This is a genomic window from Arthrobacter sp. 05T45, from assembly GCF_056395875.1.
In genome coordinates this window covers 1-55103 of record NZ_JBFTKI010000029.1, presented here as the reverse complement: position 1 = coordinate 55103, position 55103 = coordinate 1, and the positions used below count along the sequence as shown (strand labels likewise).

The following is a 55103-nucleotide window of genomic DNA, read 5'->3' as shown; positions in this document are numbered from 1 at the left end:
CCCACCCCGAGCGTGGTCAGGACCAGTCCGAACCAGTCCAGGCGCCGCGTGCTGTCGCCGCGGACTGGGGGGACCAGGCGCAGCGCGGCCAGGAAGGCCGCCAGGCCCAGGGGGAGGTTGACCAGGAAGATCCAGTGCCAGGAGAGGTAGGTCGTCAGCGCTCCGCCCACCAGCGGGGCGAGGACCGGGGCCAGCAGCCCGGGCCACACGAGGAAGGCCGTAGCCCGCAGCAGGTCCTTCTTCGGGGTGCCGCGGAGCACCACCAGCGTGCCCACCGGGACCATCATGGCGCCGCCGGCACCCTGCAGGACACGGCTCAGCGTCAGCATGGTCAGGTCCTGGCTGAGCGCGCAGAGCAATGACGCGGCCGTGAAGATAGCGATGGCAAGACAGAACACCCGGCGGGCACCGAGCCGCTCCGCGAGCCAGCCGCTGAGCGGGATGCCCATCGCCACCGTCATCAGGTAGGCGGTCATGGTGATGTTCACGTCGGCGGCCGGCACCGCGAAATCGGCGGCGATACTGGGTATGGCGGTGGTCAGGACGGTCCCGTCGAGGAATTCCATGAGGAACGTCGCGGCCACCAGCAGGGCCAGCCGCGGGCTCCAGCTGCCCCCGGCAGGGTCCGCGCCGCGTGGGGAGGCGTTCATGCGCGTGTCTCCACGGTCCGGTTCACCCAGAGCGCCGGCTCATCCATTGCGCTGATTCACCCATTGCACCGGTTCACCCATGTCGCAGGGGTGGTTCCGATTCCAGCACAGCCATGGCGGCGTTGTGTCCGCCGATCGCACTGACGGCGCCGCCGCGGCGGGCACCGGAGCCGCAGAGCAGGATCTGCGGATCATCCGTCGCCACGCCCCAGCGGCGCGCCGGTGTGTCCAGCGGTTCGCCGTCCTCCACGAACGGCCAGTCGAGGCCGCCGTGGAAGATATTGCCGCGGGGCATCCCGACGGCGCGTTCAATGTCCAGGGTGGTCTTGGTTTCGATGCAGGGCCGCCCGTCCGGACCGGTCAGGAGCAGATCCTCGACGGGCTCGGCCAGGACGGAGTTCAGGGAGGCCAGGACGGCTGCCTGCAGTTCGGCGCGGCGGTCCTCATTGTTCTCCGCCGTGACCAGCCGGTCCGGGACGTGCAGGCCAAAGACGGTCAGCGTCTGGGCGCCGGCGGCCTGCAGTTCCGGGGACAGGATGCTGGGGTCGGTCAGCGAGTGGCAGTAGATTTCGCACGGCAGCGGCGAGGGCACGGATCCGGCCGCGGCGGTGCTGTAGGCGGCGTCGAGCTGGGACCAGGTCTCGTTGATGTGGAACGTTCCGCCGAACGCGGCCTCGGGGCTGACGGATCCGTCCAGCAGCTCCGGGAGGCGTTTGAGCAGGAGGTTGACCTTGACCTGCGCACCCTCGCGCTGATGGTTCGGATTGGGGCCGGCGGCGGCGCCGGCTGACAGGTCGGCGGCAGGCCGGCCGCGCAGCCGGTCGAGGACCACCGGCGCCACATTGGACAACACCCACCGGGCGGAAGCCGAATGGTCCCGCCCGCCGTGGCGGTAGTCCACGGCGCCGCCGGGCCGGACGGCGGTCACGTCCGCGGAGGTCAGGATGGTCGCGCCGGCGTCGCGTGCGGCCCGCTCCAGCTCGCCGGAGACCGCGCCCATGCCGCCGACCGGCACGTCCCAGTCCCCCGTCCCGCCGCCGATCAGGTGGTAGAGGAAGCAGATGTTTTGCTGCAGGTCCTCATCGTCAGCCCGGGCGAAGGTACCGATCAGCGCATCCGTCAGGACCACCCCGCGGACCAGGTCGCTGCCCAGCTCCCGGCGGATCGCCTGCCCGATGGGATGTTCGATCATGGCCTCCCACGCCGCGTCGGCCCCGGCCCGGGCGGCGAGGGCCCGCGCCTCGGACCGCGCCAGCAGCGGCGCGGTCATGGTGGGCCAGAGAGCCTCCGTGAGCTGCCGGCACGCGGCGTAGAACGCGGTGAAGGCGCCGAACTCGCCGTCGGGAGCGCCGACGGCGGCGAAAGACGCGGCCGTGGCGGACTGGTCCCCGTTGTCCACCAGCAGGGCCCGGCTGCCGTCCGCGGGGTCCGGGGTGTAGGAGGAATAGCGCCGTCGCGCCAGCGTGATGCGCAGGCCGAGGTCGTCGATGATCTGCCGGGGCAGGAGGCTGACGAGGTACGAATAGCGCGAGAGGCGGGCGTCGACGCCGTCGAACGCGTGCGCGGATACTGCTGCGCCGCCGGCGTGTTCCAGCTTTTCCAGGACCAGGACGTCCCGCCCGGCCTTGGCCAGGTACGCGGCCGCGGCCAGTCCGTTGTGGCCGCCGCCGACGATGATGGCGTCAAATTCCGTGTTGCTCGACATGGGCCTATCCTGCCATCCGGATCCGCCGGCGGGCGTGAGGCGTCCGGCCACCGGACGGGCCGGGCCGGGGGGACGTGACTGCTGGGGGCAGACCAGCGCGAATGAACGACGTCGATCCGCCCTGATCTGCCCGGGAACGCAAAAGGCCCCGGTCCGAGGACCGGGGCCAAACGCGGAGACGGGGGGATTTGAACCCCCGGTGGAGTTGTGCCCCACACTTCATTAGCAGTGAAGCCCATTCGGCCGCTCTGGCACGTCTCCAATTGCTAATAACTAGCCAACCAAGGATACGCAGAAGGTGCCACGCAGTGCAAAACGGCCGCTCCAGAGCAACGCGGGGTCAGATCCGGCCCATGCGGGGCCCCCGGATGGGCGCTAAGTGACCCCGCGTTGCTTGGGTGTGGGCCTTACGCCTCGGTGCCGGCGAGGGCCCGCCACAGGAAATGCTGGCTGCGGCTTTGCAGGGCCGCCGCCTGCCGGTTGTCCGAAGCCCCCGCGTGGCCGCCCTCGAGCGCCTCGTGGAACCAGACATTCGGGATGCCCATGGCCTGCATGCGGGCCGCCATCTTCCGGGCCTGGACCGGCCCCACCCGGTCATCCGAAGTCGCCGTCCAAATAAACGTCTCCGGGTAGTCCACGCCGTCCTTGAGCAGGTGGTACGGCGAAAACGTCTTCAGGAACTCCCACTGCTCGGGCACGTCGGGGTCGCCGTATTCGCCGATCCAGGAATAGCCCGCGGACAGTTTGGTGTACCGGCGCATGTCCAGGAGCGGGACCCCGCAGGACACGGCGCCAAAAAGCTCAGGGTACTGGGTGAGCATGTTGCCCACCAGCAGCCCGCCGTTGGAGCCGCCCACGCAGCCGAGCCGCTGACGGGACGTGACGCCGCGGGAGATCAGGTCCTTCGCGACGGCGGCGAAGTCCTCGTACGCCCGGTGGCGGTTGCCCTGGAGCGCGGCGCGGTGCCAGTCCGGCCCGTACTCGCCGCCGCCGCGGATGTTCGCCACCACGTAGACGCCGCCGCGGCGGTGCGTGCCCTCGCCCTCTACGCCGCTGGACTCCGCGGTCCGCCGCTCCAGCCACGCCCGGCCGATCGCGCCGCTGTACGCCGGCGTCCGCGAAATCTCGAAGCCGCCATAGCCGGAAAGCTGGGTCGGGTTCTGGCCGTCCAGCACCAGGTCCTTGGCGGCCACCTGGAAGTACGGAACCTTCGTGCCGTCGCTGGAGGCCGCGAAGTGCTGCTGGACCTCGTAGCCCGCCTCGTCGAAGAATGACGGGGAGGTCCGGATCACCTCGTGCGTGCTGGTCACCGATCCGCCGTCGCGGGCTAGTGTCCCGCGGGTCAGGGTGGTCGGCGTCGTGAAGCCGGTGGCCACCAGCCAGAAGTCGTTCCCTGCGCCCGGCGCCTCGCCTTCGGCGACCGAGGCGGCGCCGCCGGTACCGTCGTCGTCCGAGCCTTCGGCGTCGTCCTCGTCGTCCACCGCGAAGGCATTGACGTCGTGCAGGGGCGGGCAGGCGTCCAGCACGGTGGCGGCCCAGGCGGCGTCCGTACCGGGGCGCCGCGGATCCAGGACGTGGATCTCCGAGGACACGTCCCGGAGCAGGTTCAGCAGCAGGAAGTCCCGCGTCCAGCTCCAGGACTGCAGGGAGGTGTGCGGATCGGGGGTGAAGAGCACGGCGAGGTCCCGGGAGCCGGCGAGGAAGTCCTCGAAGCCGGCCGCGAGCAGGGAGCCCGCCGGGTGGGTGGTGCCGTTGACGGTCCAGTCACGCTGCGGGCGGAACAGCAGCCATTCACGGTGCGAGCTCAGGTTCACGTCCGCCGGCACGTCGATCTGCACCCATGCACCATCGCGCAGCACCGAGGTGTTCTTCTCGAAAAAGCTGATCCAGTCGACGGCAAACGTGCGTTCGAAGCCCGGCGTGGAGTCGTGGGCCACGATCGCCATCATGTGGTCCTCGGGAATGTCGAACAGCTGCTCGGCCTGGGCCAGGGACTCGCCGCGGCGCAGCTTCACCCCGGTGCGGGCATAGGACGAGGTGGTCCGCGGCAGATCGTGGGCGGTGGTGGCGACCAGTAGGGTGTCCCCGTCCAGCCAGGAGGCGTTGCCCTTGCCGGTCGGGAGGTCGAAGCCGCCGTCGGCCGGGTCCACGAAGCCGCGGGCCTCGACGTCGAACTCCCGGTGGCGGTTGGCGTCCCCGCCGTCGGGGGAGAACGCCAGCAGGGCCCGCCGGTGGGGTTCACCCGGGGCCGGGCGGAGGAAGTTGGCGCCGTGGAAGACCCAGTCCTGGCCCTCGGCGGCGGCGAGGGCGTCGACATCCAGCAGGACATCCCACTCGGGGGTCCCGGCCCGGTAGCTGTCCCAGCTGGTGCGCCGCCACAGGCCCCGGGGGTTGTCCCGGTCCTTCCAGAAGTTGTAGTACCACTCGCCGTGCTTGCCCACCATGGGGATCCGGTCGGTGGAGTCGAGGACCTCCAGGATCCGGCCTTCCAGATCGGCGTAGTCGGCGTCCTCGAGGAGCTCCTCGGTGCGGGCGTTCTGTTCACGGACCCACGCCAGCTGCTCCTGGCCGTAGATGTCCTCCAGCCAGATGTTCTCGTCGACGGGTTCGGGGGAAGTCCCTCCAGCCGGGAGGGCACCGGTGGCCTCGCCGGACGCGGACGGGTGGTCAGCTTCTGTGGTGGTCATTTTCCCATCCAAGAACATCGGTGCGGCAGTGGCAAGTCACACCGAGGTCAAGCCGGCGGCCGGTTGCCGATACGCTGGATGCCGTGGGCATATCTCGAAGCATCCGGACGGCAGTGATAGGCGCCGGTCCCAGGGGCACGAGCGTGCTGGAACGGCTCCTCGCCAACTGGGCCTCCGCCGGCTCCGCGGACACCCTGCACATCGACGTGGTGGACCCTTACCCGGCGGGCCCGGGGCACGTCTGGCAGCCCGGACAGTCGCGGCTGTACCTGATGAACACGCAGTCCTTCTATCCCACCGTGGTCCCCGAAGACCCGGAACTCGTGCCGCCCCTGGCCGGGCGCACATTCGACCAGTGGCGCGAACTCCAGCAGGCCCACCCGCACCCTTCGCTCACTGACGACGAACGTGCCGAGCTCTCACGGCTCGGCGAGGCGGACTTCCCCAGCCGGGCCCTTTACGGCCGCTACCTGCGGTCCACCCTCGAGGAACTGCTCACCGTGCTGCCGACCGGCGTCAGCGTGGACTTCCACGCGGCGAGGGCGACGTCCGTCCGCCACGCCGCGGAGGCCGCCGCGGCGCCGGGCCCGGACCTGGCCGCCTCCGGGCCGGCCGGCGCGGAGGACGCTGCGGTGCGGTTCGACGTCGTGCTCGACGACGGCACCATAATTACCGTCGACTCCGTGGTGCTGGCCGTGGGCCACCTCGACGCGCGGTTAAACCCTGAACAGCGGGAGCTGCTTTCCGCGGCGGAGGAACTCGGTCTCCTGTACGTGCCGCCGGCGGCGCCCGCCGACGTCGACTGGTCCCGGGTGCCGGGAGGCAAACCTGTCCTGGTGCGCGGCATGGGCTTGAACTTCTTTGACGTGATGGGACAGCTGACGGAAGGGCGCGGCGGCCGGTTCGTTGCCGGAGAGGGCAACGCTGAACTGACGTATCTGCCGTCCGGCCGCGAACCGCTCATCATCGCCGCCTCACGCCGCGGCACCCCCTACCGGGCGAAGGCGACACTCACCGGCTACTACCCCGGAACGGTCCGGCTGCGCTACTGCACTGAGGGCGCGATCGCGAAGTTCGCCGACTCCGGAATCCGGCCCTCCTTCGACTACGACCTCTGGCCGCTCCTGCACCGGGACGCGGTCTGGGCCTACTACTCCACGCTCGCGCGCTCGCAGCCCGATGCCATCCTGACCGGCCCGGCCGAGTTCCTGCGCGCCCTGGACGAGTCTTTGCGGCCGCACGCTCACTCGACCGTCAAATGGGAGCGCACGGCGGAATCGGTGATTGCCGTCCATGTCCGGGCATCCCACCGCCTGGACCTGCTCGGCCTCGCGGCGCCCCTGGCCGGGCGCTCGTTTGACTCCAGAGCCGAACTGGACGCCGCCGTCGTCGACTACCTGCTCGACGACGCCCGGCGCTCGGCCCTTGGTGAGGACGATCCGGTGAAGATGGCGATCGGCGCGCTGCACCACGGCCGGGCCGTGCTCAAGACCGCTGTGGCCGATAGCGGCATCACGGACGAATCCTGGGTCGCGGGCCTCCGGGGCTGGTTCGAATCATTCGTGGAAGGCCTGGCGAGCGGTCCGCCGGCGCTGCGCTCCGCGCAGCTCGCGGCACTGGCCCGGGCGGGAATCGTGCGCTTCGTGGGCCCTGACCCCAAGTTCGGCGTGGACCGGCGGGCCCGGATGTTCACCGCGGCGTCACCATGGGTGGGCGGCGGAATGGATGAAAGCGCCGACGGCGGGGCGGAAGGTGCCGCGATGGAGCCTGCCGGCATCGGTGGTGCTGCCGCGGGCGGTGCTGGGGTCCGCGGTTTTGTGGGCAGTGCCGGCGTGATCGGTGTTGGATCAGGGACGGCGCACGCGGGTGCGGTAAGGGACCGGACGGAGAACGCTGTGTCCGGATTTGGGGCGGCCGCCGCGTCCGGTTCCGGGGCGGGTGCCGTGTCCGCGGCGGCGATGATCGAGGCGCTGGCCCCGGCCAACCGGGTGGCCGTCAACTCTTCGCCCTTGTTGGAGCAGTTGCTCGCCGAGGGGCTGGTGCGGCCGCGCCTCATGATGAGCGTGGAGGGGACCCCGGTGCAGACTTCCGGGCTGGACGTCGTCCCGCATCCGTACCGGCCGTTGGGTGCCAACGGGTCCGTGACGCCGGGGCTTTACGTGCTCGGGCTTCAGCTCTCCGCCACGCAATGGGGCACGGCCATCGCCGCCGAGGCCCGGCCGAAGTCGGGCCCGGTCTACCGCAGCGGCCAGCGCACCCTGCGCGACGCCGACGAGATCGCCCGCGACATCCTGGCCCCCTAGCCCCTAGCCCCTAGCCCGTAGCCCGTAGCCCGTAGCCCGTAGCCCGTAGCCCGTAGCCCGCCCGCCGCTCCGGAACCGCTCAAGAGTGGACATGTCCTCCGGCGCGCCTGCCTCCAAGAATGGACAAGCCCTCCCCTGGGGCCGGGCAGTGGACAGTTGGTGCTTATGTCCAGTGTTGCGGGCCAGGGGAGGGCATGTGCCGTGGTGGGGGACCAGGAAGTCCGGGCTAAGGTATCAGCCCTTGAGGCACTTCCGGTAGGCGGCCATGGCTGTCCCGTAGTTCACCTGGCCCACGAGATCCCCGGGCCTGGTCGGCTTGACCGGCGGCGTGCACTTCGGCGGGACGGGGACGCTGGCCGCGACCTTCACCGCCGTTTTCACCACAGTGCCGGATTCGACGGCGGTAAGCACCAGGGTGCCCGTGCCGGCGGCGGCGCCAGCGGGAACCAACACGCTCACGTTGGCAGCGCCGGCGGTCACCGGTACCGTACCCAGGGCCGTCACGGTGCCCGCGGCGTCCGTGAACTCGGCGCGCAGCGAGGCATTCACCGGGCTGCCCAGCGAGGTGAGGTCCAGCTTCGAAACCGCCAGTGTGATGGATTCGCCGCCCTTGACCTCGGCCGCCGTCGTGTTCACGACAGCCACGGAGCGGCGGGCGAAGTCCGGCGAGACCGGGTTGTGGGCCTGCAGGTACTTGATCCAGGCGTCGCGGTCCACGAGCCCGGAGTCCTTGGTGCCCGCGCCTTCCTTGAAGATGCGGAAGTTGTCGCCGCCCGTGGCCAGGAAATTGAACGTCCCGATCCGGTAGGACTTCGCCGGGTCGAGAAGTGCACCGTTGACCCGGATCGAGGTGATCCGGTCACCGGCGGCGCGGGCGGCGTCGTAGGTGTAGTTCACGTTCTTGGACAGGCCCAGCTGCTGGTACGCACGGCTGGGAACCGTGCCGTCCGGGTTGGTCTGCCACTGCTGCTCCAGCAGGGTCTTGAACTGCGCACCGGTCAGGGACGTGGTCCACAGATTGTTCACGAACGGCAGCACCGCGTTGGCCTCGGCGTACGTGATCGTGCCGTCGGGCGCGTAGTACAGCTCGTTGCGCAGGCCGCCCGGGTTGACGACGCCGATTTCGGCGGCGCCGAGGTCCGGCGCCTTCAGCGCATCCACCAGGGAGTCCGCCACCAGGTTGCCGAGCGTGGACTCGCTGCTCCGGTCATCGCGCACAGCCGGGGAACCGGCGAACGCCGTCGTGATATCCGCAGTGACCTTGCCGACAGGCTGGTTGCCGACCACCGCGGCGTCGGCCAGGGCCTTGTCCACGATTGCCTTGACGGCCGCGACGCGCGGGTACTGCGCCACAAGATCGGCTGCCGGCTGCGCGGCGCTGGTGGTGCGCTGGACGTTGCCGGCCTTGTACCCGGTCACCGACATGGTCCTGGTGTCGATGGTCAGCTGGATCTGGCCGATGAACTCGCCGTAGTTTCCGGTCTGGACGATCGGGCGGGTCTTGCCCGTGGGCTGGCCCGCCGCATCCAGGACCGGGGCGTCCCACGCGTACTGCTTGTGGGTGTGGCCGTTGAAGATCGCCGCCACATCCGGGGTGACCTTCTGGACCATCTTGGCGAAGGGGCCGCCCGCGGCGATTTCCTGCTCCAAAGTGGCGCCGTCGGGCGCGCCCGACCCGGCGCCGTCGTGGTTCTCCACGATGATGACGTCGGCGAGCTTGCCCGCCTTGATCTTCGCCGCGACCCGGTTGATCGCGTCGACGGGGTCACCGAACTCAAGATCTGCGATGCCTGACGGCGTGACCAGGGACGGCACCTCCTGCGTAACCGTGCCGATCACGGCGACCTTCACGCCGTTCATGTCCAGGACCGTGTATTCCGGCAGGACCGGGGTGGTGGTGCCTTTGGCGTAGACGTTGGCGCCCAGGTACGGGAACTTGGCATTGGTGCCGCCGGCAGTGACGCGGTCGCGCAGGTCAGCCCAGCCGCCGTCGAACTCGTGGTTGCCCACCGCGGAGGTGCGCAGCTCCAGGGCGTTCAGCACGTCGATGGTCGGCTGGTCCTTGGCGATCGCCGAGGCGAACAGCGAGGCGCCGATGTTGTCGCCGGCCGAAATGAACGCCGTGGCGCCCGGGGCGGCAGCGGCGCGCAGCTTCTCGATGGTCCCGGCGAAGAACACGGTGTTGGAATCGATGCGGCCATGGAAGTCGTTGATGCCCAGGAAGTTCAGCTCCACGCTGGCCGGGGTGACGGGCAAGTTCAGGCCCACCACCACGGGATCGTGGTCGCTCGCCCGGAACTGGTCCGGAGCGTAGTAGTCGGTGACGTTGTTGTTGTAGCGGCTGTACTCCAGCGCCACGGATTCCACGGAGTTGATGTTCCAGATGTCCGCGCCCGTGACGGCGGCGTTGGCCGCCGGGGAGGCGAGGATGTGGTCCAGCGAGCCCACGAGGCCGCCGAACAGGTAGGAGTGCTTGGCGGACCCGTCGGCGTTCTTGGCCTTCTCATCCTGGTTGACGTACCCGGCGCCCGTGAGGACGTTAATCGGATCCTCCTTGGCGTAGGAGTTGAAGTCACCGATCAGGAAGACCTTGTCCGTGCCCTTGGACTTCTGCAGTTCGTCGGCGAACGCCAGCAGGGACTTGGCCTGGGCGGTGCGTGCGAGGTTCGAGGCGCCCTGGCCCTTGTCGGTGTCATCCGGCGTCGCGGCGGAGCCCTTGGACTTGAAGTGGTTGGCGATCGCGATGAACTTCTTGTCATCGGAGGCGCCGACCGGCTTGAAGACCTGGGCCATCGGCTTGCGGGCGCTGGCGAACGCGACCGTGTCGTTGTGGATGATGGATTCGCCGATCGGTTCGGCGGCGGCCAACTTGTAGATGAACGCGGTGCGGATCATGTCCTCGTCCGCCAGCGGGGGTGCGTTGGCGGGCGTGCGGATGTAGTCCCAGATTCCCGGGGTGGCGATGTTCAGGGCATCCACCAGCTTGGCGAGGGCGTCGTCCCGGTTCTTGCCGAACTGGGCCGAGTTCTCGACCTCCATGAGCGTGACGACGTCGGCCCCGGACTTGGAGATCGCCGCGACGATCTTGTCCTGCTGCCGCTTGAAGTTCTCCGCGTTCGCCGCGCCGCGGACGTCGCAGCCGCCCTTGACCGTGATGGGGTTGCCGTCCCGGTCCGGGTAGAACGTGCAGCCGGAGATCTGGTCGCCGGTGGTGGGGAAGTAATTCAGCACGTTGAAGGAGGCAAGCTTGAGATTGCCGCCAACCGCCGCGGGGGTGTCCGCGCGGGTGGCGCCGAAGCTGGCCGGCTGGACGGTGTCCGCGTTGGCGGCCGTCAGCTGGGTCAGGGGCTGGAACTTCCAGGCATTGTTCGCGTAGCTGAGCACCACGTTGGTTTTGAACGTCACCGGCGCGCCGACCCGGACGTGATCCGTAGTGGTCAGGTACGGGAGCACCTGGGCCTTGGTGGCGGCGTCCTTGAGGAAGTTCGTGGTGGCGCCGTCGTCGAGCTTGATGCCGCGGGCGGCGTTCGCCGCGACCGTGGCGGTGTACTCCGCGGAGCCGAACGGCGCGACGGCGGTGGGCTGCGCCAGCGCGGTGGTGCCGCCGGCCAGGCCGATCTCGCCGTACTGGTTCAGCGAGAAGTTGTCCGCCACCGTGACGGGGCCCTGCGGGGTGAGCAGCATGCCTTCGAGGGACTCACGGAAGGCCTCGTCGGCGGGCAGGGCGAAGCCGGTGGCCTTGACCTCGGGGGCGGCCTCGGTGAGCTTCTTCAGATCGGCCGCCGCGGCGACGTTCAGCTGGGTCATGCCGAAGAATTCGCTGACTGCGCCGGTGAGCTCGACGTAGTCGCCGATCCTGACGGCGTCGACTGTGGACGGCGAGTAGACGAACACCGCGTCCGACGCCGCGTGGTTGGCCGGCGTGAGATCGCCGCCTGTGCCGGGGGTCTGGACGTAGTACCCGGCGAAGCCGCCGGTGGGGAACGTGGCAGTGACCCTGCCGCGGGTGGTGACCGAGGATCCTGCCAGCGGGCTTGCGGTGCCGTTGCCCTGGATTTCGGCAATGGTCTTGGCGGCCGGAGGCGTGCCCGGTCCCGGGTCCACGGGGCCGGCAACGCCACTGGCCGCCGTCGGTGTGATGGCGGCATTCAGTGCGAAGTCGGCGGCGTTGTTGTTGGTGTCCCCGCCGTTGCTGCGGTTCATGCTCTTGACGTCGGTGTTTCCCGACGGCGCCGCGGCCGCCTGGGCCTCGAAGGTGTTGGAGGTGCCGTAGCCGAGGAGGTCCGCGACGTTGGCCGGTTCGATGACCGAGCCTGTCGGCAGCGGGTTGAGTGCTGTGGCCTGTTTGGCCAGCACGATCGTGCCGCCGCCACCGGCCGGGTTGAAACCGGTGGCGGTGGCGTCGGCGGCCGGCAGGTCGGTGCCGGCCGTGCCGTTGCTGCCGCCCTTGAGCAGGTAGTAGCCCTTGGCGGGAATGCTGCCCGCCAGGGCTGCCACCGAGCTCGGCGCACCGGTGCCCGGGGCTGAGCGGTACTGGAGACTCCAGCCCTCCAGTGAGACCGGTGCGTCGGAGCCGTTGTACAGCTCGACAAACTTGTTCTTGAAGGCCGCGCCGGAGCTGCCGCCGCTGAGATAGGCCTCGTTGATGACCACCGGCGAGGTTCCGGTTGCTGCCGGCAACGGTTCGGTGGCGTTAGCCGGCACGGCCGCCGCCAGTGGAGCTGCTATCAGCGCCGCCGACAGTGCTGAGCCCAGCGCTGTTTTCCAGGGTGTTATTTTCATCCGCTCTAACTCTCATTAGGGTGCCCCGGGTAAAGGGCAGGGTGCAGTGCGTCCGCAGGGTGCAGCGGACAGTGGCCGGCCAGAACTCCTGGTCAAGTCGTGCCGGGCCCATCCAAACAGGGGTGAATGAACAACGTATGGACTAAACGTGCATTCGGCGGGACGCCCCCCAGCGGGACGCGCCGCAGCCTTCCCGGAGCGGCTCGAAAGCCCCGGGCAATGGTGACTGGTGATACGGGTGAGCGGTGTCCGGGTGCCTCCACCGGACGCTCCACAGCAGAATACCGGCCAGTAGCCCTCGGGGAAGGCTCTGGCCGGTATTTCCTACAACAATTTTTGTAATTAGGTGGGAAGAGCTCTGGCGTCCTGGCCGGTTAGGCGTCCGTGGCGGACTGCCCGCCCTGTCCGGTGTCAGCCACGATCTTGAACATCGCGCCCGTGGGGTCGGTCAGTGTGGCGAGCCTGCCGAACGGGGTGTTGTCCGGCCCGTCGATGACCTTGGCGCCGAGGGACACTGCCGTCTCGATGGAGGCGTCGGCGTCTTCCACGGCGAAGTAAACCTGCCAGTTGGACGGGACCTCGGCGGGAAGGTAGGCAGACGCGTCCATGATCCCGGCCTTGGCCGCCGGGCCCGCGCCCAGGGTGGTGTAGCGGAACTCCGGGGTGTCGCTCATGACGTCGGTGTCCCAGCCGAACACGTCCTGGTAGAACTTGACGGCGGCGGCGTAGTCCTTGGCGTGGAGCTCGTGCCACGCCGGGGCGCCGGGCTCGGCCGCCAGTTCATAGCCCTTCATCTCAGCCGGCTGCCACACGCCGACCGACGCGCCCGTGGCGTCGGCGATCATCGCCATGCTGCCCTGTTCGGGGACGTCCATGGGCGGCATGTAGACCTGGCCGCCGTGTTCCGTTGCCGCCTTGACGGTGGCGGCGGCGTCCTCCGAGCGCAGGTACGTGGACCACATGTCCGGCCACGCGGCCTGATCCTCCTGCTTCTGCATCAGGCCGGCGACGGACTTGCCGTCCTTCCAGGCGGTGATGTAGCCGCCGTATTTTGCTTCGTCGCCGGTCTGGTACGTCCAACCGAACAGCGCACCGTAGAACGACTTGGCCTTCTCGGCATCGGATGTCATGAGGTCGATCCAACATGGTGCGCCGTTGGAGTGCTCGGGTGTGGGCATGGAGGCTCCTGCTCTCTGTGGCGGCCGTTGACGTGCGGCCGCCGGACTCTGGTTTGTGTGGAGATGGGGTGGTGGAGACACAGAGAGACTATGACGGGGCACGGACAGTTTCAATGCATAGCCAGTCAGAGCCGGCGCGGGAATGCCGAGCGTCGGCCGTACAGGGTGAGCAGCAGGGCGGTGATGCCGAGGGCGATCATGACGACCGGGAGCACCAGCCCGTCGAATGGGGTCAGGAGGAGCGCGCCGAGAATGCCCGCGCCGAAGATAGCCAGGTTGAAGGCGACCGGGAGGAATGCATTGGCGACGTCGGCGTTGTCGCCTCCGGCGGTGGTGAGTGGTCCCTGGACCTGGGCTGATGCGCCGCCGAAGGTGAGGCCCCAGAGCGCGGCGGCGATCAGGATGGCCATTGCCGATGCATGTCCGATCAGCAGAATGAGTCCGGAAGCGACGAACACGGTGACGCTGAGGTGAAGGAGGGGCCTCGGGTGGCGGTCCAGCAGCGCACCGGTGACGGCGACCCCGACGACGGACGCGATGCCGTAGACCAGCAGGACCAGGCTGGCGGAGAGGCCGGTGCCGGTGGCCCGGAGGTAGGGGGCGATGTAGGTGTAGATGGTGCTGTGGGCGAGCATCCAGGCGACGATGACGGCCAGGATGACGGCGACGCCGGGGATCTTGAACACCCGGCCCAGGGGGAGCCGTGACGCCCGCGGTTGGCCGGCGGCGTCGGGGACGCATCCCAGGACCAGCGCAGCCACGATGCCCCCGAGGACGGACAGGGCACCGAAGGACCAGCGCCAATCGAAAGCTGTTCCGACCCAGGCGCCGAGTGGGGTGCCGAACGCGAATCCGAGGGGCGCCCCGGTGGACACGATGGCCAAGGACAACCCTGCGTGCCGGGGCGGGCTGATGCGGCGCCCGTAAGCGGCGAGCATTCCCCAGATGATTCCCGAGAACGCGCCCGCAAAGAATCGTGACACGAGTGACAACGTCACATCAGCTGAGACTGCGGTGACCGTGGTGGCAAGCACGAGACCGGCGATACCGCCGAGCAGCAGCGGCTTTCGTCGCATGCCACGCGTCAGCATGATCGCGGGGATGGTGACGATGACCGTTCCGAGGGCGTATGCGCTGACCAGCAGACCCACCGTACCTTCGCCGGTGTGGAGGCCGGCGGCAATGACAGGAAGCAGGCCGGCAGGCATGGTCTCGGTGGCGACGAGGATAAATCCCATGGCGGCCAGGACCACGAGTGCGGTCAGGGGCAGTCTTTGCTGTGCGTTGTCTTCTTGTTCTCTGTTTTCTTGTGCGCTGCCCTCTGGTGTGGCGTCGACCAAGGCACTGGCTTCCTGTGCCGGTGTTCGGGTGGGGGCGGTCGTCATGCGGGTCCTTTCGTGGGTGGCGGTAATGCCTCAGCGTTGGGGTTGGTCAAGCGTGGCTGCGTAGCCACCGGAAGCGGCGCCTCGCCCGACGTCGTCGACCGTTCCGCAGGCCGCGAAGCACAGCTCAACCCTCTGGCCAGTCAAGCCCGATTTCCGCGGGCGGGGGAGTCCCCGGTGAGACGTGTACCGGGAGGGAACCCCTTGTTTGGCCGCAGCGATTTACCCTTGATGCATGGATAACCGGGGTGAAGTGCGTGAGTTCCTGATGTCGCGCCGTGCACGACTGACGCCGGAACAAGCGGGCCTTGCGGCAGGCTCGAACCGACGGGTGGCCGGATTGAGGCGCAGCGAAGTTGCGGTCCTCGCCGACGTCAGCGTGGAGTATTACGCCAAGCTGGAGCGCGGTTCGATCGCCGGTGCGTCCTCGTCCGTGCTCGAATCCATCTCCCGGGCCCTCCGGCTTGACGACACCGAGCGTGCCCACTTGTTCGATCTGGCCCGCGCCGCAGACGGCATCCCGACCTCGGGACGGTCGCGCAGGCGCGCGACCGTCCAGGCCGGGGCGCGTCTGAGCCTGCAGTGGGCGCTGGAAGCGATCACCGAGGGCGTCGCATTCGTTCGCGACCCGTACCAGAACCTGCTCGCGACGAACGCGTTGGGCCGGGCGTTCTACTCTCCGGTGATCGGGGACGGCGGCCGCACCCCTAACTTGGCGCGGTTCCAGTTCCTCGACCCCGCCTCGCGCGACTTCTACCCCGACTGGGACTTGTTCGGCGAAATGTGCGTCGGCATCATGCGCGCTGAAGCCGGCCGCGACCCCCACGACCGCACCATGCAGGACCTGGTCGGCGAACTGTCGACCCGCAGTGAGACGTTTCGGACACTGTGGGGCGCCCATAATGTGCGGACTCACGGGTCCGGCACGAAACGCTTTCACCACCCCGTGGCCGGCGAACTCACGCTGGCCTACGAGGAACTGGCGATCACCGCGGAACCGGGCCTGGTCCTCTTGGTCTACACCGCCGAGCCGGGCTCGCCCTCAGCGGAACGGCTGCACCTCCTCGCCAGCTGGAGTGCAAGCGACGACGCCACGATCGAACGGCGCCGGGCAACCAGCTGAAGGAGGGAAAGTTCCGTGCCGCCAGAGAGCGTGTTACCCGGCGCCGGAGTTGCCTTAGACGTAGTTCAGGCTGATGAGCAGCGCCTTGAGCTGGGCGTATTGGTCTGTTGCCATCCAGGCCGTAGCGGCGGCCCGGGTCGGGAACGCGGGGTCGTTGAAAAGAACACTCGTGGTGAGCCCGCCGTTCCCCGTGGCGAGGAGCCCGCAGTTGGAGGTGACGCCTTTGCCCTGCTCCAGGTATCGAGGGTCGCGGAGACCCATTCCGTAAAAATCGCGGGTCGAAGAGGATTCCACGGCGAACCCAAAAACGGGTTTAGTGCCGTCCGGTGCGGTCATTCCCGGAGCCTGCACCTTATCGAACACTTCGCGGGAGGTGGGCGCAGCTGCGCAACCAGTGGTAAAGCCATTTTGTAGTGAGAGCAGATCGTTGCCGGCGCCATCGGAAACGATCGCTTCAACGCCGGGGACGGTTCGGGCAGGCGGGAGGACCGTGCGCACGGTCCAGGTCGACGGATACGTGAAGGAAATGTGGCCATCCGGGAAAGTGAACGTCTTCCGCGCAGGTGCTGCAGGCTTCGCTGACGGGGCAGGCGCCGCCACCGGGGGTGCCGCGCTGGCGGTCGGCGCCACCGGTGCTGGAGTGGCGGTTGGTGTGGCCGTCACGGTCGGCGCGGCCCCAGCCGTGGACCCGGTGGTCGAGCGCGGAGCGGCAGCGGCAGGATCAGTTCCTGGCCGTGATGCACATCCGGCAAAGACGAGGCTGAGCGCAATGCCCGCCATTGTGGCATGCGCGTAAAACCCGGTGCGGTTGAGACCCACTTAATTGTTCCCCCAATATTTGCGACGGCGGGGTGATTATCCCGCTCGAGACCTCAGTATCAGGTATGGGGCCGGAAGTTATTGTCAGGTCTGGAAGACGGTGCAGAACCGTTACCTTGGGCTGCCAGTTGGCCGCCAACACGGCCAACATTCACAGCAGATGATTCTTGGGCCGGTCGGGAGTTTCACTCCGGGGCGGAGACGAGTAAGGCCGGCCCGGAACGATCTTTCGATCGCCCCGGGCCGGCCTCTGAACCGCGCATGATCTGCGCTCCCGCGGAAGGTAAGAGATTCGAACTCTTGGTACGGGGTCACCGCACACTGGTTTTCAAGACCAGCTCCATCGGCCGCTCGGACAACCTTCCCTAACGAGTAGTCTTTCATAGGCAGTCGGCTGCCACAAAAACCAAAAACACGGTGCGCTTGCGGACGTGTGCAGCTCCCCGCCATATTCTGGGGAGTGATGTTGATCGGACCTGGCGATCGCGGCGAACGTGCGCGGAGCCAGTTAGGAATCGGGAGTGCTCCATGAAGGCTGTCTATATCTCAGAGCCCGGCGGACCCGAGGTCCTGGAAGTCCGTGAGGTTCAGGCCCCGGTGGCCGGCCCCGGGGAGGTGCTGATCGACGTCGTGGCCGCGGGCCTTAACCGTGCCGATGTCCAGCAGCGCAAGGGCTTCTACCCGCCGCCCCCAGGCGCCTCCGAGATCCCCGGGCTGGAGGTCTCCGGCCGGATCGCAGGGTTCGGCCCGGGCGTGACCAAGGCGTTTTCCGTGGGGGACAAGGTGGTGGCGCTGCTCGCCGGCGGCGGCTACGCCCAGCAGGTGGCCGTGCCCGCGGGGCAGGTCCTGAGGATCCCCGACGGCGTGGATCTGGTCACAGCGGCGTCGCTGCCCGAGGTCGCGGCGACGGTCTATTCCAACCTGATCATGACGGCGCAGCTGCAGCCGGGCGAAACTGTCCTCATCCACGGAGCCACAGGCGGTATCGGCACCATGGCCATCCAGCTGGCCAAGGCCGTTGGCGCCCGCGTGGCCACGACGGCCGGGAACGCGGAAAAAGTCGGCACCGCCAAGGCCTTCCTCGGGGCGGACATCGCCATCAACTACGCGGAGGAAAACTTCCCGGCGAGCCTGCGCGCGCAAAACGGCGGCAAGGGCGCGGACGTCATCCTCGACGTCGTCGGGGCCAAATACCTCGAGCAGAACATCGATGCGCTCGCCGACTACGGACGCCTCGTCGTGATCGGGCTGCAGGGCGGTGCGAAGGCGGAACTGGACCTTGGCCAGCTGCTGCAGAAACGGGCCGCCATCATCGCCACCGCGCTGCGTCCCCGCCCGGTCGAGGAAAAGACCGTGATCATGAACGCCGTCCGCGACGCCGTGTGGCCGATGCTGACCGATGGCAGGATCCGGCCCCTTGTGGCCAAGAGCTTCCCGCTGGACCAGGTCGCCGCCGCACACACCTACTTCGACTCCGGCGACCACGTGGGCAAGGTCCTGCTGGTCATGTAGCGGGGTGCCGGATCCGGCCTGAAACCGCAGGTCCGGGCCGACTTATTCCGTGCGGGGCATGCGCTGTTTTGCGGCAAGGACACCAAAGACGATAGCGTGGTTCCATACGCGGTATACACGCGTCTTGGGGCGCGTGTATGCTGTGTGATTTCGTGACTTAGCGATTCCGGGGGGCGCCATGTCTATCCGTCACAGTCTCCTCGCCCTCTTGCAGGACCGCCCGCGCTACGGGTACCAGCTCAGGACCGAATTCGAAGACCGCACCGGGTCCTCCTGGCCGCTGAACATCGGACAGGTCTATACCACCCTGGACCGGCTGGAACGCGACGGGCTGGTCCGCAAAGACGGCGGCGACGGCGACGGGCACGTCATCTACAGCATCACCACGGCCGGCCGGACCGAAGTCGGCTCCTGGTTCACGGCCCCGGTATCCCGCGCGAATCCGCCCCGGAATGAACTGGCCATCAAGCTCGCCCTCGGCCTCACAATTCCCGGGACAGACGTCGGCGCCATCGTCCAGGCCCAGCGGACGGTCTCCATCCGCGCGTTGCAGGACTACACCAAGTCCCGCCGCGACACGGCCGCGCTTCAGCGCCCGGCCGACACCGCTAGGCTCCTGGTGCTGGATTCCCTCATCTTCCAGACCGAAGCCGAGGTGCGCTGGCTGGACCTCTGCGAGGCCCGCCTCGTGCAGCTCAGCAACCTCCGGGCGTAGCCGGGCCGACCGCTCGTCGCGCAATCCACACCGCCGGGCGCAGGGACCCGACCGGGACCCGCCCGCATTGGTAGGGTGCCGGAGGGCAGTTCTGTACCGGTGGACTGCCCAGCTGGGTTTCTCAAGGAGGAGACATGGGCACAATGCCAGATGGCACACAACGCGAAAGCACAAACAACCTCACGCAGGGCAGCGCGCGTGGCACCGCGCAACTCGACGACGGGGTCGTTCCGGACCCGTCCCTCCCGCCGACGTCGGTGGATGAGTCGGTCCGCGACGCCGCGGACCGCGCCTGGACGCCCGCCAAGATCGCGCTGTGGGCGGCCATTGCGCTGCTGGGCGGGATCGCCTGGTTCATGCTCGCCATCATCCGCGGCGAGACCGTCAATGCCATCTGGTTTGTGTTCGCCTCCGTCTGCACCTACCTGATCGGCTACCGCTTCTACTCCAAGGTCATTGAGCGTTACCTGACCAAGCCCAACGACCGCCGTGCCACCCCGGCCGAATACAAGGCCGACGGCAAGGACTACGTCCGGACGGACCGCAACGTCCTCTTCGGCCACCACTTCGCCGCCATCGCCGGCGCCGGCCCCCTGGTGGGCCCGGTCATCGCGGCCCAGATGGGCTACCTGCCCGGCACGATCTGGATCATCATCGGCGTCGTCCTTGCCGGCGCCGTCCAGGACTACCTCGTCCTGTTCTTCTCCATGCGCCGCGGGGGCCGGTCCCTGGGCCAGATGGCCCGCGAGGAACTCGGCGTCATCGGCGGCACGGCCGCCCTCGTCGCAACCCTGCTCATCATGGTGATCATCGTGGCCATCCTCGCCCTGGTGGTTGTCAACGCCCTCGGCGAGAGCCCCTGGGGCGTCTTCTCGGTGGGCATGACCATCCCGATCGCCCTCTTCATGGGCGTGTACCTGCGCTTCATCCGGCCGGGCAAGGTCATGGAGGTGTCCGTGATCGGTTTCGTGCTGCTCATGGCTGCCATCATCGGCGGCGGCGCCGTGGCGGGCACCGAATGGGGTGCCGCGTTCTTCCACCTGGACAAGGTCACCATCGCCTGGGGCCTCATCATCTACGGCTTCATCGCAGCCATCCTGCCCGTCTGGCTCCTCCTGGCCCCCCGCGACTACCTCTCCACGTTCATGAAGATCGGCGTGATTGTGATGCTGGCGCTGGCCATCATCGTGGTCCGCCCCGAAATCACCGTGCCGGCCTTCAGCGAGTTCGCCGGCCGGGACAACGGTCCGGTGTTCTCCGGCGCCCTGTTCCCGTTCCTGTTCGTCACGATCGCCTGCGGCGCGCTGTCCGGGTTCCACGCGCTGATCGCCTCCGGCACCACACCGAAGCTGATCGAGAAGGAGCGCCAGACGCGCCTGATCGGCTACGGCGGCATGCTCATGGAATCCTTCGTGGCCATCATGGCCCTCGTGGCCGCAATCTCCATTGACCGCGGCATCTACTTCGCCATGAACGCCCCCGCGGCGCTGACCGGCGGGACCGTCGAGACCGCGGCCGCGTGGGTCAACAGCCTGGGCCTGTCCGGCGTCAACATCACGGCCGGTGATCTCGCGCAGACGGCCAAGGACGTGGGGGAGCAAAGCATCGTGTCGCGTTCGGGCGGCGCGCCCACCCTCGCCGTCGGCCTTGCCCACATCATGCAGCAGTTCATCGGCGGCACGGCAATGATGGCCTTCTGGTACCACTTCGCCATCATGTTTGAGGCCCTCTTCATCCTCACGGCCGTCGACGCCGGCACCCGCGTTGCCCGGTTCATGCTCCAGGACTCGATCGGCAACTTCGTCCCGAAGTTTAAGGAACACTCCTGGCGCCCGGGTGCCTGGCTCTGCACGGCCATCATGGTGGCCGCATGGGGCGCGGTCCTGATCATGGGCGTCACCGACCCGCTGGGCGGCATCAACACCCTGTTCCCGCTGTTCGGGATCGCCAACCAGCTGCTGGCGGCCATCGCCCTCTCGGTCTGCCTGGCCATTGCCGCCAAGAGCACCGCCCCGAAGTACCTGTGGATCGTGGCGGCGCCGCTGGCGTTCGCCGCCGTCGTGACCATCACGGCGAGCTTCTACAAGATCTTCTCGCCCGTTCCGGCGGTGGGCTACTTCGCCAACAACGCAGCCTTCGCCAAGGCTCTGGCGGACGGCAAGACGTCCTTCGGGACCGCCAAGACCCAGGCCGCCATGGAGGCCGTGGTCCGCAACACCATGATCCAGGGATGGCTGTCGATCATCTTCGTGGTGCTGAGCATCATCGTCATCGTCACGGCGGTGATGGCGACCATCAAGGCCCTGCGGAACACGGCCGCGGGGCTCCCCAACGCCGAGAACGAAGACCCCGCCCGGGCCTCCCGTGTCTTCGCTCCGGCAGGGTTTGTTCCCACGGCGGCGGAGCGTGACCTCGTGGCCGAGTGGAACCAGCTCCCGGCCGGAGAACGGCTCGAAAAGTCCGGGCACCACTGATGCGGAGCCCGACGTGAACGCCGTCCTTGCCGGGGTCCGCGGCTTTGCCGCATACCTCGGCGGAGTGTTGGGCGCCGATGCCTACAAGAAGTACCTGGAGCACCATGAGACCGCCGGGCACACCAGCAGTCCCCTCACCGAGCGGGAGTTCTGGCGTGACCGGACCGACCGGCAGGACACCAACCCGCAGGGGCGGTGTTGTTGAGGCGGTGCTGCTGAGCCGGTGTTGTTGAGCTGGTGCTGCTGAGCCGGTGCTGCTAAGCGGGTGCCGCTGGGCAGCTGGCCCGGCCGGGCCGGGGGAGGGGCGGCGTGGGGCACAGCGGTGTCCGACGCCGCCCCTCCGCTCCTGGCGGACGCCGGGTCCGGGGCGCCCGGCGCGTGAGAGTATGAAGCCATGAGCGATCAGCACGACACTCAGCCCCGCGCCCAAACTGCCGACGACGTGCCCGTCGAAGGCACACCCGTGGATGACGCCCTGCCCGGGACGCCCCTGGCGCCACCGGCTGCAGTGCCGCCCGGCCGCGCCGGTGGATCCGGTGCCGGGCCCAGGCCGCCCCGGGGCAGCGAACTTCAGGACCTCGTGGACCAGCCCGCGAAGGTCATGCGGATCGGCACGATGGTCAAGCAGTTGCTGGACGAGGTGAAGTCCGCGCCCCTGGACGACGCGGCCCGCGTCCGGCTGGCTGAAATCCACGACCGGTCCATCAAGGAACTCGAGGACGGCCTGGCCCCGGAGCTCGTTGAGGAGCTCGAACGGATCAACCTTCCCTTTCCGGAGAACGCCACCCCCTCCGACGCGGAACTGAGGATAGCCCAGGCCCAGCTGGTCGGCTGGCTTGAGGGGCTCTTCCACGGCATCCAGACGGCCATCGCGGCGCAGCACGCCGCCAGGGAGCACACCTACGCCCAAATGCAGCTGCGCCAGCTGCCGCCCGGAACCGTGATCGCGCCGGGCGTCATCATCGGGGAAAACGGCGAACCGGTCCGCGCCGCCGCGCCGCGTCACGGCGCGGAGTCCCCCGAGCCGCCCGAACCCGCGGACCCTGACCATGGCCCGGGCCAGTACCTTTAGCGCGACCTTGGGCTTCTTCAGCGCAGCACGGCAAGGCCGCAGGGACGACGCAGAACTTGGCAAGGGGCTCTGGCGGCGCGCCCATGACCGGTTCAACCGCGGACTTGACCGCTACCACCAGGTCCTTGAGGGGGTCGAAGACGAGGCCCTGTACGGCGAGCTCGTCGAGATCGCCAATCAGCTCTCCGCGCTCGCGCCCCGGGTCCGGCAGGTCTGCGTGGAGGCCCAGCGGCGCTTTCCCAGCAATGGATTGGATATCCCGGGGCCGCTGGCAGGGGTCCACCGCGCCCTGTCGACGGCTGGCAACTCCCTGGCCATGACGGCTGAGGCGGCCGCGATGCTCCGGCTCGCAGTGGGGCCGGTCCCGGCGGGTGCCGCGTCGGTGCGGCGGCGCGCCGATTCCGTGCTGGAACAGGTCCGCGACGCCGAGCGGCGGCTTGCGGAAGCCGACGGCGGCGGGCCGACGCCAGCCTGAGCCGCTACGCGAATTAGTCTCTTGCACAGGCCCGCCCCGGCATGGCTGGAGTTCCCGAAATTTCCCGATATTTCCCGAAATTCCCGGGTATTCCCGGTTACGCGCCTAGCTTAGCGGCGCCCTGTCGCTGGCCGGAGGGCGCCGAAATTGGCAGGATACTTATATGACTTTTTCACCGGAACTGACTTTCAATGACGGCAACACCATCCCCCAGCTTGGCTACGGCGTGTGGCAGGTTGAAGATGACGTGGCCGAAAAGGTGGTTGTCCAGGCGTTCGAGGCCGGCTTCCGCCACATCGACACGGCAAAGATCTACGGCAACGAAGCAGGCGTAGGCCGCGCCATCGAGCGTTCCGGCCTCAAGCCCGAAGAAATTTTCATCACCACCAAGCTGTGGAACGCGGACCAGGGCTACGAGTCCACCCTGAAGGCGTTCGAGGAATCCATGGAGCGGCTCGGCCTCGAGACCCTGGACCTGTACCTGATCCACTGGATGCAGCCCAAGCAGGACAAATACGTTGACACCTGGAAGGCGCTCATCGAGCTCCAGAAGCAGGGCCGGGTCAAGACCATTGGCGTCTCCAACTTCACCAAGGAGGGCCTGCAGCGCCTGATCGATGAGACCGGCGTGGTTCCGACCATCAACCAGGTCGAACTGCACCCGTTCTTCAGCCAGGCCGACCTGCGCGAGTTCAACGCGTCCAAGGGCATCCTCACCCAGGCATGGTCGCCGCTGGGCCAGGGCGGCGAGCTCCTCGAGAGCCCCGTCATTGCCCAGATCGCCGCCAAGCACGGCGCCACCCCGGCCCAGGTTGTCATCGCCTGGCACCTGGCCATCGGCAACGTGGTCATCCCGAAGTCGGTGACCGAGTCCCGGATCCGCGAGAACTACGCGGCCCTGGACGTCAGCCTCGACGAGACCGACATCCAGGCCATCAACGGGCTGGACCGTTCCGCCGAAGATGCCGGCAGGATCGGTCCGGATCCGGCCGTCTCCGACTTCGCCTAAGCACCTCCCAAGACGCCGGCAGCCAGCCGGCGTTCGCACAGGGCCTTCACCCCGCACGGGGTGGAGGCCCTTCGGGCGTCCGGCACCTTCCCGCCGTCCGCGACCTTCCCGCCGTCCGCGACCGTGACCGGCCAATCCCATGCGCTCGGAGATAGACGGCCCGGACACAGGCGCCGGTCCCGAAAGCCCCCGGAGTCAGGCGGCGGCCCGGCGCTCTTTCGCCGGAATTGCATCGACCACGGCCCAGCCGTCTTCGCCCGCAACGCAGCGGCTGGCGAAGCGGTCTGCGGCGGCAGCGTCATCGAAGCTCTCGGTGCGGATCCGGCCGCAGTCGGTGTCCAGGTAGGTGACCGCGAAATACAGTGCGCCGTCCTGTGCGTCGTTGAAATCCGCCTCAAAATCTGACTCGATATCATGGCGGAAACTCTGCTGGAAATTCTGGTTGTTCTCCATGCTTCCAGTGTGCGACTGACCTCCGACACTAAGACTTCACTCCTCCGGCGTGTTGCCGAGCCGCAGCACCCGTTCACGCGCCAGGACTTCCTTGCGTCGCTGGCGGTCGGCGGCCCGTGCCGTCTGCTGCGCCAAAGCCGCCGCCAGCTCGTGATTCTTCCGGGCCGTTTTGAGACCGGCTTCTGCCGCGTCCAGACGCCGCCTGAGCTCGCGCACCTCGTCGGCCAGCAGGGTGGTTTCCGCCGTCACCTCCGCCAGCTCCGCGGCCGCGCGGCCTGCCTCCTCGTCGGTTTCCGCGGCGGCCACTTCGGCTGCCTCCAGGGCGGCCCGCGCCCGTTCCACCGCCGACGGCGTGGGCGTCATCCGTGCCGTGCCGACGGCCCGGAGGCGGGGTTGTTCCGTTGTCGGCTTTCCGCCGGCAGTTGTGCCACGCTGTGCGGTCCGGTCCGCCGGTTCTGTCCCGCCGGCGCCGGGCGCTGGTTCTGTCCCGCGGACGCTGGCCGTTCCAGGCGCGGCTCCAGTGCCGGGCACCGTCGCCGCATGGCTCCCCGGGACAGCCACTGCGCCGGCGAGATCGACGACGTCGACCCCGTCCGCCGAGAGCGCCCGGAGCAGGCAGCCGCTTTGCACGGCGGCGGCGGCCCCCGGATCGGCGGTGGCGGCCCGCAGGGTCTGCTCCACTTCCGTCGCGACGGCGGCGCTGATGGCCCGTCCGTGCCGGGCCGCCAAGGCCTGTGCCGCCTTCACCGTGCTGCCGAGGAGCTGGCGCCGCTGCTGGGCGAGGCGACGGAGGTCCGCTGCATCCAGGGCATCCTGTGCGGCCTGCATCGACGTCCCCAGCGCAGCCAGCTCCCGCAGGATTTCGGGGCTGTGCGCCGCCAGCATGTTCACCGCCCACGCCGCCACCGACGGCTTGGGCAGGGCACGGACTGCGGCCGCCAGGGCACGCTGCTCGGCGGCGGTGACGCCCGCGGAACTGACGTCTTTGGCCGCCGCCGTTCTAGCAGCCACGAAATCCCCGTAGGGCAATGCATAGAGCGGTCCGGCAATGCCCGCTAGTTCCCGCGATCCCATGCAAGAATCATAGGAGTCTGGCCCCGCCGCGAGTTCGCTGCCCCATCATCAGGCCCGGTGCCGTCACGTTCTGGAGGAGATTTCACTTGATCGAAATTGGTGGGCTCCCGGCCCATGTCCTGCTCGTCCACGCCGTAGTGGTATTAGCGCCCATCGCAGGTCTTGCCGCCATCGTTTATGCCGTGGCACGGCGCTGGTGGGGCTACTTGGCCTGGCCCCTGGGCGTGTTGTCACTGGGGCTGGTGCCAGTAACACTCTTGACCGCGCAGGCAGGCGAGCAGTTGGAGAAAGTCCGTCCGGCGTCGGCGGTGGTCCACGAGCACGCCCAGGAAGGTGACGTACTCAAAGTGCTTTCCGTGATCTTCTTCGTCCTGGTCGCGGCAATGTTGATAGTCACCTACGAGCCCTTTGGCCGGCGCCTGGCGTTCCTTGGCGGCCTTCGGAGCAACCGGATTGTCCGGGGAGCCGTCCTGATTGCCGGCGCCCTCGCGGGGGGCTTCTTCATTTACCAGAGCATCATCACGGGACATTCCGGCGCGGCCTCGGTCTGGGCGCGCTAAGTCAGCCCATCCGCGGGCCCTTGGCCAGGTGATGCGTGCCGGGCCCGGTGCAGCGTGACGAGCAGCAGGACGAAGGCCGTTGCCTGCAGTGTGGCCACGGCAGCGATGAGCGCCGGCCGTGCGCCATAAAGTGACCCGTACAGGGCGCCGCCGGCCAAGGCGCCGGCGCCCTCGAACGCCGCGAACACCCCGTACGCCGTGCCCTGCCGGGGTTGGGGCACCAGATCGGCAACCAACGCCTTGACCGTGGAGTCCTGGATGCCGGTGGCGGCGCCCCAGACCAGGACGCCCGCGAGCACGAGCCCGGCGCTCGGCGCCAGGGCCAGCACGGGCACCCCCATAATCAGCACGGGAAGTGCCAGGAGCACGGCCGCCCCGGCGCGGTCGTACAGGACGCCACTGGCGAGGGCCCCGACGGCGCCGGCCCCCATGGCGCCGGCGTACAGCAGCGGAACCACCGGGACGGGGACGGCCACGTCGGCCGTCAGGTGATAGGAGATGACGCCGAAGGCGACCAGTCCGGCGCTCCAGAAGAACCCGGCCAACGCAAACAAGATGAAGACGCTGGAGAGCGCCGACGGCGGCCGCCCGGCGGGTTTCCCGCGGGGCGGCTCCGGCAGTACGGAGGGGTCGGCCGCAGGCCTGTCCGCGCCGGGATCCCGGACGCGGCGGCGCAGCCACACGAGAATCGCCAGCGCCGCCGCCGCCGGAATGATGAGCACCGCAAAGGCTGCCGGCAGTGAGCCGGTGGTAACCAGCACCGCCGAGACGAGCAGCGGGCCCAAGAGCGCCCCGGCCAGATCGAGGGACTTGTGGACGGCGAAGCCGCGGCCCCGGCCAACCGGCCCGGCGACGGTGGCGAGCAGCACGGTTTTCGCCGGGCTTCGGACGGCTTTGCCGACCCTGTCCCCGATGATGAGCACGGCCGCCAGGGCCATCCCGGCGGTCCCGGCGAACGGCGTCAATGCCAGCAGCGGGACGCACACCGCCGTCAGCACATAGCCGGCCATCGTGAAAGTCCAGTACTTCCCGGTGCGGTCCGCCCAGGGGCCGAACACCAGCCGGAGTCCCTGGGACGCGGCTTCGGCGGCGCCGGTCACGAGGCCGACGAACAGCGCGGACGCACCGAGCTGGGCCAGCAGGGGACCGCCGAGCGGGCGGGCGCCGTCGGACACCATGTCCGCGGCGAGGCTGACCAGGCCGAAGCCGACAACCGGGCCCCACAGCCGGTGCCGCCAATTCCCGGTTTGGCCGGACCGCGACGGCGGGTATTGCTGGCCGGCTGGCATCCTGCGCCCGGGCCGTTCCATTTCCTAAGGCTGACGGACGGCCCGGAAAAAGACAATACGCAGGTCAGGGGCCTGTCGCCGGGTCGAGGCGCAGAAGGAAATATTGGCCAAAGAGGTTCTTTCTGGGCGGCAGCTTGGTACTTTTTGAGAGCCGATCCGTATTGTGCGGGCCGGGGGGACCCACAATGACGGACTGAAAGGCAACACACCCATGAGCTCGGACGGCACCCACCGGCACCCGCCGGAAGGGGCCCTCATCCTCGGTGCCGCCCCGCGCGCCAAGAGCCGCACCAACCAGGCCGCACCTGCACGCCATTCTCACGGAGGAACTGTGAAACCGTTTTCGAATCCCCCACTCCACGCCGGGGGAAGGCGCCCGAGCCTCACTGCCACACTTCTGGGCATCGCTGTGGCTGCCGGACTGGCCCTCACCGGCGTCGCCGCGGCCTCGCTTCCCCTGGCCTCTGCCGCCACAACGCCGCCCACCGGCTGGCTGCACACCTCTGGCGCAAGGATCCTGGACTCGAACAACGCCCCGTATACGATCAAGGCCGCGTCCTGGTTCGGCATGGAAACCACCGACTGCATGCCGCACGGGCTCTGGGGAACACTGACCATCGACGAGGCCCTGGCCAACATCAAATCGATGGGATTCAACACCGTCCGCCTGCCGTTCTCCAACGAGTGCCTGGCAGCGGCATCCATCAAGGGCAACCTGAACTACTGGGCCAACCGCGCCTACGCGCTGGAGGGCAAGACGCCCCTGGTCCTGATGGACACGGTGATCGCCCGCGCGAAGGCCAACGGCCTGCAGATCATCCTGGACCGGCACCGGCCGTCCTCTGCCGACCAGTCCCCGCTCTGGTACACCTCCGCCTACCCGGAGTCGAAGTGGATCGCTGACTGGCAAATGCTCGCCGCCCGCTATAAGAACGATCCCACCGTCATCGGCGCCGACCTTCACAATGAGCCTGCCGGGGCGGCGACGTGGGGCGGCGCCGCGGCCACCGACTGGCAGGCCGCGGCCACCCGCGGCGGCAACGCCGTCTTGGCCTCCAACCCCAACCTGCTGATCATCGTTGAGGGCATCGAGAACCAGGGCAACGGCACCTCCACCTGGTGGGGCGGCGGCCTGGCCGACGTCAAGAACAAGCCGGTCACCCTGGCCACGCCCAGCCGCGTGGTCTATTCCCCGCATGACTACCCGGCGTCGCTGTTTGCGCAGAAGTGGTTCAGCGACCCCACCTACCCCAACAACCTGCCGGCCGTGTGGGATGCCAACTGGGGTTACATCCAGAAGCAGGGCATCGCCCCGGTTCTGCTCGGAGAGTTCGGGACCGCGCTGCAGACCACGTCGGACAAGCAGTGGATGGAGAAGATCGTCTCCTACCTCGGGACCAATTCCATGAGCTTCGCGTATTGGGCGTTCAACCCGAACAGCGGCATTACCGGAGGCCTTGTCCAGGCGGACTGGCGCACCCCGGAGGCCGCCAAACTGGCCGCGCTCGCGCCCCTCCTGAACGGCACCCCGACGCCGACCGTCACCGCGACGCCGACCCTCACTGCGACGCCGACGGTATCGCCGACCGCCACGCCGTCGCCGACGCCGACCGTCACGCCCACGGCCACGGCGTCGCCGACCGCCACCGCGACGCCGACCGTATCGCCGACCGCCACGCCGACGCCCTCGCCGTCTCCCACCCCTACATCGGGCGCGCCGATCAGCGCAGTCTGGAAACTCGGCAGTTCATGGACCGGCGGCTACGTGGCCAATATCGAGGTCACCGGCCTCCGGGCGGCGGCCGGTTGGAGCGTGAGCTGGCCCGATCCGAACGTCACCCGGGTGGCCAACTCCTGGGGCATCAGCTGCACGGTACTCCCCAAGGTGTCGGTGACCTGCAGCGGCTCGGACTGGGCCACCAAGGTCGCCGCCGGCCAGAAACTGTCCGTAGGCCTGCAGGTGGATTCGCTGAAGGCTCCCGTGAACCCGGTGCTCACCCTGAAGTAGCCGGCCGCGCAAGGACGCCCTCACCGCGCAACGTGTTGACGAGAAGCAGATTGGAGCCGCGGCCACAGCTGCACGTGAGCGACTCCATGCTCCGGCCTGCGCGGGCGCGGAACGGGGTGCGGGTAATCTGGTCATTTTCGCCGCACTCATGATAGGCATGAACATCTCCCGCTCCGCCGCCACCAAGTCCCTGACCGTCCTTGCCGGCCTGCTTCTCGCAGGCTCCCTCGCCGGCTGTGATGCCGCAGCCCACGTTGGCGCCAAAGTCGCTGACGCCGTGCACAGCGCGGCCGCGTCCCAGGCTCCCGGCACCGGCACCGCGCACCCGGGCGAGGCCGCCGCGGCCGTAGCCCAGCTGGCGTCCATCCCGGTGAAGGGCAAGGCCCCAAAGACCGGGTACAGCCGCGGGCAGTTCGGTCCCGCCTGGTCCGATGTGGACCACAACGGCTGCGACACGCGCAACGACATGCTCCGCCGTGACCTCACCGACGTGACGACCAAGCCCGGGACCAGGGATTGCGTCATCGCCTCCGGCAAGCTTGCCGACAAATACACCGGCAAGACCATCACCTTCACCCGTGGTGAGAACTCGGCGGACGTCCAGATCGACCACATTATTCCCCTGTCGCTGGCCTGGCAGACCGGCGCCCAGCAGATCAGCGCCGGCCAGCGCCTCCAGCTCGCCAACGATCCGCTGAACCTGATGTCCGCCGACGGCCCCGCGAACCAGCAGAAGTCAGACTCCTCGGCCGATGCCTGGCTCCCGGCCAACAAGGCGTTCCGGTGCGAATACGTCGCCCGCCAGACGGCTGTGAAGGCCAAGTACAAACTGTGGATGACCCGTCCCGAGCACGACGCCATCGCCGGGATTCTCGCCACCTGCAATTAGCGGCACCGCATCTCTGAGGGTTACCTTCGTCTGCGCCGCCTAAACCGCGCCCAACCCGCGACCAAACCTCCGTCTCGTCGAGCAGCTTCCGTCCCTGAGGACGGTACACCAAGGTGTCGGCCCGTTCTGCTCCCTGACCTGCGGAAACATTCCGGGATGCCATAGTGCCCACGGGACGAAAACGCCGGTAGCATGACAGCCGGGGGCCCGCTGGGGTGCCCGGTAATGGGGGAACCATGGCACAACCGCGCCGGCTACTCGGCAGCAGCCCAAGCTCCGTCATCGCAGGCCGTCACCGCCTCGAGGTCCACAACGCGCAACGCCGCGGAGCCGAGCGTGCCCAGCCCCATGTCCTGCCCCCGCCGAGCCAGGCGCCACACTTCAGCGATTCCGCCGCGGCCGACGTCCCCTGACCCTCCCGGATCCACCCGCCACACCAGTGAAGGAGCATCACATGTCAGATCCGCATAATTCTCAGCAAGGCACCAGCCGGCAGATGTGGCCCAGCGAGCAGCCCCGGCAGAACCCGGGGTGGGCGCCGAACCCGTACGCCGCTGCGGCGTACCCGGCTCAGGGATCCGGGCCCGTGCCACTCTGGGCACCGCTCTACGGCGCTTCCCTGCCAGAGGCCGCGTCGCGGTTCTTCAAGAAGTACGGGACGTTCTCCGGCCGCGCCAGCCGGAGCGAATACTGGTGGTGGATGCTCGTCTCCGGACTCGTCTCGATCGTCTTGAACGTCATCATGCTTGCTGGTGGGGCGGCCGGCGCAAAACTGGGCCCCAACGGCGCCAGCGTCCCCGGCCCCGCCTATATGGTCGGGCTGATCCTGGCAGCCGTCTGGTTCCTGGCAGTCATTGTCCCGTCCCTGGCCCTGACGGTCCGTCGCCTCCACGACGCGAACTTCAGCGGCTGGATGTACCTCATCGTGCTCATCCCGTTTATCGGCGGCATCATTCTCCTCGTCTTCACGCTGCTGGAATCAAAACCCGAGGGCCAGCGCTTCGACGTCCCCGCATAAGCATCCGGGCGCACCCACTGACCCCGCACGAACTACAAGAAGGCCCTGCCGCCCTCGTGGGCTGCGGGGCCTTCTTCTTGGTCGGGGTTCCCAGCCGGGAGCGGCTGCCACCGGGCGCAACACGGGCACGGGAAGAGTCCACCACGTCCACATAAACAGAGGTCACGCTGACGGGCGGCGCCAAGTAAGGTGCAACCTGCCATCTGTGTGCCCTGGCCCTATGCGGCCCCGTATGGGCCCGTCCCGCCGCAACCAATAAAAAACCCCGTATCCCCGTTGAGTCAACGGTGATACGGGGTTCTTCCCGAGCTTCCTGCCAGAATCGAACTGGCGACCTTCTCATTACGAGTGAGGAATTCATCACCGCTCCCGGAGCGCCACGACACGCCCGAATTCTGCGGAATCTCGACGCGTCCCGGTCGTTGGACATACCCGGAGGTTCACGCCGATTACCGAACAAAGCGTGCCAAAAGCGTGCCCGCGACCGTCGGCCACGCACCGGATGACGCAAGTACCAAAAGGCGACCCCCGTCACCGACGTGGCCGCATAGAAATAACATGACCAACTCACTAAATACAGACACAGCGGCCATATGGTTGACGCGAAAGCAAGCGGCAGCGTACCTGGGCCTGTCGGCCGGAACTCTCGCTAACTGGGCCAGCCGGGATGAAGGCATGGCGTACACGAGGCTCGGCGGAGGCCGAACGCTTTACCGCCGCGAAGACGTCGAGGCATGGATCAATGCCCAGCCAAAACGAGTGGCATCGTGAGCAGGGCGCCGATACCGCTGTGGGAGACCGGCCGGATCACCCTAAGCAAGGACGGAGAGGGACGATGGGCGGCTCGAACACGTTATCGCGATGGGGAAGGCAGAACACGCCAACTTCGGCGTACCGGCAGGACCAAAAGCGCGGCTGAGGCGGCACTGAAGCGTGCCTTCAAGGAGATGCACGAACTAGCGTTGTTGGCCGCCGAAACGACCGCGAGTGCCAGCAAGCTCACTGTTGGGGAGGTTGCCGAGGAATGGCTTGAACGACGAAAACCGGCGCCGCTTCCCAACCGGCACGACAACCCTGTTCTTGGGGTATCCCAGATTCCCAAACCGCGCAAAAGCCCTGTGGCGCTGAATTACGAAACGGTAGCGGCAGCTCACCGAGCAGCCGCCCTCCGAGACGTTGAACCAGGGATTGGAGGTCCCCGCCCGACCAGCCGCCTCGCTGACGTTGTGACCTTGCTCGCTGGCACTGGCCTTCGAATAGGTGAGGTCCTTGCTGTCCGCTGGGCCGATGTGGATTTGCAAAGGTCTCCAGCGGTTCTTTCTGTTACAGGTGGGCTCGTCGAACAAGGCCCACTCTTCTTCCGAAGCGAAACCAAGACTGACTCGAGCGTTAGGAACATCCAGTTGCCTGACTGGGTAACGGCAATGTTGAAGAGGCGCTTAGATAGTGCTCACGACGCTTCTGGTCCCGTTTTCCCGACGCGCAATGGCACCTATATGCGACCCTCAAACCTCCGGACGAACCTGCGAAAGGCCCTGAAAGCCGCAGAAATTCATGACCGGGTTACGCCCCATGCATTCCGAAGTACTGTCGCGACCTTGGTGGCCGAAGGCGTCAATGACGAGGCTGCGGCAGCACAACTTGGCCACGCTTCGCCGGATGTGACACGTACGTACTACATCCAGCGCCCAGACCTAGTGCCCGACTTCTCTGTCTTGCTGAAGCTCCTCGCACCCGCCCTCTCGGGCTCCGACAATGAGTAGCCAGGAGGAAGCCAAGACGGCCCGAGCGATTGCTCCGTTGGGGTGATCGAATCGACCCACTCCGCGCCGAACGCGGAAGCACCGCGGTAAGGGATCATCTTCCGGGGTAAGCGCTGGTGCACAAGCGCAAGTGCTTTGGGGCGGATCATCAACCCTGGAACTAAGGCTTGCGTCTGCTGACCAGCCAAGCGACCGTAGATGCAGCAATGCCTGAAAGTAGAGACACCGCGACCAAACGACGGTAGGTCGGAGAATCCGGGACACCGTTCCTACTTGCAGGAGATGACGTCAGCTCACCCGCCTCATCAATGACAGGCGCTTTGTCTTTCCGTAATTTTCGGAGAAGTGCATCGACGAACGAACCCGCGGCTCCAAAAAACCAGATCAGGCCACCACCCGCGATACCTGCCAAGGCGGACGCAACGAACAGGTCGCGCTGGACGGCCGCCTCGTGTCGCTGATCGACGCCAGTCAGTCGAAATCCTGCGGTTTTGTCAGCACTCTGAAGGGGAAGGTTCCACGTGGGGGCTGTCGGATCTTGCACTTCTGGGCTTGAAACTGTTGGCACGTACTCGGCTGGAAGGCCCTCAGGTCTGATGCTGACAATGGACTCAGCAGTCACAGATTCAATGTCCAGGACCTCGACAGGTAGTGTCAGGGTTGCGATACGAGGGAAGGTATACCGGTGCCGGGCGCCCGCGACGGCTTCAGTCGGAGCCGTCGTTTCTCCCTCGAGGGCAACGCCCCAGCCGATGCCGGCTTCTCCGACGGTTTGATCCGAGAAGTCTTGTTTGCTGATGACGGTCATAACGCAGTCATCGCTCAGGGAATACTCGAGTCCGACCGAACCTGCAGAAATTTCCGTATTCGACGGGGCTATTGGAGGACCGAATCTAAGCTCTTCGCCGTCACTCGTCCTGCGTAATTGAACGTCCTTCATTGCTCCACAGAACCCGATCATCAAGTCACCAGCCTGTTCCGGCGGGACAGCGGCGTCGACATCTCCCCTTAGGAACATGTCGAATGAAGTCAGGCCCGGAGAGGGCCGGAAGCTCAGCCCAACATCCACTCGAACAGGTGCCGGGGCCGATCCCTTTTTTACGCCCACAAAGATCGCACCAGGCATCTCCAGCGGAGGCACCGGAACGAAGGCTGGCTGGGAAAAGTGGAGGGCCACAAGAGTCGACACAATCGTGACACCGCCAGCTGCCGCCAGCTGCAACCGTTCGCCCGTATTCGCCACCCCAGCAGTCTATGCGTGCAAATTCGAAGCCTGAGACTGTTGCGTTGAGTACAACCGAAACATTTACAGGTTGGGCGATTATTTTAGAGAGGCCTATCCGGCAGACCGCAGAGCTACGGGGCAGACCCTATGCGAAGGAACTCCGAACGTGGTTTGTTTTCCTGGACCGCCACGACATCAAGTGGTTTGAAGCGAAGCAATCGCACGTCCGAACTTTTCAAACGTGGAGGGTCTATGACAAGAGAAATGTGCGACTAGTAACTGCGGCGACATGGAACAAGGGGTGATCACGGAGCACCGTGACCGGTTTGAGCCCCAATAGGGCGTTGCCGAAGGGCGGAATCAATACATACCCGTCGCATGCCCATGGGCGTCGGCGCGGTCCGACGTGACGTGATGAACCGGTAGATGACGCGGACAGCCGAACGACGACGCGAGAGTATCAGCTAACTTGAAATGAAGGAGCGGCTGATTCAGCGCTGACAGGGAGGTCGGATGGGTCCAAGAAGATGAAATAGACTCATCCTGCTCTGAATCTCACACCTGCCACGCCGTCTAATGAACGCGTACATTGCTGGGCGCCGTTGAAAGCTAGGATTCGACGCATGGATCTCAAAAGCATTGAAGGCAACGCGGCCCTGACGGACGACGCTGTCGTTTTGACCTTCGACCGGATGGTCTCCCTGACGGAAAAGAAGGCGGTCAGCCCCCGCGTCATTCCCTTCAAGCATGTGCGTGAGGTGGACTTCGTCGCCCCCACCATATGGAAGCCTGGCTACCTTCGCATCATCATGCGCGCGGACCAGGAACGAGTGAACTCATTGATACCGCCGACCCGGCCGGCAGCCGATAGGCGACCCCTTGGGAGCCTTTCGTGTTCATGAGCGGCAGCTCACCGCTGTACGTCTGAGATCCCTCGGGAGTCGTCCAATTCACCTTGGCGTGCATCGCATTGCCTGGAGCCAGAAACTCCACGAGGACGGTGTCAGGTTCTGCAGGCTCGGTCTGCCGGATGTTTGCCGACACCGCCTGGCTGACCACACCGACCGACAGGACGGTCACGCCGGTTCCAATCCAGAACCTCTGCTTAGCTGTGGGCATTGCCAGTCCTCCTCGTTGCCCTACGAGCGGGGCGCCACTATTCGGTCATGCGCAGCCTACCGTGGCCTTCGCCGTCGGCCGCATGGCCTCGACGTCGAGTTCCAGGGCCAGCTTCTCGTCCGCGGTGAGCGGCCGTACCGCCTTCTCGAACAGTGCCACGCCGGCGCTCCAGTTGCTCCATTGACCGTCGCTCCGCACATCGCCGCCGGCATGGGCAGCGGCGGAGATCAGGATGGCCGTCACGACCACGTCGTAGGGCCTGTGCTCGGTCTTGCAGAACGCGCGCAGTTCCGGGTGCTCCGGCTCATCAGTCCCGCGGAGGAAGAACGTCTCATAATCCTCGTCGGCGGCCTCGAAACCGTTCAGCCAGATACCCTCCTTCTCATCCATCCAGGGCAGCCCCTGGCCGCCCGGACCGCAGATCGTCACGGTGGTCGCGTCGATGATCTTCTTGGCATCGGAGATGACGGCAGAGGTGGCGGTCAGGCCTTCAAAGTAGTGGGTGGAGCCCATGGTGTGCTCCTCATTTTGCTCGGGTGAAGTGGTTGCTTCCTCTAACTTTCATGTGTGCGGAAAGGCGCCCATCTGTCACCCGGAGAGGGCCCTTCCTGCGGCCGTACACATGTCTAGTGGCCCAGAACCTGTCAACCAGAAAGAGAACCTATGAGCGCACCTGCAGAAGCCTCTTCAAGCAGCGCCCTGCCCACTCCGAGCAACTACCGCGCCCAGCAATCCGAATTCCTCGGCAACAGCGTCATTGAGATTTCAGTACCCTCGGGGCGCCTGATCGCCACCGATGACCTGCGTTTAGTAAAGCACTTCGACATCGAGGCGCCGCTTTCCATCAACTATGGATTTGGTCTTGATGTTTGGGCGAAGGAGTTCGCGGAGCGCGCCAATACCGCCTATGCCTTTGTCGGCAACACCTCTCCCAGCGTCACCCGCCGGCCCGACGGTTTGATCCAGGTTGTTACTCCCGCCTGGAGTGAGGGCGAGGACCCGGGTTTCAACGACGACGAGACCGTCATCACGAAGATCTGCACCGACCTCTGGGCGACGATGCTCACCGACTACCAGAACTGGTTGGATCACGCCGGTCCGGAAGTCGCCGCCGCCAACGCCGGCTCTGGCTTCGACACGTACACGGTCTTCGAAGTCACACCCGGCAAGTACCGCTGGACCGTTTACTCGCACTCTGACCGGTTCGACCGCGACAATCTCGGGAGAACCGTCTACGCCGAGCTGGAGCTTATCGAGGCTTACTAGGGTCCAATGAGAGCCGGGTTCTGAGTCTTGGGGCCCGGCTCTTGCCGCTATGCCGTCAGCCTCATCGAGCCCATGGGCGCCACGTGCTGGCCGAGGGCCTAGCCACGGACGCGGGCTGCAGCTACACCGGCCCTCGCTTCAAGGTCGAAGGGCGCCTCGCACACTACACTGCGGCGGGACTCCGCGGACACCGAATGGGATTACGCCGAGGCTGACAAGCTGGAACGCCCTCGAGGTCGAGGGCGTTGAGCTCTTCCGCATCGGCACCGCACCGTTCGAGTTCAACGACGACTCCGAGGAGATGCACGAGCTCGGCTACCGCGCCCACTTCGTCCCCGGCGGCGGCATCGTTGTCGAGAACCCGGCCACCCCGGTGACGCTGGCCGCGGACCGGATCTGGGATGACCGGCGCGGGATCTTCGGTATCTACGCGCCGGAGCGGCTCAACTCCTGGGCCGAGTACGCCAACCAGGTCCCGAACCTTGACCGGGTGTTCGCCTTCGCCGGCGTGGAGCGTCACGAGAAGGAGAAGCAGGAAGCCGTCGCTCCCATTGTGGATGCGTTCATGTCAGAGCGCGCCTCAAAACTCCAGACCGCGGGCACCGCCCGAGCCGATGAACTCACCGTTGGTGACGTCCTCGAAGCCGTCGACGCCCGCTGGTGGAGCCACTCTCCGGTCCGCGTCACCTACACGGTGGCAGCCATCGAAACCACGAAGGACGGCAAGCTCACGATCAGCTTCGTCTCCGAGAACGACCGCGACCGGACGCTCACAGTCCCGGCCGACCGCCGTTTCCTGAAGGCTGTCCTGTAACAATCGCAGCGCACTGTTAGCCTGTGACGTCTGCACATACCACTGGGGGATTCTTGAAACGCTCTGTCCTGACCGCTGCCCTGCCCGTCTTGCTTTCCGCGCTTCTGCTGAGCGGCTGCGGAGGCGGTGCCCCGGCCGCGGCTCCGAGCCCCTCAGTGTCGTCTGCGACTCCGTCGCCGAGTCCGACCGTCCCGCCTACGTCGACGTCGACGCCGACACCGACGCCCGCTGGGCTGCAGTATTCGCTCGACTGCACTGTTGATTCAGACTCTCGCACGACGATCACCGACTACAAGGCAGCCTGGGCGAAGCCGTTCGATCTCTGCACGGTCAACCATGCGTCCGGCACGCCGACTGCCGCGGAGAAAGCTGCCGGCACCGCAGAGAGCACCGACCCGGACGCCGCGAAGTACCTCTACGCTCTTTGTGCCACCACCGCTGGTCACTATTTCGAAGGTGAAGTCAGCGACGCCCAGGCCAAAGAAATTGCGGCAGCATTGACCCTCTGCCCTAAGCACCCCAAGCGGGCTGTAATGGAGGCAAGCGCTACCGCCGGCAAGGCCCTGGCGACCGATCAGGCCAGCGGCAAGCTCGTCTACACGGGCAAGTACCTTGTGGGTAAGGAAGTCCAGCCGGGAACCTGGCAGTCCCAGGGAGACAAGGTGGAGGACTGCTACTGGGAGATCTCCGATGCCAAGGGCAACATCATCGCCAACAACTTCATCAGCGTCTCACCGCAATTTACGATCGCTATCCCGGCAACGGCCTCCGGCTTCACAGTGAAGGGCTGCGGCTTCCGCTGGATTGGCGGGTAACAGGACCGGGTAGCACCGGAAAGGCCCGGAGGCCGACGTCTGGCGAATCCCCGGATCTTCCTCTTTTCGTGGGATCCCCGCTGTAGCCTGTGCTCAACCGCAGGATGGGGGAGCAATGGCCGGGAACAGCGCGCAGGTGACGCCAGGACTGCCGGACGACTATCACCCTCCGGTGCCGCCTGGCCAGGGCGGCATCACGTTCCCGCCCATCGTGCACAGACCGCCTGCATTAAGACCGCGAACCGCCGCGGGAGTCGGATCGATCGCCCTGGCCGTTGTTGAGCTCGTTCAGTTCTTCCCTACCTGGTTCGTTGCATTGACGGCCGGGTCCGGCGGTTTCGCGGCGCTGGCTGCCCTGCTCCTGGTGTCATCGTTGGGCAACTTCGCCCTCGGCATCGCACTCCTGGCCGGCCGCCGCGGCCGCCGACGACGGGCTGTACCAATTCTTGCTGCCGGATTCGCGGCCATGGCGATCACCCTCTGCCTGGCCGACGCCGTCTCAGTGGCCTACACACCGGACATCCTTGCGCCCACCCTGGCAGTCACGCTGGCTCCTGCGCTGGCAGTCCTCGTCCTGATCCGGGCCGCACTCAGGCGTGAGCCGGCCCAGGCCCCTTGCTGAGCCATGCTTCCAGACCATGCAAGAAGGCCCCCGTACCGGGAATCGGTGCGGGGGCCTTCTCAGGTCTACCTTTCAGGCGGCGGACGCGGTTTTCTTCGACCTCAATGTCTTCGAGCATCTCTTCAGGGTGGCTGCTGTAAAGGCCGGTGTCGTACATGTCCCGCATCTGTGAAAGCCGGTGCTCCGCCGCTTCCAGTCCCAGCTGGAACGGGCCACCGTCCCTGCGGCCGCGGGCCGTGGCTTCGTCGAGCGCGTGCTCCTGTGCATGGGCATTCGTGACAACCGGTGCGGAGGGTGCTTCAGCTACACGCTGGGGTGTCGTTGCCTTGAGCGGGCGCAGGCCGTCCTTGTAGCGCCGGATCTTCGACTCCTGGTGGTCAATGCTGTCGAGCATGTCCTCCGGGTGCCCCGAGTAGGCGTTGGCCTTGTAAGCGGCCTTCAGCTGTACCAGGCGCAGCCGGGTTGGCCACAGCGTAGGGCTAGCGGCACGGAGGAGGCGGGACCGGCGGCGGGAGGTCTGATTGCTCATGCTTCATTATGTGTGCGGAGCCCGCTCAAATGTCATCGGCGTCGTCCTGACGCCACCCACGGCTTGTTACCCATAGACTTCTGAAAACGTCCAGCCCACGCAAAGGAATCGACCAGCAAACCCATGGACAACTACGCGGAATTCCTGCGGCGGCTCGATGCCGCAGACGCCAGCCTGAAAGAGCGCCACAAAGCGCTCGGCCACGTCAGGGCGGTCGCCATGAAGGCGCTGGAAGAAAACGATTACGGCTACCGGCAGTGGACGCAACGTCAGGCCGAGGTGGAGAAGTTCCTTGAGGACGAAAAGCGGAATCATCGCGGGCTCCAGGATCTGAAGGCTGTCGCGGCCAACATGCAATCCGTGTTCCGGACCCGAAGCGAACGTGTGGGCGCACGTCTGGCCGCCGTGGACGCGCGAATAGCTGAGCTCGACGGTCCGCTTCACGACCTCAAACTCAGCAGGGTAAGGCTCACGACGTCCCGCAAGGTGGCTGAGGAGCGCGAGAAGCTCAGCCGGGCCGTACAAAATCTGGCCGGGACAACGGAAGGCGCCGACGCCACGGTGCCAAATGCAGGACTGAGCGATGACCTGAAGAGAGCCCGCGAGGCCGTTGTACTGGCCGAGGCACTCCTTGAATTGAAGGAGAATTAGGATGCCGGCAAAGCCCACAGAGCACTACATCGCAGGGTTCGGCGACAGCCAATGGACGGGGCTCCCCCTCAAGGACTCTGGCTCGATGTTCATCGGATCGGGTTTCCTGACCTTCCTCCTCTGCCTGTTGCTCATGATCTTCATCGTCCCGCTTCGGGACATGAGCGTCCTCGTAGGTGTCTGCACCTTGATAGCCACCATCGCGATGGTGGTCACGATCTCCACCAACGTCAAGCGTGACAGGGCAACAATTGCCGACATGGCAGCGCGGGTGAACGCCTTCATCCTCGAGCTGACCGGGGACCCGAACGCACAGGTCACGCGGGGCAAGATACGATCCCTGATCGAGGACAACCGGCGGGGGGTACCGCTCAGCATCAACGGCGTTCCCGGTGTCGAGGTCAAGGTTGTGCGCAAGCCGGACCAGGCGTCACGCATCGTAGCTCTGCTCACGCCGCCGGACTACGGTCTTGAGAGCTTTGATGTGCTCATGGACGCCGAAAGAAAAAGGCAGCCCTGACCCGGCCGTCAGTAGAGCCGGATATTCGGTTCCCGGTAGCCGCGTGAAGCGAAGCTGCCCGCCGTCGATCCAGCGGTTGTCTTTCCCCGGCCGGCAGCTACAGTGGCCGTGGCCATCCGGTCCTGCATCTTCCGCTGGTCTTCCACAGTTCCTGCTGGAGGTCGGAGAGCTCGCGTCGTCCTCGTCCAAGACCAGGACACCGAGTCGCAGACGCTCTGGCAGCTCATCGACCACCCGAGTACCAGGGTGGCCAACATCGCCCGAAACCGCTTGGGTCTGGCACTGCGCCCGTTGGAGCCCGTCCACGTCGCGCACATCCCCCTGATCGACCCGGTCACCGGACGGGTGGTCCAGCCGGAGCGGCGGCTCTTCCGGCTGCCTTTGCCTGCTCAGCATGACCCCGCGACCCTTCAACGGAACGGATCCCCAGGAGCCCCCCGCGCCTATGACTTGGTCGGCACCATCGAAAGCCCGCCGAACTGTTCCCGCCGCTGGGCGCCCTGGATCAGATGGCCTCCACCCCTTCAGGCACGGGGGGGCTGTACGAAGCCGCCGAAGACACCCGGGAACTTCTCGAGTAGGCCCGCACCTTCGCTGCCACCAGATGCTCCCGAACGAGTCGCCTAGCAGAGGGCCCACACCAACCCATCAACGGTGAGGGCCCTCTGTTCTGTCCTAGCGAAAGGTTTCTGGTGCCGGAGGACGGAGGCGACTAGTCCTTGGTGTCCTCGTACATGCCCGGTTCATCACCGAATACTGGCCCTGTTAGTAGGAGGCGATGGCGATCTCCTTGCTCGGGTTGGTGGCGAGCAAGGCTGCGATGATGGCCACACCGGCGACGATGTTGTCTTGGGTGTTGCCCAGGTTTAGCGGCCGGCCGACGAGCTGGGATGCCCACTCACCCGAGGTCGACATGACCTCCATCGTGCCGATCGCGCGACGACGTTCCAGGCAACCGTTTAGCCTTCCGCAGCCTCACCATCGACGCGACCTTCTGCATGTCCGCGTGTGTATGTGGTCTAGCTGAGCGCCCGGACCGAGGTGGAGGCCGTGGTCTGGAATCCTGTTCGGAGCCCGGTTGCCTTCACCATGATGGTCCTGCCGGCGTCGGAGGCGGTGAGCTTGTAGGACTTCGCCGTGGCCCCCGCTATCCGGACGCCGGAGCGGTACCACTGGTACGTGAAGGTGGTGGGCGTCGGCTGCCAGCCCCCGACGTACACGGTCAAGGTGGAACCGGGCTTAGGTGTGCCCTTGATGACCGGTGTCGTAACCAAGGTAAACGTGCCGGGGCCGATTTTCTTGGACTGCACAGCCGGATGGATCAGGCCGGGGCCGGCTTTGAAGCTGAGCACGGCGTCGGCATCGGCGGGGACTGGCTGATACGCCAGGGAGGTCGCACCCTTGATGGGGGTTCCGTTCCGGTACCACTGGGGTGCGGCCATGTCGTTGACGGCGTACTGGGTCAGCCCTGCTGGGACGGAAAGGCTTGCCGTCAGGTATCCGTAGACCTTGGCAGTCCCCGTGATGGTGACGCCGGGGGAGGGGAGCTTCACGGCGGGGACGCTGGCCCATGCCGACTTTGCCTCTGTGTAGCCGAACTCGCCCCAGAGCGAGGCGCTGGCCACGACCCGAATCTGTGCGCCGATGTCGTCCGCCGTCACGGTGTACGTTTGGCCCGCTCCGATGCGCGTCGTTCCGCGGTACCAGATGTACTTCCACCCGAGCAGGGGGCGCGGAGACCAGGTGCCGGGCAAGGCGAACAGCTGCTTGCCGTACTTCAGCTCCCCGGTGATGGTCGGGGCAGCGGTGACGCCGTATTTGGGCAGGGTGCCGAGGACGACCGTGGACGTGCCCAGGTTGATGACGCCGGGGGCCGAGATCACGATCTTCTTCGCGGAGTTGTAGCCGGCTTCGTCGTCGAAATTGCTCTTGCCGCCGTACCACTTGTCGGCATAGGTCAGTGGGTTCCGGACGGTCCCTGTTCGGGCGTCATAGAACCCTTCAGTATCCGAGATGCGCACCTTGTAGACGGTCGAGCTGTCTGCCTTGAAGCTGTAGCTGCCGTCTGCCTGCGTGGGCGTGGATTGGGCCCAATCCTGCCCGGACGATGCAAAGGGCTGGTCAGCGTCGGTGTACGGGCTGACCAAGAGGCCGGGGACCGGTTTCCCGTCAGGTCCGACGACCTTTCCGGTGATGATGGCGTCGTATGCCAGGGCCTGGGCCGGCGCCGCCCCGGCAACAAGTGCGAGCAATGCCAGGGTGGCGGTGAGCAGCCCGGCCACGGGCCGGGCGAGAGTCAAGGCTTTCAAGGTCCCCCCAAGGGAAATTCGAGTGATGCTCGAAGCTTAGCGCGGCTGCGCCTCCGCCTCCTGCAGACTCCTTCGTTTTGCGCGCCACGCCCCCTCTGGAAGTGGAGGCACGAAACGGAAAGAAACCTTATGACCATCACCGCAGCACCGGGCGCTTTGACTCCGCCGACGGCGGTGAGCGGCGGGGCCCGTTCCGCACACATGACTGGCCATGACTACCCTTCCGATACTTAGCCCGCCGAATACCGAGTGACCATTTTGGACACCCCGGAGGACCTCATGTGGTTCCACCTGGATTACGGTCCGTTCGAAGACGCCGACGGCAACGTCACGCTGCGCGCTGCGAGGAGACCATCACCGCCCCGCTGAAGGGCCTCTACCGGATCCAGCGCGTCGAGAACGGCGTCCCCGAATCTGGACCCGGTCTGCTACTGACGAAGGAGCAGTTCGAGGCCGAGTTCACCGAGCACGCAGAGCCCTACTTCGAGTACGGCGTGAAGTTCCTGCCCCGCCGCAACGACATCGTCATGCACGGCTCCCTCGAAGCAGCCAAAGCTGCCCTCATTGACGCGCCCATTCTGCGGATGTCCGGCGAGTACGGCATCGTCCGCCGCCTCATCCACGAACCGGGCGACTGGGAGCTCGTCCCGGACGCTGCCTTCAACCAGGCCGACGCCGCCTAGATTCGCCCGAGGCACCACAGGAAAGCCCGGCCAGCCCAAGGGATGGCCGGGCTTTTTCATGCCGGTGGGTCGGGTCTTGCCCCGCTAGGGCTTCTGGCCGGCGAGGACTTTCCGGGCGGCGTCCGCGCGGGCACCGGTGCAGTTCTTTGTGCCGTAGCCGCTGAGGCGGATGTCGGCGCCCATCGCTGAGGCCATGCAGTCGGCCAACTGTTCGATGCCCGGGGCCGAACGGCTCCCAAAGATGGCGTTCATCCGCTTTTCCAGCTGGTCCGGGTCCGAGGCGTACAGCTTGTACGAGACGATGTGCGCGCACTCGTGCAACGAAATGAACTGCAAGCCCTTCTTGTCGGCGATCCCGGTCGCCAACTGGATCTGATAGCTCGGATAACGAGCGTAGCTTGTCCCCGGGCCCCGCAAGGTGATGACCTGCTTCGGGCAATAACGCTTCATGTAGTCGTAGGAAGCTTTGGTGTACCCCGTGTACTGGGCTGGATCCACATGTTGGATGGTGGACGTGCTTGAAGTCCAGGCCCGCTCCTGGGCGCTGGCGGCAATCGTGACCCGGTACTTGCGCGTGACGGTGCCCGCCGTCAGTGGGGACTTCATCGTGGCCTGGTAGCCGTTGGACTTCTTGAAGGCCAGTTCCTGGAGAGTGACCCAGGTACTGCCCCGGAGTTCCTGGAGCCGGCCCGCGCGGTCCGACACTGCATTATCCAGCCGGTAAGTCTGGGACCACTGCGTTCCCGCAGCGACGCGGCCTTCCGCGGTGCCGAACGGCTTCATGTCCTGTGCAAAGTTGCTGATCGGCATGGACACCGAGGTCGACTGCCTCTTATAGGTGAGGGTCCTCGTCGGCGACGTGGCGATCGTCTTGCCGCCCCGGATCAGCAGAGCCCGGAAGGATGCCGCCCCTTCCGTCTTGAAGGTGTAGGCGGGGAAATACGCCGAGGGCTCGTAGGGCGCAAGCTGTGGCGAGGTCCATACGGTCTTCCACACTCCGGCATCCTGGCGCTGGAGGGCGAGGGTCGTTGCGGTGAGCCCGGAGCCCAGACCAGAGAACCGCAGCGTCTTGGCCGGGTAACTCGGGGAACCCGATTCGCTGAAATCGACCTTCGGTGTCGGCGCTACTGTTCCGGCGTCTTCCCACCACCTCCAGTACCCACTCCAGGCGACCTCGACGCCATTCTTCAGCGCTACAGCCCGGGCCCAGGAGATGCCCGTGACAGTAATTTTGTATGGTGCGATGACCGTGTAGGTGGCCTTTGTGGCCGCGGCCGGAGCCGTCCATTCCGACTTTTCGCCGTTTGCGTTCTCAATCTGCAGCCTGACGATGAGCCCGATGCCGTTCTTCATAGTAATGGCCATCGTCTTGCCCGTCCCCTGCACCAACTCAATGGTCGGCTCAACGGTCGCCTCGGCGGTGACGGCCTGTACCGGCCCCGCGGCCAGAGCCGGGCCCGCTGGCGTCAGTAGCCCGGCAGCTACTGCCAGCACAGCTGCCGCAGCCGCCACGGACCGGCGCAAAATCCCCCTGTTATTCATTTCCCCGACCTTGTTCGAAACCCGCGGGGGATGGCTATGGCCGGGATCCGGCCCGCGCGATTATTCCCCCACCGCAGACTCTAGCCGGGAACCGGGAGTCTTGTCCCTGTTTCCAGGCCGATGACGGCATCGGCCCGGTCCGCACACATGGGAGCCATGAGCACCGATGTGACCTTCCGCCCCTTCGCCTTGAAGCGCCCCTGCGGGGACTGCCCGTTCCGGTCCGACCGGACACCGTTCCTGGACCGAGAGCGCGCCCAGGACATTGCCGACTCCCTACACGCGGACGCCTCATTCCACTGCCACAAGACCGTCTCCTACGAATCCGAGGACGGCGCCGGGGAGGTCACCGGGGACTCCAAGCACTGCGCCGGGGCCCTGATCACCATGGAGCGCGAAGGCTTCGCCAACCAGATGATGCGCATCGGAGAACGCCTCGGCTTCTACGACCCAGCAGCCCTCGTCATGGATTCACCCGTCCACGACTCCCTGGACGCCTGGGTCGCCACCCACGGCAAGCCGGCGGGAGAACCGTCATGACCCGGATTATCGCCGAGGCCACCCTCCCGGTGCCGGTCACCCACATCTTCGTCGAGGAGAACCAGGAGACCCGGGAGCTGGGCATCGCAATGGTCGGCATCCGCCGAAACTGGGACGGCCGCATTGAACTGGGCAAGACCGGCATCATCACGCCCGGACCCGAGCACGCCTGGATCAGGTCGCAGGTCTGTGAAGCCCTGTTCACGGCGATGGGACCGCGCGGCCTGGACAGCTACACGCAGGTCCTGATCCGCACTTCTCCCGGCTGGTACGACGTCTGCGAACTGGCTAACACCGAGCTCGGCGGCGGCCGGGTGCTGGAGTAGCCCCGGTGACGACCCGCCCCAGCCACCTTCTCTACAGTCCCGAAAGGACCACCGTGTCAGCAACAACCATCACCGACCAGCTCATCGACGAACTCCTCGGCGGCCGCCATGCCGACGCCGCCCACCAGTCACTCATCGCGCTCGAGAACTCCGGCCTGATCCCGAAAGGCGCCACCGGCCTGGCAGTCTTCCGGTCGGTGGTCTCCTGGGAGACCTGGTACGGCTCCACCTCTGGCCCGTTCGGCGGCGTCGGGGGAGCGGCCATGACCCTGTTCCGGATGACCGCCCTGCACTCGGATGACGCCATGCTCCTGTTCGCCAGCACCCCGTTCAGCGACCAGTTCTACGGAGCGGCCCCCTTCAACGCCGAGGTCCTGGCCGAGCGGAACGTCAACGCCTTCACCCGCCCTACGGTGAGCCGCAAACGCTGACCCGAGACAACGCCTGCCGGCCTACTGGCCCGCGGAATCGCTACCGCCGAACTCATCGGCGACTATTAGACAGCAGCACCCGTAACCACTCACTATTTGGGGGACATCATGAAGAAACACCGCACTACAAGAATGGCCGGAGTCGTGGGGCTCCTTGCCGCCCTGGCCCTGACCGCTACCGGCTGCTCAACCGCGCCGGCTGCGGCTCAGCCGGTGATAAAGCCGAGCCAGGAGCATCAGAAGAAGGTTTCGGACTTCGACCCTGCGATGACTGTCCTTGACGAGGATTGGGTGCACGAGTTCGGCCAGGACCGCAAAGTCTCCACTCCGATCGCCAAAGCCGGACTCAAGATTCTGTCCATGATGTTCGATGAACACCCCGAGTACACGGTTGAAGGTTTCGTTCCCACAGACGGGAACTGGAACGAAGCCGCCGCGAAGCTAAGACCCCTCGTCGATGATGCGGCCTTCAAGAAGCTTGAGTCGGATTGGAGCTCTAAAAAGGAGCTTCCGGTCATGACCAGCTACCGTCTGGGCAAGGACGGCAAGCCGAACTACACCTACCACGCAAAATCGGGTCAGACGTGCACGGACACTGACAAGCCGTATGCAACCAACATGGAAATCGCCACGCTGACCGCGGGACCTGACGCGAACGGCGTCCAGGTTCCGGTTTTCACCGGCAACGTGACGCTCGTGGTCCATTGCCAGGAGGGCGGCACCCTCAAGGGCCAGATGTACACGTGGTTCCCGATGGTGAAGGCAGGGGATACGTGGCTAATGCGTGGCGAATACCAATCCAATCCAGCGGGGGCGTTTACGTTCGAGTAGGCAGAGGGGCGGGCCTCAGGTTCTGCAGCTGCCGAACAGGATCATGGAGGCCATCGTCACCTTCGCCCCGACCAAGACGCCAGAATTCGCCACCCCGGCCGCCGCCAAGGACTTCATGGGCACCGCCCGCTACGCCCAGCTGAAGACCCTGCTGCTCAGCCTGAGCTACAAGTAGGAACCCGCGACGGCAGGCGCTTCTCAGCGGGATAGGCTGGGGAGCGCCTGCCTCCGGCATGGGCCAACGACGATCTCTGCGCATGGGATCTGGCGTTCGCCCAAGCAAAGGAATTTCTTCCCGTGAGTCAGCTCGACCAGCCCGCCCCGCCCTCACCCACCCGGCGGCGGCCTAAACCGGTGGTCTGGATTGCCGCGGCTCTGATCCTCCTGGCCTTGATTGCCGGCACGATCGGTAGCTTGGCCGCACACGCCGACTCCGCGGACGCCCGGACCGAGCCATCGATCTCGGAAGCCTCCGAGCCCGCAGCGACCAAGGCGGCGCATCACAAGCCGAAGCCGGCACACACGAAGAAGCCGGCCGACGACACCCCTCCCAAGACCTACCGGTACACGAGCTGCGACCAGGTCTGGCTTGGCGGCCAGGGTCCCTTCAAGAAGGGCGAACCGGGTTACACCAAGCAGCTGGATCCGGACGGCGACGGAATCGCCTGCCCGTCCAGGCCGAAAGACTAGCCGGACGTGGGCGGGGGTCGATGCAAAGACGACGGGCGTCCCATCGAGCATCAAGGCATGATGGCACCTACCGAAGCACCACTGTTCTACAGTAGGCATTGAAGCGTCCGGATAGCGACATTGGGGGAACATATGGGATTTGTCCTGACCGCCGTGATTACGGCCAATGGTGAGGCATGACGAGCCCGCACCTTGACCAATGGCCTCCCAGCGGCCGGAGGTACCGCCGCTCAGAAGCAACGGCTTTTGTCGGAAATGGTGACGCGGTTTGGCAGCGCGCAGCTGACGAGGTGCTCAGGTGGAAGGTAAAAACCGCGAGTGGATTTGCAGTTGACTCCAAGAACCCGGTGTCGCCGGGCGCCCGTGTCGTCGTAACGGCGCACCCATGCGGCCTCACCGTTGTGGAACCAGTGGAGGTGGTATCCGTCGCGCAAGAGGCAGGAAGGAGCGGGTTCTCCTACCGCACCCTTCCGGGACACCCCGTCGACGGCGAGGAAGCCTTCATTGTCCACCGTCGCGGCGACGACGTGCATCTCACCATCCGCTCGCTCACCCGAGCGGCACAACGACAACCATGGCGGCTGCTCTTTCCGCTTCTCCTGCTCGCCCAATGTGTAGTCCGAAGAAGGTACCTCCGGGCGCTCCGGTGATGGCCGGCAAGGCTTCGGGCCACAGCCGCTGGAATGTGAGCCGTCGGGGTAGTTCTCTGGTAACCGAGCCAACACGGTGGAATCGCCTGCCCGCCCAGGCCGAAAGACTAGCCGGGCCGGGCCGGGCCGGTCCCTCTACGCATGGCTTGCCGCATAGAAGCATTCAGGACGATGAACTGGAGCGGCAATGAGCAACGCAATCACGGTTGGCCTGGTCGGCTGCGCCTCGCAGAAGCTGAAGCGCCCGGCACCGGCCCGCGAACTCTACGTCTCCCCGCTGTTCAAGAAAGCCTCCGCCTACGCAGAAGCAACCTGCGACCGCTGGTATGTCCTCTCAGCGAAGCACGGGCTGGTGCACCCGGACGCTGTTCTGGAGCCGTAAACATCCGCCTGGGCACGAACCACAGGTCCACGCCGCCGATCCATCAGTGGGGCGCCCGGGTCAAGGACCAGCTCGACGCCGAGCTGGCCGGCCTGGAGAACGTCACGCTGGTTACCTTGGCGGGGGAGCAGTACCGAGTCGCCGTGCATAACAGCCGGTGGCCGGTCGAAATCCCGATGAAGGGCCTCGGCATCGGCTGGCTGACCGGGCAACTCGCCGGTGAACTGAGCGATGGCCAGGCCAAAATCGACGCATGATTGATGCAGGAGCGGGACAATGAAAGACACCTCTGGCCCGGGCTCCTTGGCCCGCATTCCTGTTGGGGGAACCTTGAAATCACGCACCACCCGCCTGATGGCCGCAGCGACCCTGACGGGATTCCTGCTCAGTGCCTCGGCCTGCGCCTCACCGCCGGACACGAAGCCGAACGCCACACAATTGACAGCGCCGGCCACGACCGTGAGTCCTTTGCCGAGCGTCAGCGTCACAGCATCTGCAACGGCAACCGTCACCCCGTCACCGGCAGCCAGCACGGCAGCGGCTGTGCAGACACCTGCTCCGGCGTCCCGCCAGGCCGCCCCGATGCAGACGTTCACGTTCCCGGACGGCCACATCTCCTTCGACTACTTTGCGGGCTGGACCGTCACGGTCAAGCCCGGTCCGGTGAACAGCCCTGACGAGCAGAAAATCTCCTTCGAGGCGACCGTCAAGGATGAGACGGGCACGGTCCTGGCCCGCGTGTACAGCGGCAAGTACGGCGACGGCGCCTCCGCCACGGCCAAGCGGACCATCCTTGATCACGCTCCCGTGTCCGGCATCACCAACATGGCAGGGGAAGCCACGGAGTTCGGCTTCGCCTATGACGAGTACTTGGACGGCAGCTACAACTACTTCATGGACGTCCGGAATGCCAGGGAGTTCCTGGCAACGACCGACTCTTCAGGCTCAAACCAGATACTGCTGCCCAACAGGATCATGAACGCCTACGTCGTCCTGACCGATTCGCCCTCGACGCTGGCCTTCAAGTCGCCGGCCGCCGCGAAAGCCTGGATGGAAACCGGACGGTACGCGCAGCTGAAAACGCTGCTGCTCAGCCTGAGCTACAAATAGGCCATCAACAGGCAAGCCATATGCCTGTTGATGGTCCGCCTGCCGGATCGAGCCTCAGTCGTCGAAGGCGTCGGCCATGTCACCGAGCGCGAGGTAGTCGCCGGCGGCTACCTGGAAACCGTAGTCCGCCCAGTACCGCCGCAGCGCTTCCTTCGCGGCCGTGTGCTCGGGGCTGCCTTCTTGGGGTCCGTCGTCGGTGAGGACGGGGGCTGCCTCCAGTACGACCAGGGCGGTGGCCCGGCCCACGGTGTTGAGGATCGCCTTCAGGACTGCGTGCCCGAGCTTGTGGCCCCGGTACTTCGGGTCGATCCACAGGGAGGTCAGGACGAGGAGGTCTCCGCCGAGTTCCATTCCGGCTGCCAGCATGAGGTCCGGCCGCTCGGTGGTGAGCATCTCCGCGACGTTGGCCAGCTCCTGGTCGACCGCGTCCAGGGTGTCGAACAGGTCAATCAGGCCCGCGTCCGGCACGACCGCGAACCGGGCGTCCCCGATATGGACTTCCTCGCCGTCCCCGATGTGAATCCCCGCTTCGTCTTCCTCCCAGACGGTCCCGTCGACGGCGACCGACCATTTCATCGGATAATCCTCGACGTCGTGCTCGGTGCCCGGAATGCCCCGGTATTCGCAGCGGTAGTCGAACGTCATGTACTGGGGATCGAGAGCAACCATGAGGTGTCCTTCGGGCCGGGAGGGCGGAGCGGTCACCGGCAGTCTATGCCGACATCTACGAAGGCGGTGCCCCTGCGCCGCCGTTGTTTCCCTGCCGGGCCCTGCGCACCGTCCACAGGACGATGAGCGTCACTCCAATAACAACGGCCGCCAGCATCACGAGCCCAAGCAGTGGGACATCGAAGTCGCCGGCCGGCCAGCGTCCCTCCAAAAGCTCCTCCACGTTACCGGATCCCGATGATTCAGCCGCCTCGCTAATCCACAACTTCCACTCGCACAACTAGCTTCGTGAAATCTGGATCGATTCCGATGTCATTGCACCGGTAGAGCCAGCCGTGAGGTTCTATGTGCTCGACGAGCATCCCCGATGTGGCCTTCAACGACTCAAACCCGCCGCGTTTCCTCCCGGAGTCCCAGACGTTATAGAGCGTGATGGTGCCGTTGCTTTCAACAACCTCAATGTCGATCTCTGGAGGAGCGTTGTCCTGCCACAGGATGAGGGACGGGGAGCACCCGCCGTTGACGGCCAGGCTGCCTTCGGTCGCGATGAACAGTCCTTGCCGCCACTGGGCATTGACCTCATCGAAAACAACCCGGAGGCGCTGACCCGGACGTGCAGGAAAAGTGTGTACCCGAAAAACCGGCTCCCCGTTCGGTCCATGAATACTCTCATTGATGGTCTTGCCAGGAAGCGACCTGCTCTGCGCCGTCATGTCCTCGGCCCCGGATCGAATCGTGTCTCCTCAGAGGCCGTCATGACATCTGCGCGCCAACCCTCAAGCCTCATCGGTTCCCCAATCCCGTCCGGATGCTTTGCGCCGACTCTACCTGCCGGACGGCGAACACGCCTGCAGGTCAGCAGCCAGGCTTGCCATCGCAAGCGTGGGTGCCTCCGGCTCCTCTGACGGGTCGCCGAACCATTTGTGCCAGACCGTGGCCACAGCCTCGGGCGTGATGGGATCGCCGGCGGCAATCAACACCGCGAAGTCCTCCATCTCCGGGTCGTACTCTGTCTCCGGCGCCCCGTGGTCCATGATGCCGAGCAGGTCGTGGGCGTTGAGGCGTTCGGTGATGGCGGCCTTCAGTGCGATGAGTTCTGGAGCGTTCGCGGTCATGGCGCCAGTCTAGGAGGGAAGCTGCTCGAACCGGATATGGCCCCATGGGCCCATACCCATATTTCTGGATATGGGCTGGATCTTCAGGAGCCAGGCGCGCTGGATTCTGTCGTGAGTCGGTGGCGTTTCATCTCGGCGCCGATGAACAGCGTCCGGAGGCCCGTCATTTCTCTGCCCCCGATGCGGTTGAGCAGGTAGTCCGGCGGGAACGACTTCTCGAGCCTCCTCTCCAGAGGGTCCGGGCTGATCGTCCGTGCGGCAAAGATCCGGGTCGTGTCCAGCGCCCGGAACGCATCGATCGACATCACTGACTCCTCGACCCCGCCCCACAGGAGACGGTCGAACTGCTTGGTCCCGGTCCAGTGCGATTTGATGCGCCTGCGCATGTCGCCGGACTGGCCGACGTAAGCCTGCCGGTAGCCGTCCAGGACCATCACGTACACGCCTTCCTTGTCGTCCAGGGTCCGCAAATAGGTAACGGGGCGAAGGGACTTGTTCTTGCTCAGCATCTCAGCCAGGGCGTCCGCCGGTGCACTGGCGCCCGGCTTCAGCCCGGTGCCCCTGTTGGCAGGGGAGGGCAGGTAGCCGGCTTTCTCGCCCTCGACGATGACGGCGACCGCGTGGGGGTCGGCGAGATTGTCCGGTTGTTGCTGGAGCTGGGCCGGCCCCTCGTAGTAGCCGCGGGTGCCGAGACGGTGCCGGTCGGCCAGGGCAGCCACTGCTTCCTTGGTGAACGTCGTCGTTCCCGCCACCTCCACGCAGGCGTTCATCCCGCCCGTGTTTGAATGCGGAGTCCGGACGGAGACTCGGCCGGCTGGGAGGGCGTGGCCTTTGGCTCCGCCGCGGTTTTCGTGCCGAATGCCTGCTTGATCCAACTGCCGAACCCCGTACCGCCCCCTATGGCCTTGCCGCGGCGACCTGCCGCGCACGCCCGACTTTATCAAGGCGGCCGATCGTGGCCGCGGATCGAGACTTATCGAACCTGACGTCCCGGTCGATTGCCGCGTCATCAAAGAAAAATACAAGTTCTTCTGTTGGCTGTGCGGTTAGACTCGCGGCAGTTAGTTCGACGTGATCCTTGGCTGAAGAGGCACCATTGTGCCGAGCATCAGAGGGTTATGAATTTCGCATCGAGCAAAATGGGGGAATCTTTGTCGTACAAGTCCACGCACATCAGGAAATGGGTATCTGCTGCACTCGGTGCGGCCCTTCTCGGTACCAGCCTCGTCACCGGCCTCAGCGCCGCCAATGCCTCAGTACACTTCCCGGGTTACCTGAATGTGGCACCAGGCGTCACAGGCGGCTCGGGCACAGTGTCAATCACGGCGGACGGTTATGGCTACGTAGTCACCACCTACAGCGATCCGCGGTGTGTCGGACAGGGCGGCAAATACGCCAACCCGAACATGACTGCTTCCATCACCATCGGCTCAAATGTATATAAGGCGCCAAATGCGACGCAGTGGGACCGCGCACAGAGCAACGGCTACACCTTCAGTAATGTGACATGCAAGGACAGTGCCGGGAACACGATCTCCGGGGTGACCTTCAATGTGGAGGACTACCGACTGTCGTGGGGCATTGACTACTCCTGCCGCACCCCGGGCACTCAGGTAGTGGGCACCATCTCATTGAAAGACACATTTCCGCCTTCCACCACCATTCCCTCGAACGGGCCGCTCCCGGCCTCTTGCACGCCGGCGCTCACCTTCTCAACGACCCCGGTGCCGACAATCACGGGCGCGCCGAAGGTCGGTTCGACGCTAACCGCGGCCCCGGGAACGTGGGGTCCGGCTCCCGTAACCCTGGCGTATCAGTGGAAGGCCAACAGCGTTGCTATCGCCGGTGCTACCGCCGCCACCTACAAGCTCGCCGCCGCACACCTGGCCAAGACAATAACGGTCACCGTCACGGGCACCAAAGCTGGCTACGCCACCGCCGCCAAGACGTCCGCGGCCACCGCCGCGGTCGCCGCAGGCACGCTCGGGCCGGCTCCGGTGCCGACGATCACGGGAACAGCGAAAGTCGGATCGACCCTGACCGCGGTCCCAAGCACCTGGGGGCCGGCGCCGGTGGCGCTGACCTACCAATGGAAAGCCAACGGCGTCGCCATCACCGGCGCGACCGCCGCCACTTTGAAGCTCGCCGCTGCCCAAGCCGGCAAGACCATCACGGTCACCGTCACCGGCGCCAAGGCTGGCTACACGACCAAGTCGAAGACCTCCACAGCCACCGCCGCGGTCGCCGCAGGCACGCTCGGACCAGCACCGGTGCCGACAATCACCGGCACGGCAAAGGTCGCCTCAACACTGAACGCTGTCCCCGGCACCTGGGGGCCGGCCCCAGTGGCGCTGACCTATCAGTGGAAGGCCAACGGCGTCGCCATCACCGACGCTACCGCCGCAACCTACAAACTCGCCGCGGCCCAGGCTGGCAAGACCATCACGGTCACGGTTACCGGCAGAAAAACCGGCTACACCACCAAGTCGAAGACCTCCACGGCTACAGCACAGGTCGTTTGATGGAGTTAGTTCGACGTGGTGCGTGGCTGAAGAGGCACCACCGTAACGAGCATCAGAGGGTTATGAATTTCGCATCGACCAATATGGGGGACTCTTGTCGTACAAATCCGCGCACATCAGGAAATGGGTATCTGCTGCACTCGGTGCAGCCCTTCTCGGCACCAGCCTCGTCACTGGCCTTAGCGCCGCAAGCGCCGCTGCCAGTGCAGACTTCTCCGGGATAATCACCCCGGGGACCACCGGGGGAAGCGGGACGGTTACCTTCTCGTTCCCCCGGAAGGTAACGACCGCATACAACGACTCAAGGTGCGCACCGTTCTCGTTTATCCAGACGCCGCCGTCGGACCTGAGCGCTGTCGTGACGATCGGAGGGGTGGTGTACACATCGCCGGTGGTATCGCAATGGCCGGTGCAGTCTACGACGACCAAGCCCATAAAAGGATGCTTCGGGCCAGCACCCGTAGGGCAGCCCGTCGGGCAATACTTCCCAGACGCGGTAGGGACCGAGACTGACACCTTGCTCAAATGGAGCATGAACTACAGCTGCCAGGCCGCCGGAACGCCTGTCATCCTTGCGGACAGCCGCGGGTTTGGGTACACCACCTCCGTCCCCGCAAATGGCTCCCTCCCTGCTTCGTGCACGGCGCTCTCCACGCCGGTGCCGACGATCACGGGCACGGCGAAGGTCGGTTCGACCCTGACGGCTGTTCCGGGAACGTGGGGGCCGGCGCCGGTGGCGTTGACCTATCAGTGGAAGGCCAGCGGTGTCGCGATCACTGGCGCGACTGCCGCCACTTATAAA

At 66.2% G+C, this 55103-nt stretch carries 57 protein-coding genes, 2 tRNA genes and 2 pseudogenes (1 of these 61 running past the window's edge); 36 read left to right on the top strand and 25 right to left on the bottom strand.

Annotated elements, in window-relative coordinates; translation table 11 throughout:
* From AC1DGD_RS19710 to AC1DGD_RS19695, 4 genes are all read right to left on the bottom strand, one after another.
* Window positions 1-650, bottom strand: partial view of an MFS transporter gene (locus AC1DGD_RS19710; RefSeq protein ID WP_476857948.1) — the 5' portion only. It extends 820 nt beyond the left edge of the window; 650 of the gene's 1470 nt are visible here — the first part of the coding sequence; it begins with the start codon at window positions 648-650; the stop codon falls past the left edge of the window.
* 73 nt (window positions 651-723) lie between these two features.
* Window positions 724-2355 carry a phytoene desaturase family protein gene (locus AC1DGD_RS19705; protein ID WP_476857947.1) on the bottom strand — a complete coding sequence of 544 codons (1632 nt, stop codon included), beginning with the start codon at window positions 2353-2355 and terminating at the stop codon, window positions 724-726.
* Window positions 2356-2528: 173 nt separating this feature from the next.
* Window positions 2529-2616: transfer RNA gene (locus AC1DGD_RS19700), tRNA-Ser, on the bottom strand.
* A gap of 146 nt (window positions 2617-2762) precedes the next feature.
* Entirely contained in the window at window positions 2763-5042 is a 2280-nt protein-coding gene (locus tag AC1DGD_RS19695; protein ID WP_476857946.1) for a prolyl oligopeptidase family serine peptidase, read from the bottom strand.
* A gap of 83 nt (window positions 5043-5125) precedes the next feature.
* On the opposite strand from AC1DGD_RS19695, the gene AC1DGD_RS19690 reads away from it, so the two are divergent.
* Complete coding sequence (locus tag AC1DGD_RS19690) at window positions 5126-7345, top strand: FAD/NAD(P)-binding protein (RefSeq protein ID WP_476857945.1); 2220 nt, start codon at window positions 5126-5128, stop codon at window positions 7343-7345.
* Between the two features lie 234 nt (window positions 7346-7579).
* On the opposite strand, the gene AC1DGD_RS19685 is transcribed toward AC1DGD_RS19690, so the two are convergent.
* The 3 genes from AC1DGD_RS19685 to AC1DGD_RS19675 form a co-directional block, all read right to left on the bottom strand.
* Window positions 7580-12127 (bottom strand): ExeM/NucH family extracellular endonuclease, encoded by a 4548-nt coding sequence (locus AC1DGD_RS19685; RefSeq protein WP_476857944.1) that lies wholly within the window; start codon window positions 12125-12127, stop codon window positions 7580-7582.
* A 374-nt stretch (window positions 12128-12501) separates the two neighbouring features.
* Window positions 12502-13305 (bottom strand): VOC family protein, encoded by an 804-nt coding sequence (locus AC1DGD_RS19680; RefSeq protein WP_230009777.1) that lies wholly within the window; start codon window positions 13303-13305, stop codon window positions 12502-12504.
* 125 nt (window positions 13306-13430) lie between these two features.
* The gene (locus AC1DGD_RS19675) at window positions 13431-14690 is read right to left on the bottom strand and encodes an MFS transporter (RefSeq protein ID WP_476857943.1); all 1260 of its coding nucleotides are present in this window, start codon (window positions 14688-14690) and stop codon (window positions 13431-13433) included.
* Between the two features lie 232 nt (window positions 14691-14922).
* On the opposite strand from AC1DGD_RS19675, the gene AC1DGD_RS19670 reads away from it, so the two are divergent.
* Window positions 14923-15810, top strand: a complete 888-nt coding sequence (locus AC1DGD_RS19670; RefSeq protein WP_476850606.1) for a helix-turn-helix transcriptional regulator — start codon at window positions 14923-14925, stop codon at window positions 15808-15810.
* 54 nt (window positions 15811-15864) lie between these two features.
* Here AC1DGD_RS19670 and AC1DGD_RS19665 read toward each other — a convergent pair whose 3' ends face one another.
* The gene (locus tag AC1DGD_RS19665; RefSeq protein WP_476857942.1) at window positions 15865-16146 is read right to left on the bottom strand and encodes a hypothetical protein; all 282 of its coding nucleotides are present in this window, start codon (window positions 16144-16146) and stop codon (window positions 15865-15867) included.
* Window positions 16147-16906: 760 nt separating this feature from the next.
* Window positions 16907-16994 (bottom strand) — tRNA-Ser (locus AC1DGD_RS19660).
* Window positions 16995-17157: 163 nt separating this feature from the next.
* Between AC1DGD_RS19660 and AC1DGD_RS19655 the strand changes: the two genes are divergently transcribed.
* The 7 genes from AC1DGD_RS19655 to AC1DGD_RS19625 all read left to right on the top strand — a co-directional run bounded on the left by AC1DGD_RS19655 (window position 17158) and on the right by AC1DGD_RS19625 (window position 23886).
* Window positions 17158-18141 (top strand): NAD(P)H-quinone oxidoreductase, encoded by a 984-nt coding sequence (locus AC1DGD_RS19655; RefSeq protein WP_476857941.1) that lies wholly within the window; start codon window positions 17158-17160, stop codon window positions 18139-18141.
* A gap of 178 nt (window positions 18142-18319) precedes the next feature.
* Complete coding sequence (locus tag AC1DGD_RS19650; protein WP_476857940.1) at window positions 18320-18856, top strand: PadR family transcriptional regulator; 537 nt, start codon at window positions 18320-18322, stop codon at window positions 18854-18856.
* Between the two features lie 134 nt (window positions 18857-18990).
* Window positions 18991-21330, top strand: coding sequence for a carbon starvation CstA family protein (locus AC1DGD_RS19645; RefSeq protein ID WP_476857939.1), 2340 nt, complete (start codon window positions 18991-18993; stop codon window positions 21328-21330).
* A 13-nt stretch (window positions 21331-21343) separates the two neighbouring features.
* Window positions 21344-21535, top strand: a complete 192-nt coding sequence (locus AC1DGD_RS19640; RefSeq protein WP_476857938.1) for a YbdD/YjiX family protein — start codon at window positions 21344-21346, stop codon at window positions 21533-21535.
* 189 nt (window positions 21536-21724) lie between these two features.
* Window positions 21725-22402: a bacterial proteasome activator family protein gene (locus tag AC1DGD_RS19635; RefSeq protein ID WP_028276362.1), complete on the top strand. Its 678-nt coding sequence runs from the start codon at window positions 21725-21727 to the stop codon at window positions 22400-22402.
* Between the two features lie 7 nt (window positions 22403-22409).
* On the top strand, window positions 22410-22877 hold the full coding sequence (locus AC1DGD_RS19630) for a hypothetical protein (RefSeq protein ID WP_476857952.1): 468 nt from the start codon (window positions 22410-22412) through the stop codon (window positions 22875-22877).
* Window positions 22878-23040: 163 nt separating this feature from the next.
* Window positions 23041-23886, top strand: coding sequence for an aldo/keto reductase (locus tag AC1DGD_RS19625; RefSeq protein WP_476857937.1), 846 nt, complete (start codon window positions 23041-23043; stop codon window positions 23884-23886).
* Window positions 23887-24081: 195 nt separating this feature from the next.
* Here AC1DGD_RS19625 and AC1DGD_RS19620 read toward each other — a convergent pair whose 3' ends face one another.
* Together AC1DGD_RS19620 and AC1DGD_RS19615 are read right to left on the bottom strand one after the other, a co-directional pair.
* Window positions 24082-24339, bottom strand: a complete 258-nt coding sequence (locus AC1DGD_RS19620; RefSeq protein ID WP_308443740.1) for a hypothetical protein — start codon at window positions 24337-24339, stop codon at window positions 24082-24084.
* A 36-nt stretch (window positions 24340-24375) separates the two neighbouring features.
* Complete coding sequence (locus tag AC1DGD_RS19615; protein WP_476857936.1) at window positions 24376-25413, bottom strand: hypothetical protein; 1038 nt, start codon at window positions 25411-25413, stop codon at window positions 24376-24378.
* An 86-nt stretch (window positions 25414-25499) separates the two neighbouring features.
* Here AC1DGD_RS19615 and AC1DGD_RS19610 point away from each other — a divergent pair, with 86 nt between their 5' ends.
* Window positions 25500-25973, top strand: a complete 474-nt coding sequence (locus tag AC1DGD_RS19610; protein ID WP_476857935.1) for a hypothetical protein — start codon at window positions 25500-25502, stop codon at window positions 25971-25973.
* Here the strand turns inward: AC1DGD_RS19610 and AC1DGD_RS19605 are convergent.
* The gene (locus AC1DGD_RS19605; protein WP_476857934.1) at window positions 25970-27283 is read right to left on the bottom strand and encodes an MFS transporter; all 1314 of its coding nucleotides are present in this window, start codon (window positions 27281-27283) and stop codon (window positions 25970-25972) included. The two genes, AC1DGD_RS19610 and AC1DGD_RS19605, sit on opposite strands and share 4 nt — an antisense overlap.
* A 190-nt stretch (window positions 27284-27473) precedes the next feature.
* Here AC1DGD_RS19605 and AC1DGD_RS19600 point away from each other — a divergent pair, with 190 nt between their 5' ends.
* The 5 genes from AC1DGD_RS19600 (at window position 27474) to AC1DGD_RS19580 (ending at window position 31948) form a co-directional block, all read left to right on the top strand.
* Window positions 27474-29270, top strand: coding sequence for a cellulase family glycosylhydrolase (locus AC1DGD_RS19600; protein ID WP_476857933.1), 1797 nt, complete (start codon window positions 27474-27476; stop codon window positions 29268-29270).
* A gap of 148 nt (window positions 29271-29418) precedes the next feature.
* Window positions 29419-30159, top strand: coding sequence for an HNH endonuclease family protein (locus AC1DGD_RS19595; RefSeq protein ID WP_476857932.1), 741 nt, complete (start codon window positions 29419-29421; stop codon window positions 30157-30159).
* A gap of 236 nt (window positions 30160-30395) precedes the next feature.
* Entirely contained in the window at window positions 30396-30572 is a 177-nt protein-coding gene (locus tag AC1DGD_RS19590) for a hypothetical protein (RefSeq protein WP_476857931.1), read from the top strand.
* A 41-nt stretch (window positions 30573-30613) separates the two neighbouring features.
* Entirely contained in the window at window positions 30614-31177 is a 564-nt protein-coding gene (locus tag AC1DGD_RS19585) for a DUF805 domain-containing protein (protein ID WP_476857930.1), read from the top strand.
* 558 nt (window positions 31178-31735) lie between these two features.
* A complete protein-coding gene (locus tag AC1DGD_RS19580) occupies window positions 31736-31948 on the top strand; it encodes a helix-turn-helix transcriptional regulator (protein WP_476857929.1) in 213 nt (70 codons plus the stop codon).
* A 185-nt stretch (window positions 31949-32133) separates the two neighbouring features.
* Here AC1DGD_RS19580 and AC1DGD_RS19575 read toward each other — a convergent pair whose 3' ends face one another.
* Window positions 32134-32523, bottom strand: a complete 390-nt coding sequence (locus AC1DGD_RS19575; RefSeq protein WP_476857953.1) for a hypothetical protein — start codon at window positions 32521-32523, stop codon at window positions 32134-32136.
* On the opposite strand from AC1DGD_RS19575, the gene AC1DGD_RS19570 reads away from it, so the two are divergent.
* Window positions 32404-32940, top strand: coding sequence for a tyrosine-type recombinase/integrase (locus AC1DGD_RS19570; RefSeq protein ID WP_476857951.1), 537 nt, complete (start codon window positions 32404-32406; stop codon window positions 32938-32940). The two genes, AC1DGD_RS19575 and AC1DGD_RS19570, sit on opposite strands and share 120 nt — an antisense overlap.
* 160 nt (window positions 32941-33100) lie before the next feature.
* Here AC1DGD_RS19570 and AC1DGD_RS19565 read toward each other — a convergent pair whose 3' ends face one another.
* A complete protein-coding gene (locus AC1DGD_RS19565; RefSeq protein ID WP_476857928.1) occupies window positions 33101-34183 on the bottom strand; it encodes a hypothetical protein in 1083 nt (360 codons plus the stop codon).
* Between the two features lie 605 nt (window positions 34184-34788).
* Here AC1DGD_RS19565 and AC1DGD_RS19560 point away from each other — a divergent pair.
* Window positions 34789-35067 carry a hypothetical protein gene (locus AC1DGD_RS19560; protein WP_476857927.1) on the top strand — a complete coding sequence of 93 codons (279 nt, stop codon included), beginning with the start codon at window positions 34789-34791 and terminating at the stop codon, window positions 35065-35067.
* A gap of 262 nt (window positions 35068-35329) precedes the next feature.
* Here AC1DGD_RS19560 and AC1DGD_RS19555 read toward each other — a convergent pair whose 3' ends face one another.
* Window positions 35330-35797, bottom strand: a complete 468-nt coding sequence (locus tag AC1DGD_RS19555) for a hypothetical protein (RefSeq protein WP_476857926.1) — start codon at window positions 35795-35797, stop codon at window positions 35330-35332.
* Between the two features lie 150 nt (window positions 35798-35947).
* Between AC1DGD_RS19555 and AC1DGD_RS19550 the strand changes: the two genes are divergently transcribed.
* From AC1DGD_RS19550 to AC1DGD_RS19535, 4 genes are all read left to right on the top strand, one after another.
* A complete protein-coding gene (locus AC1DGD_RS19550) occupies window positions 35948-36550 on the top strand; it encodes a hypothetical protein (protein WP_476857925.1) in 603 nt (200 codons plus the stop codon).
* Between the two features lie 301 nt (window positions 36551-36851).
* Complete coding sequence (locus AC1DGD_RS19545) at window positions 36852-37364, top strand: hypothetical protein (RefSeq protein ID WP_476857924.1); 513 nt, start codon at window positions 36852-36854, stop codon at window positions 37362-37364.
* Between the two features lie 53 nt (window positions 37365-37417).
* Window positions 37418-38179 (top strand): hypothetical protein, encoded by a 762-nt coding sequence (locus tag AC1DGD_RS19540; RefSeq protein WP_476857923.1) that lies wholly within the window; start codon window positions 37418-37420, stop codon window positions 38177-38179.
* A 115-nt stretch (window positions 38180-38294) separates the two neighbouring features.
* Window positions 38295-38801, top strand: coding sequence for a hypothetical protein (locus tag AC1DGD_RS19535; protein WP_476857922.1), 507 nt, complete (start codon window positions 38295-38297; stop codon window positions 38799-38801).
* Here the strand turns inward: AC1DGD_RS19535 and AC1DGD_RS19530 are convergent.
* Window positions 38770-39330, bottom strand: a complete 561-nt coding sequence (locus tag AC1DGD_RS19530) for a hypothetical protein (RefSeq protein WP_476857921.1) — start codon at window positions 39328-39330, stop codon at window positions 38770-38772. The two genes, AC1DGD_RS19535 and AC1DGD_RS19530, sit on opposite strands and share 32 nt — an antisense overlap.
* 123 nt (window positions 39331-39453) lie before the next feature.
* Between AC1DGD_RS19530 and AC1DGD_RS19525 the strand changes: the two genes are divergently transcribed.
* Window positions 39454-39981, top strand: coding sequence for a hypothetical protein (locus AC1DGD_RS19525; RefSeq protein WP_476857920.1), 528 nt, complete (start codon window positions 39454-39456; stop codon window positions 39979-39981).
* A gap of 1 nt (window position 39982) precedes the next feature.
* Window positions 39983-40501 carry a hypothetical protein gene (locus AC1DGD_RS19520; protein WP_476857919.1) on the top strand — a complete coding sequence of 173 codons (519 nt, stop codon included), beginning with the start codon at window positions 39983-39985 and terminating at the stop codon, window positions 40499-40501.
* Between the two features lie 765 nt (window positions 40502-41266).
* On the opposite strand, the gene AC1DGD_RS19515 is transcribed toward AC1DGD_RS19520, so the two are convergent.
* Both AC1DGD_RS19515 and AC1DGD_RS19510 read right to left on the bottom strand, forming a co-directional pair.
* Window positions 41267-41416: a hypothetical protein gene (locus tag AC1DGD_RS19515; RefSeq protein WP_476857918.1), complete on the bottom strand. Its 150-nt coding sequence runs from the start codon at window positions 41414-41416 to the stop codon at window positions 41267-41269.
* A gap of 104 nt (window positions 41417-41520) precedes the next feature.
* Window positions 41521-42810, bottom strand: a complete 1290-nt coding sequence (locus AC1DGD_RS19510; RefSeq protein WP_476857917.1) for a hypothetical protein — start codon at window positions 42808-42810, stop codon at window positions 41521-41523.
* A 281-nt stretch (window positions 42811-43091) separates the two neighbouring features.
* Between AC1DGD_RS19510 and AC1DGD_RS19505 the strand changes: the two genes are divergently transcribed.
* On the top strand, window positions 43092-43493 hold the full coding sequence (locus AC1DGD_RS19505) for a hypothetical protein (RefSeq protein WP_476857916.1): 402 nt from the start codon (window positions 43092-43094) through the stop codon (window positions 43491-43493).
* An 84-nt stretch (window positions 43494-43577) separates the two neighbouring features.
* Here the strand turns inward: AC1DGD_RS19505 and AC1DGD_RS19500 are convergent, their stop codons facing one another.
* Window positions 43578-45035: a hypothetical protein gene (locus AC1DGD_RS19500; protein WP_476857915.1), complete on the bottom strand. Its 1458-nt coding sequence runs from the start codon at window positions 45033-45035 to the stop codon at window positions 43578-43580.
* Between the two features lie 156 nt (window positions 45036-45191).
* Between AC1DGD_RS19500 and AC1DGD_RS19495 the strand changes: the two genes are divergently transcribed.
* The 10 genes and pseudogenes from AC1DGD_RS19495 to AC1DGD_RS19450 all read left to right on the top strand — a co-directional run bounded on the left by AC1DGD_RS19495 (window position 45192) and on the right by AC1DGD_RS19450 (window position 49995).
* The gene (locus AC1DGD_RS19495; protein WP_476857914.1) at window positions 45192-45575 is read left to right on the top strand and encodes a hypothetical protein; all 384 of its coding nucleotides are present in this window, start codon (window positions 45192-45194) and stop codon (window positions 45573-45575) included.
* Window positions 45572-45901: a hypothetical protein gene (locus AC1DGD_RS19490; RefSeq protein ID WP_476857913.1), complete on the top strand. Its 330-nt coding sequence runs from the start codon at window positions 45572-45574 to the stop codon at window positions 45899-45901. Before AC1DGD_RS19495 ends, AC1DGD_RS19490 begins: the two co-directional genes overlap by 4 nt.
* A gap of 53 nt (window positions 45902-45954) precedes the next feature.
* Window positions 45955-46332 (top strand): hypothetical protein, encoded by a 378-nt coding sequence (locus AC1DGD_RS19485; RefSeq protein ID WP_476857912.1) that lies wholly within the window; start codon window positions 45955-45957, stop codon window positions 46330-46332.
* A 108-nt stretch (window positions 46333-46440) separates the two neighbouring features.
* Complete coding sequence (locus AC1DGD_RS19480) at window positions 46441-47163, top strand: hypothetical protein (RefSeq protein WP_476857911.1); 723 nt, start codon at window positions 46441-46443, stop codon at window positions 47161-47163.
* Between the two features lie 43 nt (window positions 47164-47206).
* A complete protein-coding gene (locus AC1DGD_RS19475; protein ID WP_476857910.1) occupies window positions 47207-47338 on the top strand; it encodes a hypothetical protein in 132 nt (43 codons plus the stop codon).
* A gap of 122 nt (window positions 47339-47460) precedes the next feature.
* Window positions 47461-47853, top strand: coding sequence for an excalibur calcium-binding domain-containing protein (locus AC1DGD_RS19470; RefSeq protein ID WP_476857909.1), 393 nt, complete (start codon window positions 47461-47463; stop codon window positions 47851-47853).
* A 176-nt stretch (window positions 47854-48029) separates the two neighbouring features.
* Window positions 48030-48503 carry a DUF1990 family protein gene (locus tag AC1DGD_RS19465; RefSeq protein WP_476857908.1) on the top strand — a complete coding sequence of 158 codons (474 nt, stop codon included), beginning with the start codon at window positions 48030-48032 and terminating at the stop codon, window positions 48501-48503.
* A 187-nt stretch (window positions 48504-48690) separates the two neighbouring features.
* Window positions 48691-48885: a DUF6884 domain-containing protein gene (locus AC1DGD_RS19460; RefSeq protein WP_476857907.1), complete on the top strand. Its 195-nt coding sequence runs from the start codon at window positions 48691-48693 to the stop codon at window positions 48883-48885.
* Window positions 48816-49022 (top strand): annotated as a pseudogene (locus tag AC1DGD_RS19455) (hypothetical protein); the annotation flags it as partial. The gene AC1DGD_RS19460 and the pseudogene AC1DGD_RS19455, both read left to right, overlap by 70 nt.
* Before the next feature lie 139 nt (window positions 49023-49161).
* Window positions 49162-49995 carry a hypothetical protein gene (locus AC1DGD_RS19450; RefSeq protein ID WP_476857906.1) on the top strand — a complete coding sequence of 278 codons (834 nt, stop codon included), beginning with the start codon at window positions 49162-49164 and terminating at the stop codon, window positions 49993-49995.
* A 54-nt stretch (window positions 49996-50049) separates the two neighbouring features.
* Here AC1DGD_RS19450 and AC1DGD_RS19445 read toward each other — a convergent pair whose 3' ends face one another.
* The 5 genes from AC1DGD_RS19445 to AC1DGD_RS19425 form a co-directional block, all read right to left on the bottom strand.
* On the bottom strand, window positions 50050-50664 hold the full coding sequence (locus tag AC1DGD_RS19445) for a hypothetical protein (protein ID WP_476857905.1): 615 nt from the start codon (window positions 50662-50664) through the stop codon (window positions 50050-50052).
* A gap of 55 nt (window positions 50665-50719) precedes the next feature.
* Window positions 50720-50887 (bottom strand): hypothetical protein, encoded by a 168-nt coding sequence (locus AC1DGD_RS19440; RefSeq protein WP_476857904.1) that lies wholly within the window; start codon window positions 50885-50887, stop codon window positions 50720-50722.
* 31 nt (window positions 50888-50918) lie between these two features.
* Complete coding sequence (locus AC1DGD_RS19435; RefSeq protein ID WP_476857903.1) at window positions 50919-51377, bottom strand: hypothetical protein; 459 nt, start codon at window positions 51375-51377, stop codon at window positions 50919-50921.
* A 111-nt stretch (window positions 51378-51488) separates the two neighbouring features.
* A complete protein-coding gene (locus tag AC1DGD_RS19430; protein WP_476857902.1) occupies window positions 51489-51779 on the bottom strand; it encodes a hypothetical protein in 291 nt (96 codons plus the stop codon).
* A gap of 83 nt (window positions 51780-51862) precedes the next feature.
* Window positions 51863-52549 carry a GIY-YIG nuclease family protein gene (locus AC1DGD_RS19425; RefSeq protein ID WP_476857901.1) on the bottom strand — a complete coding sequence of 229 codons (687 nt, stop codon included), beginning with the start codon at window positions 52547-52549 and terminating at the stop codon, window positions 51863-51865.
* A 348-nt stretch (window positions 52550-52897) separates the two neighbouring features.
* Here AC1DGD_RS19425 and AC1DGD_RS19420 point away from each other — a divergent pair, with 348 nt between their 5' ends.
* On the top strand, window positions 52898-54301 hold the full coding sequence (locus AC1DGD_RS19420) for a hypothetical protein (protein ID WP_476857900.1): 1404 nt from the start codon (window positions 52898-52900) through the stop codon (window positions 54299-54301).
* Window positions 54302-54361: 60 nt separating this feature from the next.
* Here AC1DGD_RS19420 and AC1DGD_RS19415 read toward each other — a convergent pair whose 3' ends face one another.
* On the bottom strand, window positions 54362-54736 hold the full coding sequence (locus tag AC1DGD_RS19415) for a hypothetical protein (protein WP_476857899.1): 375 nt from the start codon (window positions 54734-54736) through the stop codon (window positions 54362-54364).
* A gap of 82 nt (window positions 54737-54818) precedes the next feature.
* On the opposite strand from AC1DGD_RS19415, the pseudogene AC1DGD_RS19410 reads away from it, so the two are divergent.
* Window positions 54819-55103, top strand: a pseudogene (locus AC1DGD_RS19410) (carboxypeptidase-like regulatory domain-containing protein); the annotation flags it as partial.

What these genes read in the sequence shown, in the direction of transcription:
- AC1DGD_RS19705 (WP_476857947.1), bottom strand. Translation starts at nt 2,355, where the DNA reads ATGTCGAGCAACACGGAATTTGACGCCATCATCGTCGGCGGCGGCCAC.
- AC1DGD_RS19695 (WP_476857946.1), bottom strand. Translation starts at nt 5,042, where the DNA reads ATGACCACCACAGAAGCTGACCACCCGTCCGCGTCCGGCGAGGCCACC.
- AC1DGD_RS19685 (WP_476857944.1), bottom strand. Translation starts at nt 12,127, where the DNA reads ATGAAAATAACACCCTGGAAAACAGCGCTGGGCTCAGCACTGTCGGCG.
- AC1DGD_RS19680 (WP_230009777.1), bottom strand. Translation starts at nt 13,305, where the DNA reads ATGCCCACACCCGAGCACTCCAACGGCGCACCATGTTGGATCGACCTC.
- AC1DGD_RS19675 (WP_476857943.1), bottom strand. Translation starts at nt 14,690, where the DNA reads ATGACGACCGCCCCCACCCGAACACCGGCACAGGAAGCCAGTGCCTTG.
- AC1DGD_RS19670 (WP_476850606.1), top strand. Translation starts at nt 14,923, where the DNA reads ATGGATAACCGGGGTGAAGTGCGTGAGTTCCTGATGTCGCGCCGTGCA.
- AC1DGD_RS19665 (WP_476857942.1), bottom strand. Translation starts at nt 16,146, where the DNA reads ATGACCGCACCGGACGGCACTAAACCCGTTTTTGGGTTCGCCGTGGAA.
- AC1DGD_RS19655 (WP_476857941.1), top strand. Translation starts at nt 17,158, where the DNA reads ATGAAGGCTGTCTATATCTCAGAGCCCGGCGGACCCGAGGTCCTGGAA.
- AC1DGD_RS19650 (WP_476857940.1), top strand. Translation starts at nt 18,320, where the DNA reads ATGTCTATCCGTCACAGTCTCCTCGCCCTCTTGCAGGACCGCCCGCGC.
- AC1DGD_RS19645 (WP_476857939.1), top strand. Translation starts at nt 18,991, where the DNA reads ATGGGCACAATGCCAGATGGCACACAACGCGAAAGCACAAACAACCTC.
- AC1DGD_RS19635 (WP_028276362.1), top strand. Translation starts at nt 21,725, where the DNA reads ATGAGCGATCAGCACGACACTCAGCCCCGCGCCCAAACTGCCGACGAC.
- AC1DGD_RS19625 (WP_476857937.1), top strand. Translation starts at nt 23,041, where the DNA reads ATGACTTTTTCACCGGAACTGACTTTCAATGACGGCAACACCATCCCC.
- AC1DGD_RS19620 (WP_308443740.1), bottom strand. Translation starts at nt 24,339, where the DNA reads ATGGAGAACAACCAGAATTTCCAGCAGAGTTTCCGCCATGATATCGAG.
- AC1DGD_RS19615 (WP_476857936.1), bottom strand. Translation starts at nt 25,413, where the DNA reads ATGGGATCGCGGGAACTAGCGGGCATTGCCGGACCGCTCTATGCATTG.
- AC1DGD_RS19605 (WP_476857934.1), bottom strand. Translation starts at nt 27,283, where the DNA reads ATGGAACGGCCCGGGCGCAGGATGCCAGCCGGCCAGCAATACCCGCCG.
- AC1DGD_RS19600 (WP_476857933.1), top strand. Translation starts at nt 27,474, where the DNA reads ATGAGCTCGGACGGCACCCACCGGCACCCGCCGGAAGGGGCCCTCATC.
- AC1DGD_RS19595 (WP_476857932.1), top strand. Translation starts at nt 29,419, where the DNA reads ATGATAGGCATGAACATCTCCCGCTCCGCCGCCACCAAGTCCCTGACC.
- AC1DGD_RS19590 (WP_476857931.1), top strand. Translation starts at nt 30,396, where the DNA reads ATGGCACAACCGCGCCGGCTACTCGGCAGCAGCCCAAGCTCCGTCATC.
- AC1DGD_RS19585 (WP_476857930.1), top strand. Translation starts at nt 30,614, where the DNA reads ATGTCAGATCCGCATAATTCTCAGCAAGGCACCAGCCGGCAGATGTGG.
- AC1DGD_RS19580 (WP_476857929.1), top strand. Translation starts at nt 31,736, where the DNA reads ATGACCAACTCACTAAATACAGACACAGCGGCCATATGGTTGACGCGA.
- AC1DGD_RS19560 (WP_476857927.1), top strand. Translation starts at nt 34,789, where the DNA reads ATGGATCTCAAAAGCATTGAAGGCAACGCGGCCCTGACGGACGACGCT.
- AC1DGD_RS19555 (WP_476857926.1), bottom strand. Translation starts at nt 35,797, where the DNA reads ATGGGCTCCACCCACTACTTTGAAGGCCTGACCGCCACCTCTGCCGTC.
- AC1DGD_RS19550 (WP_476857925.1), top strand. Translation starts at nt 35,948, where the DNA reads ATGAGCGCACCTGCAGAAGCCTCTTCAAGCAGCGCCCTGCCCACTCCG.
- AC1DGD_RS19545 (WP_476857924.1), top strand. Translation starts at nt 36,852, where the DNA reads ATGCACGAGCTCGGCTACCGCGCCCACTTCGTCCCCGGCGGCGGCATC.
- AC1DGD_RS19535 (WP_476857922.1), top strand. Translation starts at nt 38,295, where the DNA reads ATGGCCGGGAACAGCGCGCAGGTGACGCCAGGACTGCCGGACGACTAT.
- AC1DGD_RS19530 (WP_476857921.1), bottom strand. Translation starts at nt 39,330, where the DNA reads ATGAGCAATCAGACCTCCCGCCGCCGGTCCCGCCTCCTCCGTGCCGCT.
- AC1DGD_RS19525 (WP_476857920.1), top strand. Translation starts at nt 39,454, where the DNA reads ATGGACAACTACGCGGAATTCCTGCGGCGGCTCGATGCCGCAGACGCC.
- AC1DGD_RS19520 (WP_476857919.1), top strand. Translation starts at nt 39,983, where the DNA reads ATGCCGGCAAAGCCCACAGAGCACTACATCGCAGGGTTCGGCGACAGC.
- AC1DGD_RS19515 (WP_476857918.1), bottom strand. Translation starts at nt 41,416, where the DNA reads ATGTCGACCTCGGGTGAGTGGGCATCCCAGCTCGTCGGCCGGCCGCTA.
- AC1DGD_RS19500 (WP_476857915.1), bottom strand. Translation starts at nt 45,035, where the DNA reads ATGAATAACAGGGGGATTTTGCGCCGGTCCGTGGCGGCTGCGGCAGCT.
- AC1DGD_RS19495 (WP_476857914.1), top strand. Translation starts at nt 45,192, where the DNA reads ATGAGCACCGATGTGACCTTCCGCCCCTTCGCCTTGAAGCGCCCCTGC.
- AC1DGD_RS19490 (WP_476857913.1), top strand. Translation starts at nt 45,572, where the DNA reads ATGACCCGGATTATCGCCGAGGCCACCCTCCCGGTGCCGGTCACCCAC.
- AC1DGD_RS19480 (WP_476857911.1), top strand. Translation starts at nt 46,441, where the DNA reads ATGAAGAAACACCGCACTACAAGAATGGCCGGAGTCGTGGGGCTCCTT.
- AC1DGD_RS19475 (WP_476857910.1), top strand. Translation starts at nt 47,207, where the DNA reads ATGGAGGCCATCGTCACCTTCGCCCCGACCAAGACGCCAGAATTCGCC.
- AC1DGD_RS19465 (WP_476857908.1), top strand. Translation starts at nt 48,030, where the DNA reads ATGACGAGCCCGCACCTTGACCAATGGCCTCCCAGCGGCCGGAGGTAC.
- AC1DGD_RS19460 (WP_476857907.1), top strand. Translation starts at nt 48,691, where the DNA reads ATGAGCAACGCAATCACGGTTGGCCTGGTCGGCTGCGCCTCGCAGAAG.
- AC1DGD_RS19450 (WP_476857906.1), top strand. Translation starts at nt 49,162, where the DNA reads ATGAAAGACACCTCTGGCCCGGGCTCCTTGGCCCGCATTCCTGTTGGG.
- AC1DGD_RS19445 (WP_476857905.1), bottom strand. Translation starts at nt 50,664, where the DNA reads ATGGTTGCTCTCGATCCCCAGTACATGACGTTCGACTACCGCTGCGAA.
- AC1DGD_RS19435 (WP_476857903.1), bottom strand. Translation starts at nt 51,377, where the DNA reads ATGACGGCGCAGAGCAGGTCGCTTCCTGGCAAGACCATCAATGAGAGT.
- AC1DGD_RS19430 (WP_476857902.1), bottom strand. Translation starts at nt 51,779, where the DNA reads ATGACCGCGAACGCTCCAGAACTCATCGCACTGAAGGCCGCCATCACC.
- AC1DGD_RS19425 (WP_476857901.1), bottom strand. Translation starts at nt 52,549, where the DNA reads ATGAACGCCTGCGTGGAGGTGGCGGGAACGACGACGTTCACCAAGGAA.
- AC1DGD_RS19420 (WP_476857900.1), top strand. Translation starts at nt 52,898, where the DNA reads ATGAATTTCGCATCGAGCAAAATGGGGGAATCTTTGTCGTACAAGTCC.
- AC1DGD_RS19415 (WP_476857899.1), bottom strand. Translation starts at nt 54,736, where the DNA reads ATGGGCTTGGTCGTCGTAGACTGCACCGGCCATTGCGATACCACCGGC.